Origin of the sequence: Nodosilinea sp. P-1105 (assembly GCF_012911975.1) — a bacterium.
GTDB lineage: Bacteria > Cyanobacteriota > Cyanobacteriia > Phormidesmidales > Phormidesmidaceae > Nodosilinea.
Window position 1 is genome coordinate 57672 of record NZ_SMDQ01000006.1, and the last position, 57171, is coordinate 114842.

The following is a 57171-nucleotide window of genomic DNA, read 5'->3' on the forward strand; positions in this document are numbered from 1 at the left end:
GAGTTTGGTGAAATTGGCATCGATAACGATCTGCTGATTGCCGCCGAAAACAGTGACGATACGATGGTGGAACTCAGCAATGGCTGTATTTGCTGCACCATCAACAACGACCTGATGGAGGCGGTATACAAGGTGCTAGAGCGCCAGGACAAGATCGACTATTTAGTGGTGGAAACCACCGGTCTTGCGGATCCATTGCCCATTGCCCTCACCTTTTTGGGCACCGAACTGCGGGATATGACTCGGCTTGATTCCATTGTTACGGTGGTTGATGCCGAAAATTACAGTCTGGATTTGTTTAATAGCCAGGCGGCTTACAACCAGATTGCCTATGGCGACGTGATTTTGCTGAACAAAGCTGACCTGGTGGACGACGCTGACTTGGATCTGCTGGAAGTCAAAATTCGCGATGTCAAAGCAGGGGCCAGAATTTTGCGCACCACCAACTCCCAGGTACCCTTACCACTGATTTTAAGCGTAGGCCTGTTTGAGTCGGACAAATACTTTGGCGATGATCACGCCCACGATCAAGATAGCCATGGCCATGATCACCATGACCATAGCGATTGCGACCATGATCACGGTCACTGTGAGCATGATCATGACCACGGGCATCACCACGACCATGATCACGCCCATGACCATGGGCATCATGATCACGGCTCCTACCATTCCGATCATCTGGCCATTGATGGGTTTACCTCATTGTCGTTTGCCAGCGATCGCCCCTTTGCCATTCGCAAGTTCCAGCACTTTTTAGATAACCAACTGCCTGAGGCTGTGTTTCGGGCCAAAGGCATTCTCTGGTTTGACGAAAGCCCCAAGCGTCATATCTTCCACCTCAGCGGCAAGCGGTTTTCCCTAGACGATGACCAGTGGAAGGGGGAACCCAAGAACCAGATGGTGCTAATTGGCCAAAACCTGGACCATGACATCCTGCGATCGCAGCTCAATACCTGCCTTTGTGAACCCTCGGAAAACCCTGGTCCAAGGTTTGGGGAGTAAGACAGAAAGGCAGAAGGCAGAAGGCAGACATTCCCCCACCCTTTCTCTATGACCGATCCCAGCCATATTCCAGGCTTTCACCCCGATTGCTTGGCCTGCCAAATCTTAGCGGGCATTACCCAGGTACCCGGCGGCATCATCGCTGAAAATCCCTGGTGGGTGGCTGATCATTGTCTGGGGCCCTATGGTTTAGGCTCGGTGGTGATCAAAACCCGAGCCCACCGCGAGAACCTGTGGGATCTGACCTCGGCAGAAGCGGCGGCCATGGGACCGTTTATGCAACAAATGTCAGAGTCCATCACCCAAGCCCTGGGAGCCGAGCGGGTCTATGCCAGTCTCTGGGTGGATCAACCCCCCTACCATGTGCACTTTGTGCTTCAACCCCGCTACCCAGACCACCATACCCCTCAGGAGCTGGGCCTGAAAGGGCTTGAGCTACAGGTCTTTCGCACCTTGAGCAAGGCCCCGGCTGATGCCGACATTGCCGCCGCTGCCACCCGGATTCGGGCGGTGTGGCAAGCTAAGTTCGCCCCCAAGGCGCAAGCCTAATGCGAGTTGTGGTGCAGCGGGTTACGGCCTCCAGGGTTGTGGTGGCGGGGCAGGTGGTTGGTTCCATTGGCCGGGGCCTGAATCTGTTGGTGGGTATTGCCCCCACCGATACCACCGCTGAGTTAGCCTGGATGGCTCGCAAATGTTTAGACCTGCGGTTGTTTCCGTCGTCAAGCCGCGATCGCCCTGCCGGACAGGGTGCTGGTCAACGCTGGGATCAGTCTGTACGGGATATTCAGGGGGAGATTTTAGTGATCAGCCAGTTTACCCTCTATGGCGACTGCCGCAAGGGCCGCCGTCCCTCCTTTGACCGGGCCGCCGCTCCAGCCCAGGCGGAAGCACGGTTTAACCAATTTGTGGATCTTTTGAGGCCCAGTGGACTGCGGATCGAAACCGGACAGTTTGGGGCGATGATGCAGGTCAGCATTGAAAACGATGGCCCGGTCACCCTCTGGCTAGAGCGCGAAGCCGTCCTGTAGACAGGGATCAAATTAAAGGTGTCAGGCTAAAAGGGTTCACGGTCTACGGTTCACGGTCTACGGCTGGCCTTAAACCGCGTACCATGAACCGTGAACCCTAAGGCATAGTGATTTTCACGGTGGGGGATTTTCGCGGTGGTCATTTCCAACGGGGATTGCTAAAGTGGATAAGCTTTGCGTTTTGTTAAGAGATCTTTACAACATTATCTGGTTTTTGTTGACCGCGACTTATCGCTTTCCCGGGACGGGAGTCTTTAGCTTATGTCTCAAGCCACCATTTTCTGCGATTTCGACGGTCCGATCGTAGATGTCTCTGAGCGGTACTATGCCACCTATCGGCAAGGGCTCGATCAGGTTGGCGCGATCGCCCAAGCCCAGGGCAAGCCCATGACGATTCGCTATCTGTCGAAGGCTCAGTTTTGGACCTTTAAGCAAAATCGTGTGCCCGATCGGCAAATTGCCCATTGGTCAGGGTTAAACGGCCCTCAAATTGATGACTTCTTGGCCCAGGTGAGCCGCATCGTCAACCACGCTAGCCTCCTAGACCACGATCGAATTCAGCCTAGAGCCCGCGAGGGCTTAGACATCCTGCGTCAATGCGGCATTCGGGTGGTGCTCGTCACCCTGCGTCCCCCTGACCAGGTGATGGCGTTTTTAGATCAGCATGATCTGGCCTGGGCGATCAGCGACCTGTATGGTATGCCCCAGGCGGATGCCGCTTACACTAACCAAGCGAACCACAAGGTCGAACGGTTACAAATGGCTGTGGCCACCCAGCAGCGCCATGGCTATGATCTGCGTCATCCCTGGATGATTGGCGATACTGAAGCCGACATCATGGCTGGCCAAGCCCTGGGGCTAGAGACAGTGGCCGTCACTTGCGGCATTCGTAGCAGCAACTATCTGCAGGGGTTTCGTCCTACCTATCTGTGGCCTGACCTGTGGACTGCTTGTCAACGGTTACAACAACAGGTGACATTGCGACAGCGTTAGGTGGCTTCTGGAAAACGTTCTCCCTAGCGGTGGGCAATGCCCGCCTGCGGTAGCTATGATAGCTGGCTGAAAGCGAGGATGTTCTTGCCTGGATATCTCCTTAGCCCTCTGTGGAGTAGCGATCCCACCAGCGGTTCAGGGGATAATACAAAGCTGGTGCCCAGAGGCTACTGAGGATGGCAGAGCTGAGGGCAACCTGCTGGTGGTAAAGCCAAATTTTAGTCAGGGGTGGATACAGGGATTCAGCCGCTAACAGTTGATCAAGGCTAATTTGCAAGGCCAACACGGTTTCGGCCACCACTGCCATGGCAAAGACAATCAGAGCGACTGAGACGATATCTTCTTGCAGGTAGCGCTGTTTTTGTAGACGGGCCGTGAGCACCCCGACCACAATTAAGCTCAGGGTATGGGTGGGATGGGGGGAGGTCATGGCATCTTGGAGTAGCCCCAGGACCAGGCCTGCGATCGCGGCCTGCCATTGGCTACGCTTCACGCTCCAAGCGACCACCCAGATCAACAGCCAGTGGGGCGACACCCCCAGTAGTTCCATGCCGGGTAGGCGAGTTGGCAACAACAGCAGGCAAAAGAGCACCGAGGCTACAGTGACCACGCTGTTAATCACCCAGGGGCGCTTAAACAGCGGCAGACGAGAGGTGGTTCTCACAACCGGGGTCATGGCCGAGCCTCACTGGGGGCAACTTGGTCTTCGGAGGTGGGCAAAGTGGGAATATCGACCGACTCTAACGGCTCAAAGGGATGAATAATCACCCATTCCAAAATCGGTAAAGGGGATGATAACTGAATCGTGGCTTCCGGGGCCGGGCTTTTGGTCAAGTCCAGAGACTCAATTCGCCCAATCGGCACATCCCGGGGATACAAGCGACTGTAGGAAGAGGTTACCACCACGTCTCCGGCTTTGGCATCAGGTAGTTTTTCAAAAAACTCCATCACCACCCGGTTGTTGGATTGCCCCCGCACCACCCCCATCACCCGACTGCGACTCACCTTAGCACCGACCCGACTGGTGGGATCGCTCACCAACAAGGCCCGAGACGTGTTGGCAGAAACTGCCACCACTCGACCCACCACCCCCCCTGGGGCGGTAACCACATGCCCTGGGGCAACCCCCTGGCGGCTACCGCGATTCAGCACAATATGCTGCCACCAGTGATCAGCCCCACGGCCAATCACAGCAGCTCGTACCCCGTCTCCAGGTAGCGTATTTTCGTAAGCCGATAGGTCTTGTAGTGCCTGATTTTGGTTTTCTAGCTCTACAATCCGCTGCTGCAGTTCCAAAATGTAGCTGTTTTCAAACTGTTGCTCTCGACTCATCCCTGGCTGTAAAGGGCGGGTCACCCAGTGGTAGGCTTCGTACAGCAGGGCGCCATCATTGGCCCGCAATACCCAAGCGGACGAAACGGCCAAAGCGACCATTCCGGTTGTTAAGGCGTGTCGAGTCCACCAGCGACGTAGCGCAAACATACAGTAAAAGGATACCTAAATTACGGCTGGCCCAGGTTATAGGCTTGACCGACCGCTGAACACTCGGCCCATTTGACTAAAGTTCTCTAGCACTCGCCCTGTCCCCAGCACGACACAGCTGAGCGGGTCAGCCGCCACATGGACCAGAATGCCAGTTTCGTGGCTAATTAGGGTATCTAGGCCCTTAAGCAGAGCCCCGCCGCCAGCCAGCATAATGCCACGATCAATAATGTCAGCGGCCAGTTCTGGGGGAGTACGCTCTAGGGTTCGCTTCACCGCTTCCACAATGACTGAAAGGGGCTCGGCCATGCTTTCACGAATTTCAGCACTCTTGACAGTCACGGTGCGGGGTAGACCTGACAACAGGTGCAGGCCACGCACATCCATGGCAATTTCGCCGTCGTCGGGGCTAGGGTAAGCAGAGCCAATGGTAATTTTAATTTCCTCAGCAGTGCGTTCCCCCACCACCAGGTTGTGCACCTTTTTCATGTAGCTGGAGATGGCTTCACTCAGTTCGTCCCCCGCAACCCGCACAGACTCGCTGAGTACAGTGCCCTGTAAGCTCAGAACAGCTACTTCAGTGGTACCCCCACCAATATCCACAATCATGTTGCCGGTGGGTTCAGCGACGGGCAACCCTGCCCCGATCGCAGCGGCGACCGGTTCATCGATTAAAAATACCGTCCGGGCCCCGGCTTGTTGGGCGGCATCCATCACGGCTCGCCGCTCAACCCCAGTTACCCCGCTGGGAATCCCAATCACAATCCGGGGAGACACCAGGGTGCGCCCCTCATGCACTTGACGAATGAAGTGCTTGAGCATGAGTTCAGCGGTATCGAAATCGGCAATGACCCCATCACGCAGGGGCCGCAGAGCCATAACATTACCTGGGGTGCGCCCCAGCATGCGCTTAGCTTCTTCACCCACGGCCAGGGGTTTTTTTTCGGTTTGGTCAATAGCAACAACCGAGGGCTCTTGTAGTACCACCCCTTTGCCAGAAACATAAACCAGAGTATTGGCTGTGCCCAGGTCAATACCCATATCGCGGGAAAATCTGTCGAAGAGAGCCACAGGCAAAAACGCCCCCAAACTAGTAAAAACAGTGCACTGACAGAGATGTCGAGATGGATTCTATTACGTTTCGTATCAATCCGTCCAGTAAGCAAATATATATCGATTAAAGAATTTGAGGTTTAGGACATTGAGGCCTAGGCTCAGCCGCCAGTTCAGCCAATCCAGGGGATTGCTCCTTTAATCTGCTCTACTTTTGATTCGATCTACATTAACAGGGCAGCATAGGCACCGCCCACCATAGCAGATAATCTACCCCAGCCACGCTCTAATGATAATGATAAGGAACAGACCGCAGGAGATAGGCCAGATAGAAGACGGACGACTGGACCCAAGGTTCCTGACGGGGGGTTCCAGTTTCCCCTACAATGCGATGACAAGATACTGTTGGAAATTTCTAAATGACCATTAATGTCGTAACGCTGGTGGGTCGGGCTGGCACTGACCCAGACGTAAAGTACTTTGAGTCCGGTAGCGTGGTTTGCAACCTAACGCTGGCGGTGCGCCGTCGGTCTAGTCGAGACGATAAGCCCGATTGGTTCAATTTAGAACTGTGGGGCAAGACTGCTGAAATCGCGGCCAACTATGTGCGCAAGGGTAGTCTGATTGGGGTGAGTGGTGCCCTAAAGCTGGACCACTGGCAAGACCGCTCGACTGGGGCGGCCCGTTCAAAGCCAGTGGTCCGGGTGGATAATCTAGAGCTATTGGGGTCTCGACGGGACAATGAGTCGTCTATGAATTACGCTAACGACGAGTTTTAGATATCTCGCTAACTGGGCACAGGGCCGACATCTTCTAACCAATCAAAAATTTGGCTGAGTTGCTCAGTGGTCACTAGCCCGTACTGCCAAAGCACCATGGGCAGTAGGTTGGTGGTATGTTCTGCCCGTCGCAGTCCCAGGGCGATCGCCTCTGACGGCACGGCCAATTCAGTCTGTAAAAAGGCAATTAGTTTCCGTTGTCGTTGAGAAACCATAGGTGAGTCAGTTGTGTGTGTACTGGAGCGATAGGTTAGGCCTTAATATAGCGATCTGGCCCAAACCTAAACTCTGTCGATGGACAGACAAATACTCTGGCACAACCACTGGGGCACAACCACTGGGGCACAACCACTGGCGCTACGATGGCTTACTGTCCGCGGCTCTCGAGGTAGTTTGTGAGGCGGGTCAGGGTATCGTTGAGTTTTTCTTCGATGCTGGGTTCGGCGACAGCTGCGGCTACTTCTTCTTTGCGCTTTAGCCGTTCAAAGGTTCTAATCACAAAAAAGAGCACAAGGGCAATAATCACAAAGTCAACAATAGTGCCCATAAAGCTGCCAAGGCGAATGCCTGGACCAATCACCGCTTCCCGCCAGTCAGTCCCGGCTTCGGCCAGCAGTGGGTTAACGATGGCTGGCATGATGATGTCTTCTACCAAAGAGCTGATCACCGCCCCAAAGGCACCGCCAATGATCACCGCGATCGCTAAATCAATCACATTGCCTTTCAAGGCAAATGCTTTGAAATCTTGCCAAAAGCTTGTTGTCCGGGCTCTGATCCGCCGTCCACTGCCATTAGCCATGGGTATGTCTCCTCACAGGGTTGAATACTGACATACAGTAGTACAGCTATCTAAAAGAATCTACCGGGGGAGCTTAAAGTGTTGTTAACCAACTCCAGCCGGTAGCGCTATAGAATTGCTGCGACTTCTGCTTAAAAAAATTAGGGATTTTGAATCATGCTAGAACCGGCTCGGGTAGTAGAACTGTTTGCCACGGCGCCAGATGTGCAAACCTTCAAGGCAGGAGAGGTGATTTTTGAAGTAGGCACCTCGGGGGAGGTGATGTACGGGGTGATTGAAGGGGACGTGGAGTTAGTGGTGGATGGCCAGGTGGTCGAAACCATTGAGGCGGGAGATGTGTTTGGGGAAGGGGCACTGGTTCAGATTCCGCCGTTGCGGGCCTCAACGGCGGTGGCTAAGACAGACTGTAAGCTCGCCCAAGTGGACCAGACTCACTTTAAATTTCTGGTTCAAGAAACGCCGCTGTTTGCCTTAGAAGTAATTCGCAGTCTATCGACCCGTCTACGGGCACTAAAGGGGGCAAAATAAACCATGTCGGGACAACCTTATGCTTTTTGGGGTGATCCTCGGCAGCACTTCAGTACACTAATAATGACTTTATTTAAACCTGAGGAGTGACAGGATGACCCCAACGGCTCTGTGGCAGCGTTATAAAGACTGGCTTTACTACCACGAAGGGTTGGGCTTTTATCTGGATATTAGCCGCATGGGGTTTGATGATGCCTTCGTGGCTCAGATGTTGCCCAAGTTTGACAAGGCGTTTCGGGATATGGCGGCTTTAGAAGGGGGCGCGATCGCCAACCCTGATGAAAACCGCATGGTTGGCCATTACTGGTTGCGAGACCCAGACCTAGCCCCTACCCCCGAGTTGAAGCAGGACATTCTGGATACGCTGGTCAGCATCGAGCAGTTTGCCAGTCAGGTGCGTACGGGTGGTATTTACCCCCCTGGCCAAGAGCACTTCACGGACATCCTATCCATCGGCATTGGCGGGTCGGCCCTTGGGCCACAATTTGTGGCCCAAGCCCTGGGGCCAGATTTCCCCCCCCTAGATATTCACTTCATCGACAATACGGACCCTGAAGGGATCGATCGCATCTTGGCCCGCCTGGAGGATCGACTACCCACCACCCTGGTAATTGTCACCTCTAAGTCGGGGGGGACCGCTGAAACCCGCAACGGCATGGTGGAAGTGCGCACCCGCTTTGAGCAACGGGGGTTGAATTTCCCCAAGCAGACGGTTGCCGTAACCGGCCGGGGCAGTAAACTGGAAAAGCAAGCCATCAGTGAAGGTTGGCTGGCCATTTTCCCGATGCGCGACTGGGTGGGGGGACGCACGTCTGAATTATCGGCCGTGGGGCTGCTGCCCGCCGCGCTGCAAAACCTCAGCATTCGCTCTATTCTGGGCGGGGCTAAAGAGATGGACGCCGCCACTCGCGTGCCTGACCTGCGCCGCAACCCCGCAGCCCTGATTGCCTTAGCTTGGTACTATGCGGGTAATGGTAAAGGGGAAAAAGACATGGTGGTCTTACCCTATAAGGACAGCCTGCTGCTCTTTAGCCGCTATCTGCAGCAGTTGGTGATGGAATCGCTGGGTAAAGAAAAAGACCTGGATGGCAACGTGGTCTACCAGGGCATTGCTGTATACGGTAACAAGGGGTCCACTGACCAACACGCCTATGTGCAACAGCTTAGGGAAGGTATCCCCAGCTTCTTTGTCACCTTTATTGAGGTCCTGAAAGACCGACAGGGCGACTCGGTGGAAATAGAACCCAGAACCACCAGTGGCGACTATCTGTTTGGGTTTTTGCAGGGCACTCGCAAGGCGCTCTACGAAAAACAGCGGGGATCCATAACCCTGACACTGCCAGAGGTCAATGCTCACACCGTAGGCGCTCTGATCGCCCTGTATGAACGGGCGGTGGGCTTCTATGCCTCGTTGGTAAACATCAATGCTTACCACCAACCCGGGGTAGAAGCGGGAAAAAAAGCAGCTACCGGGGTCTTAGATTTGCAGCAGGCGGTTGTGCAAGCCCTTTATGGCAGTACCCAGCCCCTGACCCTAGCGGAACTGGCCCAGCGGGCTGGGGCTGCAGAAGAGATTGAGACTGTCTATGCGATCGTGCGACATCTGCATGCTAATCAGCGCAGTTTAGCCATTCAGAGCAACCCTGGCCACCCCGACGCCATTAGGATTGTGGCTTTGCGAGAGTAAAGACCATGTGCTTAAGGGGCCTTCTACTTACACCGTTTGTGCCAAGTTGAGCTTTGCCACTAGGGCCGAGGGCATATTCTTCGGGCGATAGGTGGTCAGGGCTTGCCAGCGTTCAAACACACTTTGGTGAAGCTCGTCATCGTCTTCAATGGTTCTGGGTTTTAATCCCGTTAGGCGAAACACCCAGGGTACAGGCTGCTCCGGCACCTTAGCCCTAGGGTCAGGGCGAATCTCAAAGTGCTGGCTGGGGTTAGGGTCGTCGGGGTCAAATTCTATAAGATTGGGGTCAAACTCTAGTCCCAGTTGGAAGGTATGGCGAATCATATCGATCGCCCACAGCAGAGCGCCATCAGACAGGGGTTGTAAGGCTTGGACACCACCCCCCACAGCGCCGTGGTTGCCGGGGAACCAAACCTGATGCAGCACCTGACCGGCATCAATATTGGCTTGACTCTGTTCCATGGGAGTAATGTCAAAGGCGTGGCGGGGCTCATCAATGGCAACGGCGTGTAAAGCCCGTTGAATGATGTTGCTGAGTTGGCAGTCGTGAAATTTGTATTTTTGGTTAATTTTCTGACTAATGAACGGCACCGTGTTAGGGATACCTAGGGAACCTACGGTATCCCAACAGCAGAGAACGGTAATGGTGGCCGACTGAATCGTTGCCCCGAGGGTCTGAACGGCGGCCTCCTTGCGGGCCAGTTCTCGACGATTCAGGTCATCTTCGGAGATTTGGTTGGCATCACTATAGTCACCTTCGCTGCGGTAAATGTCGTATAGGGCCGGGATTTTATCGGCATCCTGTTTCGCCATCACGCCGCCAGCGATGCGCATCAACCCTCCTAAACTGCGGACTGTGTAAGCCCCACGGCTGTAGCCAAACAGGTAAATTTCGTCCCCTGGGGCATAGTTATGACAGAGAAACTGATAAGCTTCCTGGATATTGTCGTCAATCCCCCAGCCAAAGGCACCTCCCATCAACCGATTCCAGACATTACCGCCTGAACCAATCCCCTGGCGATAGTAGAGATGCTGTGGTTGAGCCGTTTCTGTGGTTTTAATCGCTTGGAAAATTCTTTTGACATTGGTTGGATAGGGCTGGTTCGCTTCTTGCCAGGTGCCGTCGCAGCACACCACCAGTCGTTTCATGGTCGGATGTCCTATTAGGGTGGCTATGGGGTTAGCGCCTAAGGCGTCACCCCTGGGGATTCACCCAAAATAGGGCAAGTCTCGGCCGTTGCCACGAAATAGCTACGAAAATTCAAGCTAGCCCTTAATTGCCAAACCCGGCGTACCAGTAATAGGTGGCCATGGGAATGACGGTCGCCAGCACCAATAGCACCACGACAATTACGATGGTGTTGCCTCGGTTTTCTTCGGTTTCGGCGGCGGTGGCAAAGGTACCCTCGCTTTCGCTGGTAAAGGAGTCGTCAAAGGCGGGGGGGCCAGGGTCTGCTTGGCCACTGAGCACTGCGACAAGGCGATCGCTGGCGTCCAAAAAGGCCTGATTATATTTATCCCCTTCCAGCAGCGGGTAGAGGACTGTTTCCTGGGCTACACTCTCGGCAATATCAGTCGGCAATAACTCGGCGGCCCCCTCCCCGACCCGAATACCGACGGTTTTGGTGACTTCGTCGAGCACCAGCAGAGTTTGATTAGCCTGGTCTTCGGCGGTGGGGTACCAGCGGTCGAACAGCTTTTCGGTAAAGGTTTGGACAGTTTCGCCGTAGTCGAAGTGGCGAATGGTGACCAAGCGCACTTCGTTACCGGTCGAGGCGGCTAACTCGCCCAGGCGGCTAGAAATTTTGCCCTCGTTGATTCGGCTAATGATATTGGCATCGTCTACGATCCAAGTGGTTTCACCAGCGGATACGGTGGGTAGCTGGTAAACTGCGATCGCCTGGGCTGGGGTAACGGCCACCCCCACTACCAACAGCAGGGCTATGATCCAGCCCAACAAACGTCGTCCCAGGGCACGAGGCGTGATGGTGCCAGTCCGCTCTGAAGGATGATTTGCCATAGCCCAGACCTTTATAACTGCTTATTGACTTACCTTATAAATATAAAGGTCAGCGAGATCTTAGGGAACTAGCAGCCAATTGCCCTGGCCGCCCGGCTCGAGAACCCGCTGATGGGCGGCAGCGGCGGCCTGCAGGGATAGGGTTTGATATACCACCGGAGATAGGGTGTGCTGGCGCAGCCCGGCGTAGAGGGCTCGCTGAATCCGGTGTAGGGTGGCCGCCGGGGTATTAAATAGGTTCACGGCAGTAACCATACTGTCTTTGGCCATGATGTCGCGCGGGTTAATGGTCACAGGGCCTCGACTACCGACAATGGCCAGTCGCCCCCCTGGGGCTAGCAGGGGCAAATCGTTCCCCAAATTTACATTGGCGAGCATTTCCACAATCACATCAACCCCTTGGCCGTCTGTGGCGTCTTGGATGGCGGCCTGATAGTCGTCGCTATGGTGATCTAGCACCAAATCGGCCCCCTGGGCTGTGACTAATTGTTGCCCAGGGGCACTACCGCCAGTGGCAATTACTCGCATGCCCCTAGCCACGGCCAACTGTACCGCCGCCAGGCCGACTGCCCCCGTGGCCCCATGCACTAACACCGTATCTCCCGGTTGAGCCTGGGCTTTGTGAAATAGGGCTCGGTAGGCTGTGGAGTAGGGGACAAAGATACAGGCCCCCTGCTCGAAGGATAGATGCGCTGGTAGAGGATAGACCCAGGCCTGGTCGTAGAGGGCCACTTGGGCATAGGTACCGCTGATCGGCCAGCCGCCGTAGACGCGATCGCCCACCTCAATGCCAGTAACCCCAGCCCCCACTTCAGTGACCACCCCGGCCCCATCAATGCCGGGGGTATAGGGCAGATCAGGCAGTCGTCCATAGGTGCCAGCTCGGATGTAGGTATCCACAGGGTTAACCCCAGCGGCTTTGATTTCCACCAGCACCTGGGTGTCACTGCTGAGGGCAGGGGGGGCAATATCGGTGCAGGTCAGAACGTGGGGATCGCCGAATTGGGTGACTTGGATGGCTTGCATGGGGAGTGGGGGAGTGAAGGAGTGGGGGAGGTGGGGGAGGTGGGGTTTCACTGGTTCAAACAATGGTCTAAAACCCCGAGGGCCTCAGGGGCAAATTCCCCGAGCCAATCGGCCCAGACTTCCTCTCCGGTTTGGTCGGCGAGGAAGCGGTTGACGGTGGCGACCCAGGCGGGGTCATCGTTGGGTAGGGCTAGACCATAGTACTCACAGGATAGGGGCAGCTCTGGGGTGAGGGTGAGTGCTTCTATGGATTGCTCGGTGCGCTGTACCTCGGCTAGGGTTAGCAGGTCGTCCCCAAGGAAGGCATCTACGGTACCTGTGGTGACGGCGGCGATCGCATCGGTGCGTCCGGTAGGTCCTTGGAAGCGGATGGCCTGGGCCTGGGGATAGCGGTCCTGTAACAACTGTTCATTGGTGGAATTGGCCAGGACGCCGATACGCAGCCCGGCCAGGGACAGGGCTGGATTCACCCGCTCGGTGTTGGTGGGGGTAGTCAAAAACCGAGCCCCTGAGGCAAAGATCAAGCTCGAAAACTGAATCCCTGGGGCCGTCTGACCGACGCTGTTGGGACCACATTCCAGATGCACCTGGCCATTGCGGACCAGATCAAAGCGATCCTCTAGGGTGGAGGGGAGAGCCACCAGGCGGATATCGACGGGGCTCTCTAGGGTGTTGTCCAGGTAGTCTGCCAGGGCGGTGACTAGGGCAGGGCAATAGCCGGTCCACCCCTGATCATCGACGTAACCAAAGGGCGGGGCGTCCCGACGCATGGCCACCCGCAGTTCCCCGGTTTGCTGCAGGGTGGTGAGGATGGGTTCCTGGCGCGGTGGGACGGGGGCTACGGGGGACGGGGCCAGGGTGAGGGGGGGACGCCCTGGGAAGGCCGCTTCCACTTGGGCTTGGGGTAGATCGCTGATGGTATCGACCACCAGGGGATTGTCTTGGCTGAGGGCTCGGGCATAGGTGGCACTCAGGTAGGGTAAATAGTCTGGTTGGTCCCGCAGGTGAGCCCCTAAAAAGGCGGTCGCCAGAGTTTTGTAATAGGCAGCACCGATGTCCCGATAGGCTCCCGTCAAAATTTCAGGAACATCCCCGGCCCCTTCTCCGGGTGGTTTAGAGGAAAAGTGGGTGCCCACGTGCAGCAGGGACAGGTAACGGGGCTGCTGCTGCATCGCCCTAAAGGGCAGAATTTGTTCTACCACCACGGGCGCAACGATGTCAGCACTGCCAGAGACCATCAGCAGGGGAATGCTAATCTCGGCCAGGCTTTCTGGGTTGTAGAGAGCTGCTCCCAGGTTGTGGGCGGCGATCGCGGCCTTAACCCGATCGTCTGTCAAATCAAAGGTGGTGGGCGGCAAAAACCGGGCACTACATTGAATGTAAAGCGAAAAATTCAGGATCAGTTGATCTTGGTCACACTGGTCGGCAATGCGAGGCTGGCTTAATTCGGCACCGGCTAGGGCCATGACCGTTGAACTGCCCAAGGAATCGCCAATCACAGCAATCCGGTCTAGATCGACCTGGCTAGCCCAGGTGGGGGAATCGGCCACTAACCGTTCCAGCTGATCAATCAAAAATGAAATTTCCCGGGGCCGGTTCACAAATTCAATCGGGCTGAGTAACGTATTGAGCCGCCCCCCTAGAAACGCTTGGCGAAACTGTAGATCGCTGCCCACATGATCCGGAGCCATCACCGCATAGCCATGGGAGGCCAGGTGTTGGTTCAGAAAAATAAAGTCTTCTTTGACCGCCCCAAACCCATGGGAAACTACCACCACTGGGGCAGGGGTGGTCAGCCCCTCTGGCCAGTAGACATCGACATCGAAGTCATAGTTGACGCTTAGGCCCCGAGTGGTTTGCCTGAGGGCGGGGTTGGTGACGGTGATGGTTTGGCGAGAAACAGCGTAGGGGCCGGGTTGAGATAGATCGGGCAACTGACTTAGATCCAGGTCTGACTGACCAGCGATTTCCGCCTCGGCTTGGGCCTGGATTGCCTTGACGAAGGCCCGATTATCACTCAAATAAACCGACAGTTCTCGCCGCAGCGCCAGCAGCCCCCTGAGGCTGATGTCAATCGATTCCGTGGGAAAGGCCCGCATCACATCAATCAGGGTCCAACCCTCGGGGCCAGCCTGGGCCGCCGCATTAATTACCGCCGCCCGCAGACCGACTAAGCCATTTTCCCCCGGCAAATACTGAATCACTTTACCCAGGTTAGTGAGCACGTCCCGGCCCAGGGGGGAATAGCTGAGGTGGCTGGTGGTGGTGACATCGAGGGGAAAAGGTACATTCAGCAGTTGCCGCAGATCCGCCAGGGCTTCATCCCCCAACACCCGAGCATAGGGACGGAACTCCCGGGTGATTTCCCCTGTTTCGGCAAAGGTGGCTAAGGACTCTACGGATAGGGTCAGAATCAGCGGGCCAGTCACGCGGATCTCGATTCTTTCGGCACTGTGGGCCATGGGCGGATGGATCAGGGGATAACCTACCCCCGCCACCCCTGCTGTAGCTGCCACCAGGGTTGATAACAACCGGCTGTGCCGCAGCCTAAATCGACGTTGTTCCCTCGGGGTGTTGGTCATCATCATGGTTAACAGAGATTAATCCAGAATAGTTTGAATTTTAGGCCCCCATGGCCAAAAAAATGGCCAAAAATTAATGAACTTGCCCTTTTTTAGCTTCTTTGGGAAAAGGCTAAATGGTCTACAGGATTACAGAAAAAGGAGACTAACCTGCTTACCCTTGCCATGAAGAGCTAGGTCCTGGTTGGCGATAGTTTTCCACAGATAAAGAAAACTTCACGTTCCCTTAAGATTTCCTGGGAAGCTTGTAGAGCAACTGTTCTAGGCATTTTGAGTCTAGAATGTCAAGATTTGCAACTCACTTATCCACAGGGATGGTTAAACCTGTGGATAAGTTCAAGGTGTGGCGGAAAGTTCTGTATGGTGGTTGAGACGATCGCCTAAAGAGTAGCTAGCTTGTCGATAAAGGGTTTGGCCAAAAAGAAGCTGGCGATGGACTTGGCATCGACGGCCTCCCCAGCCAAAATTGCTTTCTCTAGCTCCAAGGGGGTCAGCAAAACCACCTCTAGATCTTCATCGTCGTCTGTGGCGGGGGGAGAGGCGATCGCCGATAGATCGGTAGCCAAAAAAGCGTAAATAAGTTCGTCAGAATAACCAGGGGCCAGGGCAAAGTTACCAATGGGTAGCCAGGTGGCGGCGCTATAGCCGGTTTCTTCTTCAATTTCCCGCCGGATGGTATCGGCAGGGGTTTCATTCTCTTCCACGGTGCCCGCCGGAAACTCTAACAAACGCCCCATAACCGCAAACCGGTACTGCCGCACCAACACCAGCTTGCCGTCGTCGGTGACGGGGACGGCCAGAGCCCCGCCGGGGTGGCGCACACATTCCCAGTCCCCTTCGGTTTTGTTCGGTAGCCGCAGCCGGTTGACTTCAAAGTCAAATTTGCGGCCTTCGTAAAACAGGCGACGCTTCAACAGTTGTGGCGGTTCTTGGCCCAGGGGCATAGGGATGACTCTGAAAAAAGAATTATAGACAGACAATGGGTCAACTTATTGTACTGCCTTTAGGGCGGGGCAATATCCAGGCGTCTGACGCCGGTCTGATCGATAGCCTGGCTGAGGGTTTGCACTGTACGACCCGTGATTGGATCCACCCAGTCAGGGGCAATTTCGGCCAGCGGCACCAACACAAAGGCGCGATCGCGCAGACGCGGATGGGGGACTTGCAAGCTGGGGGTGTCGATCACCTGCTGACCGTAGAACAGCAGGTCCAGGTCCAGGCTGCGGGGCCCCCAGCGTTCCCGGCGGACTCGGCCAAACTGTTGCTCTATGTGCAGTAGGGTTTTGAGCAGGGCTGGGGGGGGCAGGGTGGTTTCCACCAGGGCGCAGGCGTTGATGTAGTCGGGTTGGGGAGGGCCGACGGGGGCGGTTTGGTACAGAGGAGACCGGGCCACCAGGCGTAAGTTGGGTGGGCGGTGCAGGGCTTGAAAAGCCGCCTCCAGGGTGCGCTGGGGGTTATTCAAGTTACTGCCTAGGGCGATCGCGCAAGCTACCATGACTAACGTTCCATCTAGCATCAGCCCCCTTTAGCCCAACTGCTGCCGTAGTCGACCCACCAACTGTTCCGCGGCCAGTACTCCTTCGATCCGGTCGACCGGCTGCCCTGCCTTGAACAGCACCAGGGTAGGCAGGGCTTCAATCCGATGCTGAGATGCGATTTGAGGATATTTATCGGTGTCGATTTTGACGATTTTTAGCTGCCCTTTGAGCTGACTATTTACCTGGGCTAAAATGCCAGTCATCATCTGACAGGGGCCGCACCAGGTGGCATAAAAATCTACCAAAACCGGCAAAGCGGAGCTGGTCAGCATCTCGTCAAAGCTATGAAACTGTTGTTTAGTTGCCATCAGGGAGACTCTCCTAAATCGTTGACTTAAATTGGGGATGCTTTACCTTGGCAACGTCCCAATCCCAGAAAACAATGACACTCGTAACCGTCTCATCCAGAGCTTGCCGTTACTATGACCATAACTTAACCTGTCGTTATCAGGATCATGGTACCGATGAACGTTGAATATCCCGACGATCGCCCCCTGACCCCAGAGGAAGCAGCTCACCTGGAGCATCTGAAAAAAACAGTGCAGGACGCCCTAGCAGACGGTAAATTATCCCAGGCTGAGCGGCAGACCATTGATAACCTAATCTATGCTGACCGCAAAGTCACTGTGGCTGAGCTACAGACAGTACGGCAAGCCATCCGAGAAAGCTTGGGCGATGCCGCCCTGGAGTACGACTGGCAGCCTTAGGCGGCTTCTGGACAACTTACTCCCTAATGGTGGGCAGTGCCCACCCTACGGTGGTTGCAGTCGCCGGATAGAGCAGGGAGGGGATTTCGGACACTTCCCTAGGGCTAGCTAGACCGCCACCTGGCGTAGGAACTTATCCAGGGCTGCCGCCACCTTCTCGGCCCAGTCTTCCTGGGCATAGTGCCCTACCTGGTCGAGGGTTTGCAGTTCCCCATTGGGCAGAGTATTCACATAGTCCTCCACCAGGCTGACGGGCAGCCAGGGGTCGCTGGTGCCCCAGAGCAGCAGGGTGGGATGATCCCACTGCCTTAGGCCAGCTTCCAGGGCTGCACTAACCTTGGGCAGGTCTAGACGCCGCACTGTTGTCATTAGCGCCCGACCCACATCAGAACTTTGCAGGAATGGACGCCGGTACACATCCAGATCGGCATCATCCACCTGGTAAGGACCGGCCCCCTCTAGGGTGCGATCCACCAGGAGCGGATCCTGGGTGATCATGTCTCCGGCTAGGGGTAACCCCATCTGACGAATTTTCCAGGGTAGCTTAGCGGTGGCCCAGATGGGGCTGTTGATGATGGCCAGACGATCGACCCGGTCAGGGTTGGCTAAGGCATATTGAATACCGACTGAGCCTAAAAACCCCTGGGCCACCAGGTGAACGGTGGGTAGCTCTAGGGCATCCATGAACCCCGCCAGGGCGTCCATCAAGGCCGCTGGGGTGTACGCAAAGTCGCGCTTGTCGGGTTTCTCGGAAAAGCCGTGTCCCAACCAGTCGGGGGCAATGGTGGGAAACCCCTGTTGAGCTAAGGTCGGCATTACTTGCCGCCAGCTATAGCTTTGGGAAACTAGACCATGCAGCAGCAGGACCGGCAACCGCTGACGATCCCCCGGGGGGGACAGTTCGCGATAAAACCAAGTAAACCCGTTAACCAAGACAGTTTTTTCGGCGATCGCATCGGTGGCAGCCATACCCTTACCCTCAACCCAGCGCATTGAGCTTACAGCCCTGGCTGATCCTAAGGCAAGGTTAAGGCAGCTCAGCCAGTCGCAAGCTGGACAGGGTAGTGCCCTGATAGTAGTGGGACAGAATCTGTGAATAGGCGTAGCCCTGCATGGCTAAATTTCGGGCACCCCACTGGCTCATGCCAATGCCGTGGCCATAGCCACGACCATCCACCCGAATCGTATCCCCCTGTACAGAAATGGAAAACAAGGTGCTGCGTAACCCCAGGGCCTGGCGCAGTTCCACCCCAGTCAATACCCGACTGCCATTTGTGCCCTGCAGCCGCATGGACACCACCCGCCCTCGGGGAGTAGTCCGCTCGGTGACCACCGATTGTAGCCGACCAATGCCGGTCACCCGCTGGCTAAACTGCTGAGCCGAAAAGGTCTCTGACCACTGAAACACGGGCGCATCCTGGTCAAAATCCACCACGCTACGGAGGTAGGGCCGGGGACTTTGCCAAACATCTTCCACGTTTTCGGTGTACCCCCCAGAAGAGGAGTGAAACGCCGCTTCAATAATTTGATTGCCGTAGGTGAGCACCTGTCCCCGGGTTGCATCTACAGCGGCTATGGTGGATGCCGCTTCCGAGGCCAACCCCTTATACACCTGGTGGGCCGTGGTACCCCCCAGGTCATAGGGGGCATTTTGGGTGCGCTGACGGCGATTCAGGGCGTAGGAGCGAGCAGCGACCGCCTGGGCCTTGAGCGCCTCTTGGGGCCAGCTGGCGGGCATTTCAGCCCCCAATACGCTGTACAGGTAAGCTTCTAGGTCAACCCAGTTTATCGCAGTCACTTTGCCGCCGGTGGGCACCACCAGTACCCGACCCCGATACCAGGCATCGTTAATAAAGACATAGCCCCCATTGGCGGGTTCTACCCAAAAAGACTGACCTTGCCAGTCGGCCAGTCGCAGCCCCCCAGGGGCAGGGGTGACGGTAATGGCTCTGCCCTGGGGAATTTGCCCCACCCCCTGGCCCGCCCCATTGCGCACGGTGGCCGGAGTGGAGCTACCGACTGTGACTTGACTGCGGCGATCACTGATGGCTACCCGCATTTCCACCGCAGCCTGTACCGGCAGGGCCACCAGCCACCACATCACAGACAGACTGACGCTGCACTTGAGCAACAACAGTGAGCGACCAAACAAAAGCCCTGACAGGCGCTGCTTAAGGGATTGAGCCATGGGTTTTACGGTAAGTACTGGAGCAGAAACGAAACAACGAGACAATTACTCAGCCACCAAATAGCGTCTCCAACCTTAGCATCGATAGTCAAATCTGGCGCTAGGGGTGACACTAAACCTCTAGAGACGGTGGAAGGCTACCAATAGTTGCTGAGGGTAGACGATCTCCCGATTGACCCGTCACAATTTCCCTAGAACGCTGGTCAAGATCTCGGGGCAGCCCCCTGGGATGCCTGGAGAATCACAGTCAATGACGCTAAAAGCCCTGGGATGCCTGATGGACTGAACCAAGGTTCTGGGGATCAACTGCCGAATACCCGAAGGAGACGATCACCATGAAGTGGCTCAAGTATGTGGCCATTGGCCTGCTCATTCCTCTGATGGTGATAGGTTTGAGCCCCAGAGGGGTAAGCCAGGACACCCCCGTCCCCGCCGCTGATTCCCCCTGGGATGGGGAAACCGCCCCGCCCTTAATTGAGCGAGAGCTGTTTTTCAGTGATCCCCAAATTGCCAATTCCCAGCTCTCTCCGGAAGGGGATTGGCTAGCCTTTCAGCGCCCGCTAGATGGGGTGATGAATGTGTGGGTGAAGGGGTTAGACGACGACTTTGACGCAGCCCAACCGATTACCGCCGATACCCAGAGCCCGATTTTGGACTATGCCTGGAGCCGGGACGGCCAGTCGATGCTCTACATTCAGGACCGAGATGGAGATGAAAATTTCCGTATCTATGCCGTGGACCCGGCCGCGGCTTTGGCTGAGGCCGGGCTGGAGGCGGCTACCCTGGATCTGACCCCGTTTGATGGGGTACAGGCCCGAATTTATGCTCGCCCCAAACAGACCCCCAACCAGATTATTGTCGGTCTGAATGACCGCGATCCGGCCCTCCACGATGTCTACCGCCTGGATATCACCACCGGAGAGCGGCAGTTGCTTAAGCAAAACGACCAGAATGTGGCGGGCTGGGTCACTGACCTGGAGGGCAACCTGCGTCTGGCGGTGCGAGAAACAGGGGATGGCAGCACTGAAATCCTGACCATCCAGGGGGACAACCTGGAGCCGGTCTACACCTGTACCTTTGAGGAAACCTGCTACCCCCTGCGTTTTCAGCCTGAGGGCGATCGCGTTTACCTGGTCAGTAACCGGGGTGACGATGTTGATCTCAGCCAGTTACTGGTGCTGGATCTAACCACCGGGGAGACCACCCTGGTGGATCAAGACCCTGAGCAGGCCGTGGACTTTGGCTCTGCCATTTTCTCTGAGACCACGGACGAACTGTTAGCCACGGTCTATACCGGCGATCGCCAGCGCATCTATCCCCAAACCGATGCCTTTGCCCAAGAACTGGAAACCTTGCAGGCGGCCCTGCCAGAGGGCAATCTCAGCTTGCGGCCGGAAACCGACGATGGTCGGCTGCGGTTAGTAGTCAACCAGCGGGATGTTGACCCGGGTACCGTCTACCTGTTCCACCGGGACACGGGTGAGTTAGCTAAGCTCTATGACAGCCGCCCAGACCTGCCCACTGAACATCTGGCGCCCATGGAGCCGATCCGCTATACCGCCCGAGATGGGGTAGAGATTCCTGGCTACATCACCGTTCCGCTCGGGATTGACAGCCCCCGCAATCTGCCCACGGTGGTGCTGCCCCACGGCGGCCCCTGGGTGCGGGATACCTGGGGCTATCGGGGCCAGGTGCAGTTTCTGGCCAACCGAGGCTACGTGGTGTTTCAGCCTAACTTTCGGGGCTCTAGCGGCTTTGGCAAGGCTTTTCTGAATGCCGGTAACCGCCAGTGGGGCACTGGGGTGATGCAGCATGACATTACCGATGGGGTGCAGTTTTTGATTGATCAAGGGATTGCCGACCCCGATCGGATTGGCATCTATGGCGCTTCCTATGGCGGCTATGCCACCCTGGCCGGCCTGGCCTTTACCCCCGATCTCTATGCCGCTGGGGTGTCGATGGTGGGGCCATCGAACCTGCTGACCTTTATTAACTCGGTGCCTCCCTACTGGGGGCCGGTGCGGCAAATTTTGCTGCAGCGGGTGGGGGATCCTAATGATCCGGCTGACCGCGATCGCCTCAAGGCCCAATCCCCCCTGTTTTCTGCGGACCAGATCCGGGCACCCCTGCTGGTGATTCAGGGGGCAAACGACCCGCGGGTGGTGCAGGCCGAGTCGGACCAGATTGTTGCCAAGCTGCGGGATCTGGGTCGGCAGATTGAGTATCTGGTGGCCCCGGACGAAGGCCATGGCCTGGTGCAGGAAACCAATCGTCTAGCCGCGATCGTGGCCCTAGAGCAGTTTCTGGGGCAGCACTTGAATGGGCGAGTGCAGGATTCGATCAGCCCCGAGGTGGCGGCTCGTCTGGAAATGCTGACGGTAGATGTCGACAGTGTTACGGTCCCAGAGGCGTAGGGGGGAAAGGCAGAAGGCGGAAGACGGAAGACGGAAGACGGAAGACGGAAGAGACGGAAGGCGGAAGGCGGAAGGCGGAAGACGGAAGACGGAAGACGGAAGAGACGGAAGACGGAAGACGGAAGACGGAAGACGGAAGACGGAAGACGGAAGACGGAAGACGGAAGACGGAAGACGGAAGAGACGGAAGACGAAAGGCGGTAGAGCTTTGCTCGTGCGTAGCAGGCGGAAGAGGATGGGAACGGAGGGGTGCCCGCTCGCGAAGCGTTCCGCAGGCAAGGGCACCCCTCCGAGGAGGGGATGTTGAGACTTCCTGCCTAAGACTTTCCTGATCCCGAACTGGACTTGGATCTGGTTTATAACAAACCGGCTGATTCGTAGAGGCGGCGCATAAAGGCCAGAATCTTGCTGCCGTATTCCATGTCGTTGCTCCAGCGACCGCTGAGTTGTTGTACCAGGGGGGCAATGCCCCGGCGCACAAACTGAAACCGGGGGTCAACCTGACGTTGCACCAGGGGCTCCAGGCCGCCATAGGCCTTGAGATGCTGAATTTGGGCCCGTACCCCCACCCGAGCACTGGGGAATGAGGCTCCTTCCATGCCGCCGGTGGGGGAACCAACGCCGCCAAAGTTATTTTGAGACGGTTTGAGACTACCGCCGAAGCTGAGGGCGTTGGTTTCTACCAGCATTTGACAAAAAGCGACATCGTGATTGACCCCTTCGATCGCGGCTTCTTCCCGATAGAGTTTGGGCAAATCTCGGTACTGATTAACCGCAGACTCGTTGACACTTTTGAGGAACATCAGCAACTGCACCTCTGAGGTGGCACCGTTGGCAATGAGGCGATCTAAGGTGCCGGGGCACACCTGACCCCCTAGACGCGATCGCAGCAGAACCGTGCGGGTACTGGCGTCCCAGCCCACGGAAATGCCGTAGTTACGCAGGTCGATGGCTTTGATGTAAACCACGTTGGCGTAGCGAATGCGGGTAACATTGGCCGTCTCCAGGCTGACCCCTAAGACATCGGCCAGATCAATGGGGACATAGGAGTTGCTATTCACTAAGATGCCGGTTTCCTGGTAAGCGGCCCCATTCACCTTGATACCGATTTCCGGATAGGTACCAGGCGGGAGTTCAGGTGCCTGGGAGGAGTTGACAGCCCGGCTCCAGGAGGCGAGCCCATCGGCCAACCCCAAGGCCAGGTCACGGCGCCGGTTTTGAATCAGATTTAAATCTTGAGGATTGGTCAGGTACCCCAATTCCATTAATAGAGAGGGGCAGGTGACATTGCGCAAAAAAGCCATGCTGCCAGTGGGCGAGTCGGTGTCGGGTTTGACCCCCCGACTGCGCAACTCTGGCACCCGCCGCAGCAGGGCCAGCAACACCAGTTCAGCGTGGGTGCGGCGAGTGTCATTTCTGGCGATATAAAACGCCGTGGTACCCCGTACTGAGGTATCACTGTGAGCCCCGGCATGGATCTCCAGGGCAACGTCCTGGGGACGGCAGCGGGCATTGATCCAGGCTATGGTTTGGGCGGCACTGAGATCATCGGGCACCGATAGGACTGACAACCCCCGCGATCGCAGTTCCGCCACCACCAAATCCCGCACTTGAATCATCTCTGCGGCTTCGGTGGTTTCGGGCAATACGGCCCCCGGATCGAGGACGCCATCTTCATAGCCGCCGTGGCCAGCCGAAATAAAAATCTGTGGCATGCTGAGCAGAATGGTGAGACTACCTGGCCAGAATCATACCTGTGAAACGCTTCGCTGGTTAGGGTTAACCTAAATTAACGCCGATTTTGGCTCAAGTCGACCACATCAGGGCAGCGCCTTAAAGTTGATATCCAGCGGTAGCCTAAAACTGCTCGAAGGATTGTAAGGCCTGCCCCGTAACCCGGCAAATTTGCCATTCTGGCTTGAGATCAGCCCCCATGCGACGATAAAACTCGATAGCGGGCTGGTTCCAGTCCAGCACACTCCACTCAAACCGGCCACAGCCCCGCGCCAAGGCTAATTTGCCCACATGCACCAGCAACGCCCGGCCAATCCCCTGGCGGCGATACTCAGGCAGAACAAACAAGTCTTCTAGGTATAGCCCAGGTTTCATTAAAAACGTGGAAAAGTTATGGAAAAACAGGGCCATCCCCACCGGTTGCCCGTTTACCCTGGCGATCACCGCCTCGGCATAGGCCCGTTCCCCAAATAAAAATCGAGCCAGGTCGTCGGCATCGCCCGTGACTTCATGGGTAAGATTTTCGTAGTCAGCCAATGCTGCAATCAGTGCCACCAGAGTCGGCACATCTGCTGGGGTGGCGGGGGAAATATCGGCCACAGTCGCCCTTTGGCTCAATGTCATGGGGAAAGTCTGAAGCAATACAGGCGCTTCATTGTATGACAAGTCTGAATATCAGTACAACCGATTCCCTACTTCCTCGATTCGCGATTTATCTCTCAGGAGGGAACCCAACGACAAGAAAATGCTTCAACCTTAATTAGAGCACTTCGGTTAGCTGCTAATCCAGACTGGGAGACGGGCCTAAACCCATGACATAAGCCCCTGATCAATCCGCTGAGACGATCCTGATGCCCTCAGAAAAAATCGAGCATTATAAAAATTTCATGAACTTAAATTTGCTGTGTTTGGGCCCTTGAGTGACGTGGTAGCCTTTATTTATCTTTACAAGATAGATCAAGGAACACTCCTTAAAACCCATGGCCGCTGGTTTTCGCGATCGCAGTTCGGCCCCAGAACTAACAAAGAACTAACGTCAGCTCATTGCCTCTACCGAGTGTCTGATTCATGAATTCCTCAAACAGCTACTCTAGTGTTCCCGACTCTAGCAAGTCTTGTTTGGCTCAGTTAAGTGTTGATTCTTTTGCTCAGGCAGATGATTGTCCTCATCAAACTCAGCCTCCCCAAGCTGTAATTGATTTTATCAAGAATCTAACGGAGCCAGTTTTGGCGATTGTTGATTTCGACGAAACCCTTTTCCTGCGCAACTCCACGGAAGAATATCTGAGTACAGCCAGGCCCCGGTTCCTCTGTGCGGTTTTCCTGATTTTTCTTGACAAGCTGAAACCCTGGAATGTCTTACCCCAGCCTTTTAGAGGGGCTGAATCGCGAGATTGGCTGCGGGTCGTGTTGGTAACCCTCCTATTTCCCTGGACCTGGCTGTTGTGGCGACGCCGGGCCAAGGCTCTGATGACAACCCACGAAAATCATCTGCTTTCTCAGGCGTTAGCCCATAGCCAACAGGCTACCCCTGTGATTGCATCCAGGGGGTTTGAATTTATTATTCAGCCACTGGCTCGCTATTTGTCGATCCAACCTCAGCAGGTGATTGGTTGCCGGTTTTGGGCTGGTGGTCGCGATCGCCATAAAGGCAAAGAGGAATTAATAGCGGATAGAATTGATGATGATGCTGTTCAAAATGGGATACTGGTGACCGACTCTACCGATGACGCTTCTCTGCTAGAGGTTGTAAAATATCCATTTTTAGTTCAATGGCCAGGGGCCAGATATGTGCCAGCCTTTTCCAATATTTACCTCCCGTTTTTCTATTTAGAGCGGGTCAAAAGACCTGATTCAAACTTCACGTACCAGGTCGTTATTAAAAATCATCTTTTGTCACTGGTCTTAGCCATTAGCTGGCTTAGTTCTTTGCCGTTGCTCCACGTGGTAGGTACATCCTTTCTAGTATTCTCATTCTGGTGTATTTACGAGATTGGCTACTTTGAGAACGATCAGGTGGCCGAGAAGTATGAGAAAAAACCGGTGCTTTCAAAGACGTATCACCAATATAAGTCCAGGATGGATGTGCACCAACCCTGGATTTTTGCCTCCATCGCTGGTCTGATTGGTGTTGCACTTACTTATCTCAGTAACCATGCCCAGGGATATAGCTGGGCATCGCTTCAGAGCACATTGTCGCAACCAGACCAGTGGGGTATAGCACTGGACTTCACCTTTTGGATGGGTATTTTGCTCTCTATCCGAGGTCTTTACCTGGGCTATAACTACCTGGACGAAAAGACCAGAGTTTGGGTTTATCCCTTTCTGCAGATATCCAAGTACTTAAGTTTTTTAGCCTTTACCCATGCCAGTAAAGTTGGTCTGGCGCTGTTGATTGCCAATATTTTCGTCGATTGGGTTCCCTACATTATTTATCGCTGTGGTGGCCAAAGGGACGAGTTTGAGGAGCAAATCATGCGGTTGTTTATTTTTCTGCTCATTTGTGTAGGGTCAGCGTTCTTTCTACACGAGGTCGAGTTCCTGAAGAATTGGCAGTTTGCGGTTATTTTGCTTTGGCTGAGCATCCGTATTCGCCCACAGCTCAGAAAGCTAATCAGCAACGCCCACTTTGTTTGGCACTAGTACCGCTACGCGGAATTCAAAATGCAAAGTTCAAGGTGAAAAATTGTTGCTGCGCAAGGATTTTAAGCGTCCTGAACAGTAGGTTGACTTCTGCCTTGGTGTACTAGTACTGCCTGGCAGAAATATAACCACCGTTGCTGAGGGTTTTAGGTATCGGCATCCCCTCCTGGGAGGGGTAGGGGTGGGTTACACAGGTGTCAGGAACGGTGGGCCGACTTATGCCTCAGAGTACTAGTGCAGCGTCAGCCAGGGTTAAGAGAGGTTTGAAATCACGTTCATCGCATCGCTTCCTTGCCACACTAGATATATGAGAGACGTTCGATCACCCAAGCTGGTACTGACTGGCAGACATGCAACCACCTTGATTTAGGGGGCTAGGTGCCAGGTGTCAGGGAGGGTTAGCCGATGGTCTGCCGCTCTGTACGAGTTCCCAGTAAAGGACAGCAACTATGTTTAACCGGATTCTTGTGGCCATTGACAGTGAACCCACCATGGCTAATCAGGTTATGGCCGAAGCCTCCGCCATTGCTAAAGCAGGAGACGCCACCTTAAACATCATGCAAGTGCTGTATCCCCTCAAAAGTGGCTACCCCGACCCAATGTACATGACCCTGGACGGGGCATTTAGCACTGTGAGTTCTGAGGCAATCGGGGCCTATGTGGCCCAGTGGCAAGAGCTCGAAACACAAAACAAGGCTAGCCTGCAAGAGCGGGTAGATGCCGTCCAGGCCAAAGGCATCACGGCTGAGTTCACCCATGTGGTTGGCGAACCAGGGCCAGAGATTTGCACTGCGGCCAATCGTTGGAATGCCGACTTGATTGTGCTGGGACGACGCGGTATCAGCGGGTTAGGAGAGCTCTTGCTAGGCAGCGTTAGCAACTATGTGATGCATCGTGCCCCCTGTGCCGTGTTGGTTGTTCAGGGGGTAACCTTGGGGCAAGAGGCGACGGAAATTTCTGGATAACACGGTCAACATTATCCTTCGTAGACGCTGTTGAGGGGGGCAGCATCCCCTCCTGGGAGGCCTGTGCTGAGTCTGTCGAAGTAGGCAGGGGTGGGTTACACAGGTGCCAGGTATCAGGAGTGGTTGGCCGCGTTATCCTGCAACATATACTGTAAGCCTGTATACCCAATGCAATGACTTGGTGGCACCGATGACGGCCCAGACACCCATTGTCCAGTTTTATGAAGGGATTCCCGAAACGATCAGCAACGTTAGCCTGCGACACAATCCCAGGACTGGCGATCGCCAGGTGGTGTTGACCTTTGAACACATGGAAGCGATCGAGCAGTTTAAAAGTTTTCGCAACCAGTTTTCTAAAGCCCTGAAACTCATCGACGAAGAAGGCACCATCACCATTGAGCCTGAAGGGATTCGATTTATTTTCGGTGGGCCTGAGGGGGATGAGTTGGTGCGGGTGGACTGCACCCTGGTGATCGATCGCGACGATCACTGGCAGCGGTTTATGGGCTTTATGCATCGCTATGCCGAGGCCAATGGTCTGGCTTATGGGGAAACCCCCCAGTCCTGACCCCGGAATCGTTTATTCTATTTACTTTAGATGTAGCCCTTAATCAACCCAGCCCAGTAGACCCGCAGATTTAACGAGTTAGGTACCCATGAAAATTGCAATCACCGGAGCAACCGGGTTTGTTGGCAGCCGCCTGGTAGAACGCCTACAAGCCGAAGGTCATAGCGTTGTGGTACTAACCCGGAGTGCCGATCATGGCCGCAAGGTGTTTCCCGATATTGCCTTCCCCCAGGTGGAGATTGTGGACTATACCCCCCAATCCTCGGGACCCTGGCAGGGGGTGCTGTCTGGTTGTGATGGGGTGGTTAACCTGGCAGGCGCTCCCATTTCCGAGCGCTGGACCGACGAGCACAAGCAAGCCATGATCGAGAGCCGCAAAATTGGCACCGAAAAGCTAGTGGAAGCCCTGGCCCAAGCCGATCCGCGTCCCACTGTTTGGGTTAACGCCTCCGCCATTGGCTACTACGGCACCAGTGAAACCGCCACCTTTGATGAGACCAGCCCACCGATCGAAGACGACTTTCTCTCTCAGGTGTGCCAGGCCTGGGAAGGGGCCGCCCAGGGGGCTAAGGATTACGGTGCTCGGCTGGTGATTTTACGCTTTGGCATTGTCCTGGGTATGGGCGGTGCTGTGGCCAAAATGCTGACCCCCTTCCGCATGTTTGCCGGGGGACCGATTGGTAGTGGCCGCCAGTGGTTTTCCTGGATTCATCGTGACGATGTGGTGAGTTTGATTATCCGCGCCCTGACTGACCCCTCCCTGGAAGGGGTGTATAACGCTACCTCTCCCAATCCGGTGCGCATGGGGGAATTTTGCAAGATTCTCGGCAAGGTGTTGAATCGCCCCTCCTGGTTGCCCGTGCCCGATTTTGTGCTAGAAGCGATTTTGGGGGATGGGGCGCAGGTGGTTTTAGAAGGGCAACAGGTGCTGCCCAAACGCACTGAGTCCATTGGGTTTGAGTATCAGTACGTCCAGGTCAAAGATGCCCTGGTAGAGATTATCAATGCCTGATCGCGCCTTTGACGACATCGCTGCCCTGCGCCGGGAATATACCCAGCAGGGGCTGACCCTGGATGACCTGAAGCCTGACCCGATTGACCAATTTGCCCTCTGGTTTCAGCAGGCGCAGGCGGCAGATTTGCTTGAGCCCAATGCCCTGGTGCTGGCTACGGTTTCCCCAGAGGGTACGCCCTACCAACGGACGGTGTTACTGAAGTACTTCGATCGCGAAGGGCTGGTGTTCTTTACGAACTATGGCAGTCGCAAAGCCCAGCACATTGCCGCTAACCCCCAGGTATCGCTGCTGTTTCCCTGGTATTCCTTGGAACGGCAGGTGGCGGTGGTGGGTACCGCCACTAAAATTTCTGCGGCCGAGTCGTTCAAGTACTTTTCCAGTCGTCCCCGGGGCAGCCAGATTGGCGCTTGGGTATCGCAGCAAAGTAGCGTGATTTCGTCTCGACAACTGCTGGAAATGCAGTTTGAAAAAATGCGACACAAGTTCCTCAACCATGAGGTACCCCTGCCCGACTTTTGGGGGGGCTACCGGGTCAAGCCCCTGAGTTTTGAGTTCTGGCAGGGGCGACCCAACCGACTGCATGATCGCTTTTTGTACTCCTTAGACGATAACCAGTGGGCGATCGCCCGGCTATCCCCTTAGGCCAGGCCTCAATTCAGCCAGTCAAACTCCACCCGGTCGTAGATATCCATCATCGGCAGGCGGGCATTGGTGATGGCCAGTTCCACCACCGTGTCTAGACCGGTTTGCCGGGTCATGCCCCAGAGATGTTCCTCGGCCCGGTAAAACTGTTCTACCCTGACCTCGCTGGCATAGACAAACACATAGGCCTGCAGGTAAGGAATCCCCTGGCAACGGCTGAACAAGCTGGGTTGGTCTGAGCAGGGAGTAGCGCGATCGCCAGAGGAGGGTGCCCCGACAATTTCAAACAACAGACAAGGATTCAACAGTCGATTCCCTTGCCCCTGGTGCAGTAGGGGTTCCCCAGCCACCACTATCAAGTCAGGGAAAACCCCCTGCCCTGGCTCCGGCAACCACACCTTCACCCCCCGGGGAAACAGCTCGTACAAACTGTGGCCGCAGGTGACCTCCAAAAGGCGCATCAGGTTGCGCAGAATTCGCCCCTGGTTAATCGACAGCTCAGTCATAGCCCGCTTCGGCCTCACCCCCCACAATCACATTGCGAATCCGTAGGCTGGGGCCGCCGCACCCCACCGGCAGACCATTTTGCCCCCCCTTACCACAGCCCCCCGACTCATCCCAGTAAAAGTCGTCGCCAATCGCCACAATGTCCGCCAGGGTGCGAAACACATTGCCTGACAGGGTGACATCCCGCACCGGCTCCGCCAGTTTGCCGTGGCGGATCATCCAGGCTTCTCCGGCAGTGAAGGTAAACATTTCGCCGTTGGTCATGCCTTCTAACCAGTTGCGGGCATAGACCCCTTCTTTAATGTCAGCGAACAGATCCTGCACGGGGGTATTCCCACGACCAATCCAGGTGTTGGTCATGCGCACCAGGGGAGAATAGTGGTAGTTCAAACAGCGGGCATTGCCGGTGGGTTGCTCCCCCAGCTTGCCAGCGGTTTCCCGCGAATGCAGCCGCCCCACTAACACCCCGTCCTGAATCAGCTGGGTGGTGGTGGCTGGGGTGCCCTCATCGTCATAGAGATAGCTACCGCGATGCCCCTGGGGGGCAGCCCCATCAAAAATATCTAGACCAGCGGGACCAAAACGGCGACCCAGGCTCATGGCTTCCAGCAGGTCAGGGTTCTCATAGGCCATGTCCGCCTCGGACAGGTGACCAAAGGCTTCATGCACGAACAGCCCAGTTAAAATCGGGTCGATCACCACGTCGTAGGCCGCCCCCCGCACCGACGGCAAATCCAGAGCCGCCACGGCCCGCTGGGCCGCATTCACCACCTGGGCATCCAGGTCTTCTAAATCTTCGTATCCCTGGCGTGAACCCGTGGTCTCCCGCCCCGTTTGCACCGTGTCGCCATCCCGGGCTGTGGCCGCAAACCGCATTTCCATGTCTGACCAGGACTGGTCAATCAGGGTACCCTCGCTGGTGGCCAGTAGCACCCGCTGGGTGATGTCGCTGTACCGCACCGAGGTGGTGGCCACCCGTGGATCACCCCCCTGCAATAGGTCCGCATAGTGGCGGCAAAGCTCTTTTTTGCGGCCCAGGGGGACTTGGCGGGGGTCAGTGCCGGTCATCGGTAAGACTTGGGTCACCTGCACTGGGGGGATGGGGGCCAGCCGGGTCTGGTCATCCCCCACCAGGCGGGCCGCACCTACGGCTGCTTCAATTCTGGCTGGCAAGTTCTCCAGACTGTTAAAGCTGGCAAAGCCCCAACCGCCCCGGTGACAAACCCGCACGTGCCCCCCCACCGCCAGGCCTTCGCTCAGGGTTTCTACGTTGCTCCCCCGCAAAAAAATCTCTGTGCCTTCGGACTGCTCTAGGCGAATGGCCAGATAGTCGACCTGCTGGCCCCAGCGATCGCAGAGGTCTTGTAATTGCCCGTTCAGTTGTTCAATGGTCATCACCTTCTATCTCCTGAGGAAAACCAGCGGTCTACGGTCAGCTTTAGTGGTCTGTCAAGCTAGACGTGACGGGTCAACAGGGTCTCCGGTTCACGGCCTACGGTTCACGGTACACGGCTCGCCTTAAACCGCTTACCGTGAACCCTAAGTCACATCTCCCGCCATTATTTTTTTGGCTGAACACTTGTCCCATGAACACCTGTATAGATAGCGTACGCGCTGGCCTGGATTCAGTCTAAAATCACAAGTATGACTCGTGAACTTGACTACACCTTACCCCCGGCGGTGCGACGCATTGCCAGTAATTTTCGCATGACGGGCTGGATTAGCTTCTGGACCCAGGCGGTCCTGGCGGTGATTTCTAGCCTGATCTTGCTGTTTGCCCTGGTCAATGTCACGGCCCGGGGAGGGGCTGCGGGTAATCCCGGTACGGGAGTAGGGTTATTTTTGGCCGCAGCGGGGTTGGTGGCGGTCTATCTCAGTGCTTTTTGGGCCTTTCGCTACACCCGCCTGGCCCGGCGACTGCGCAGCCGCGACAGCAGTAAACGCCCCAGTCCTAAAGATGCCCTACAGGCCCTGCGGGTCGGCATTATGATTAGCATGGCGGGGATGCTGATTACCCTGTTTGGGGGGCAGGCGCTAATCGGTTCTCTGCTGGCCAAGGCGCTGGCCCAACCCCAGGCCGGTGCTGTGTTTGTGCCAGGCAATATTAACCAATACGTAGAAGCCTTTGATATTTTTATTGTGCAGGCCAACACCAACACCCTGCTGGCCCACTTTGTCTCCCTGGCTGCTACCCTCTGGCTGCTGCGCACCGTGAATCGGGCCTAGATAAATCTCTACCTAATAACCCAAATAACCGAAAGGCCGTCACGGAAGCGACGGCCTTTCGGTTTGAATCTGTTAACGAGCACGGAGGGATTCGAACCCCCGACACCTAGAACCGGAATCTAGTGCTCTATCCAACTGAGCTACGTGCCCTTAAGCTGCACCATCATAACACCTGTGGAAATGATTTAGCACAAATCTGACCTGGCTATCTATACTAAACCAGATCCAAGTCCAGACCTGGACTTGGACTTGGTATAAGGCTGCCTACAGGGGCCGAACTTTTTGTACTGCTCACCGTCAGTACCCACCATTGTCTCTAGTGTTTTGAGTCTAGTGTTTTGAGTCTGTAGTGTTTTGACGTTAGGGGACTTGATATGGTACGTCGTTTCAGGCGATGGCAAACTGGTCGCAGGTTAGGGGGGGTAGGGGCCGCGATCGCGATCGCCAGTATCCCCTACACCGCTCAAGCGCAAACCCTGCCCCTCGATCGCCCCGAGATTGTCCCCTCCGGCTCAGAGGTTAGGGCCGCCGCCCCCTTCCCGGAATCCTATGTATTGGGACCGGGCGATCGCATTCGGGTGGATATTTTTAACGTTCCAGAGTTCAGCGGTGCCGACAACGGCACCCACGAAGTTCTGCTGGATGGCACCCTGGCCCTACCCCTGGTGGGCTTGGTGGATGTGCAGGGATTGACCCTGGCCCAAACCCAGGAGGTACTAACCACCCACTACGCCACGTTGATGACCCGTCCCCCCCGGCTGACGGTGACCCTGCTGTCGGCCCGCCCGGTGCGGGTGGTGGTGGCTGGCGAGGTCAACCGACCGGGCACTTACACCATCAACCTGGACACCGAAACCGCTGGGGGGACGGGCAGTACCAGCCGTCAGTGGCCCACCCTGACCCAGTTAATTCAAGAGGCTGGGGGCATTACTCAGCGAGCCGACGTGCGCCAGGTGCAAATTCGTCGCCCCCAGCGCCAGGGGGGGGAGGCCACCATCACCGCTAACCTGTGGGATTTGATTCGCACGGGCGACATTGGTCAAGATCTGCGTCTGCGGGATGGGGACACGGTGGTTCTACCCACCGCCACGGCCCCCTCGGCCGAAGAGTCGGTGAGCCTATCGACCGCCAACTTTTCCCCCAGTGAAATACCGATTCAGGTGGTGGGGGAGGTGGCCCGCCCAGGCACGGTTGAACTGCCCGCCAATGCCACCCTCAACCAGGCCATTCTGTCGGCGGGGGGGTTTAGTAACAGTCGGGCCCGCACCTCGGTGGTTACCCTGGTGCGGCTCAACCCTGATGGCACCGTGGAACAACGCGAGATCAATGTCGATCTAGCCAATGCCGCCGACAACGACAGCAATCCAGTGTTGCGGCCCAATGATGTGGTGATGGTCGATCGCAATACCCTGGCCACCACGGGCGACACCCTGGGGGTAATCCTCAGTCCGCTGACGGCCTTGACAGCAATTCTGCGGCTGTTTGGGTTTTAGGTCAATGCTCTGTCAAGCTAGACGTGACGGGTCAGCATGGCCTGCGGTGCACGGTCTACGGCTCGCCTGAAACCACGTACCGTGAACCGTGAACCCTAAGTCACATTTCCCGTCATTATTTTTTGACTCAACCCTAGGATTGGCTGTGCGTCTAATCAACCCCACGAGAGGTGTTAAGTGCCAGGTTCTAGGTGTTAGGTGACTTCTAGGAAACTTTCTACCGAGTGGTGGGCAATGCCCACCCTACGAAAGCCACGATCGCTGACAACAAGCGGGATTGTCTTTCTCAGAAATCTCCTTAGGTATCAGATGTATGGTAATCGCTTGATTCAAGCTGGATGAGTTCACTGTTGACGCCCAATGGGGCTTGGCCCGCCTGATTGCCCGCCCAAGGTTCTATCAACCCAGGCCTAGACATGGTACGTAGCGTCTTACTGATCAATCCGTTCGGGAAATTAGCGTTGATTTTAGAATTCTGCGCTATAAGTTGTAGGTCATTTGCCATTGACTTGATGGATATTCCCTGCAGCCACCCAGTCCTCATCCCTAGAATGTCTGAAGCCCCAGGTATGCCCATCCCTTGAGTTCTATCTCAGCATTATGGCCTTTCCCAAGACATCTTCCCCCAGCCCCTTACAGCCCAGTGCTAATGGCAATGGCCATCATCACAATGGCTATTTGCCTGTCCCCGCCTCGCCAGTTGTAGTAGAAGCTGATGATGATTTTGACCTGGGCTACCTGGCCGGGGTACTTAAGCGCCGGGCCGTTACCTTTGTGGGGGTCACCCTACTGTCGTTGGGGGGGCTCACCCTGTGGCACCTGACCCGTCCCTCGGTTTACAGCGGTGGTTTTGATCTGCTGGTTGAACCGGTGACTGCCGCCAACGCCCTAGAGGGCGACCTGCTTAACCTATCATCCCAAGGGACGCGATCGGGGCTAGACTACACCAGTCAAATTCGGGTGCTGCGTAGCCCCGGCGTGCTCAACCCCATTCTTGAGGCGATTCAGCAACGTTACCCCGACATCACCTACAACACGCTGCTGAATAACCTGACCATCAACCGGGATGGGGAATCTAAAGTACTGCGGGTTAACTATCGGGAACAAGATCCAGAGGTGGCGGCCTTTGTGCTCAGCCAACTGGCCGAGGGATTTATTGACTACAGCGTGCAGGACCGCCAGGCGGAACTGCGGCGGGGATTGATCTTCCTGGATGAGCAACTGGACGAAAAGTGGCAAGAGGTGGCGACAATTGAAGACGACCTGAGTGACTTTCAAAAACAGTACGACTTAGTTGACGTCAACGCCGCCAGTGAAAGTGTGACCCAGCGCCTGAACCAAATGCAAGCCAACCAGGAAGGATTGCGGGTGGAGCTAGCCTCCCAAATTTCCCTCTACAACGCCCTGCAAGACCAGGTGGGATTTCAGCCCAGTACGGCGGTTCGGGTGGCAAACCTGAGCGAGTCGCCCACCTACCAGCGGCTGCTGAGCGACCTGCGGGAGGTGGAGCAATCCATTGCCAGTGAGTTAGCCCGATTCCAGGCGGATACGCCGATGGTGGAAGCCCTGGACGATCAACGACAGCAGTTGTTGCCCCTGCTGGAGGCAGAAGCCAACCGGGTGCTAGCCGCCAACACCGAGGTGGATCACGACAGCCTGGGCCACCAGGGGTCAGTCAGCCGGGAGCTGATGCAGCAATTGGTGGATGCGGCTAACCAGGTGGAGGTCTTGCGCACCCAAGACCAGGCCATTTCCCAGGTCACCCAACAATTGCAAGGGGAAATTCAGCGGCTGGCAGATTTATCTCGCTCTTATCAGCAGATTGCCCGGGAGCTGGCTGTCACCGAAGACAGCCTCAACCAGTTGCTGACTAGCCGTCAAGATTTACGGTTTAAGATGGCCCAGCAAACCTCCCCCTGGCAATTGGTGTCGCCTCTAAACCAGGCCAGTGTGGTGCCGGTCACCAACCTGCCCCGCAACCTGCTGTTGAGTACTGTCATTAGCCTACTGTTGGGGGGGGCCGCTGCCCTGCTGCGGGACAAGTTTGACCAGGTGTTCCATGACGCTGAAGAGCTGAGCAAGGTGACCCGGCTGCCCAACCTGGCCCTGGTGCCCGAATCCCCTGGACTAGAGCAGCGATCGCTATTAATGAACCCGCGCCTGGTCTCCACCATGGAAGAGGTGCTGGTGCAACACCAGGGGGACAGCAGTCCCTACACTTCCTTTAGTTTTACCGAGGCGTTTTACTCCCTCGATGCCAACCTGCGCTTGCTGAGTTCGGATGCGCCGATTCAGCTGGTGGTGTTTACCTCATCGGTGCCGGGGGAGGGTAAGTCGACCATTTGTGCCCACCTGGCGATCGCCTCTGCCAACATGGGACGCCGGGTGTTGCTGATCGATGGGGACATGCGTAAGCCCTCCCAACACCTGATGTTCGAGGTGCCGAATCACCTGGGCCTGAGCGACCTGATTACCCAGCCCCAAGAGCCCCTGCCGGATTTTGTCAAACCGATTACCGGTAACCCCAACCTGCATTTGCTCACCGCCGGGACCCAGCCCCCGGCCCCTGGGCGGCTGCTATCGTCCCGCAAGATGCAGCACATCACTGAGCAATATCGCCGCCACTACGATCTGATTATTTTTGACACCCCCCCGTTGGCCGGCATGATTGATGCCAAGTTGATTGCCGCCCAGGCCGATGGGTTGCTGCTGGTCAGTCGTCTGCACAAAACCGCTCGCCAGGATGTGCAACGGGTGATGACAGACCTGGGCAATACGGTCCAGGCCCCCCTGCTGGGGGTGGTGGTGAATGGGGTGGTGAAGCGCCGCCAGCGGGATGACTATGCCGACTATTACGGCTACTACGGTAGGGCCAGAGGGCCACTGGCGGTGAGTGGTCGTCGGTAAGGGGCTGTACTTTACGGCGCGTCGTTGAGGCGCGGCATTGAGGAGCATCGAGGATTCAGGCATGAGGAGTGAACGATTATGACCCGCAATTCAAAAACCTTAGTGACCGGTGGGCTATTGGGCCTGGCGGGGTTAGGGCTGTTGCCCAAAGCCGCCGAGGCCCAAACCCCGGACACCCCCCTAGAGGTGGACCCGGCCGCAGGGGCGGCAGTAGCCGAGAACCCCCACCCGGTGGCGGTGCCCGAACCAGCGGCCCAAACCAGTGCCCCCCAGGTTGACCCCGACGATGCCCCCCAGCCCGCCTGGTCCCCAGCCCTTGATCAAACGGCACCGCCACCGGAGCCTGTGGCCCTGGCCCCGAAGCCAGACCCTGGGGCGAAGGCGAAGGTCCCTCCCCTGGCTGCCTCCTTGAGTCTGGCTGCAACCGTTGAGGAGAGCCCTGAGGCCGCTCCCCAGGCCACTACGCCGACGACGGTGACGGCATCGATGACAGATAGGCCCGACAGTTCCTCTATCCCTGAGGTAGCCTCCAAATTGGCTCCCGAGTCGGCCTCTGAGGCAGCGCCAGCGCCCGGGGCCAAGGCTCCGTCCGATCAACTGGCACCGTCAGAGACCGCGGCCAACCCGACGGTTGATCCCGCTGCCCCGGCGATCGCGCGGCTGACCCACCCCGAACCCCCGATCCCCTCAGTGGCCGTGCCCATGCCCGCTGCGCCGACGGCGGCGGATGCCATGCCCCAGGTACGGATCTCAACCCCGGCCCGGTCCCAGCCCGCCAGTTCCCCGGACGCCACCCCAGCGATCGCCGATCGCCCGATCGCTGCGGCTGACCCCAGCCCCACCGCAGAGCAGCCCCAGGAGGTCTCGGTTGAGGCGATCGCGGCCCGAATTCAACGCTCCCAGGCCATTGCCCGCGCCCCCATCCCCCAGGTACCGACCCGCCGGGTGAGCCGCCAGGAACCCCAACTGCCGGTGTTGCCCATCGCTGGGACGCCCCCAACCTCGACGACCCCAGCTCAGGCCACCGAGCCGCCATTGTCCCCTCGGGTTACCGCCGTGGCCCCCGTGGCCCCTAACCCCAAGCCAGCCCTGTCTCCCCGCCGGGTGGAGCTACCTGCCTTTGTCACCCATACCAGCCAGCCCCAGGCCGATCGGGCTACCCCTGGGGGGCCTCGGGGGCCGCGATCGCAGCCTTCTACCGCAGCCGCTGACTTAATCGCCCAGGCCCCCACGGACCTCGCCCAGGCCCCTGAAGACGAGGCAACAGCCGAGCAAATTCGCCAGGACCTGCGGGTCGACCCCCTCACCGTACCGGGCACCCCCCCCCGCACCTATCCCCCCTCCCCCAATGCCGGTATTCCCTCTGCCTTTGGGGCCGAGTGGGGCGACGTTTTTGCCAGTGCCACCCTGGCTGGGGCAGACCGGGTGCGCACCGAAGCGGATGGCAGTTTGTCCGTGGGGCTGGGGCTAGGGGATGCCCGATCGTTAGTGGGGGTAGAACTGGCCTATAACATCCTCAGCATCAGACGGTTTGCAGAAAACGGCAACTTTGATGTGAAAGTGCACCGTCAACTCTACCGGGATGACCAAACCCAGGTGGCGGCGGCCCTGGGCTGGAATAACTTCGCCCGCTATGGGTCCAATGCGGTCAATACCGAATCCAGCCCCTATGGCATGGTCAGTGCTGCCCACTTACTCCAGCCTGAGCACCCCACCAACCGCTTACCGATTACCGGCACCCTGGGGGTAGGGGGCGGTGACTTTAGTACTGATAACAGCGATGTGGGGGTGATTGCCGGGGTCGGACTACAGGTCCATCCCCAAATGTCGGTGAATGCTGCCTGGAGTGGGGTGGGGCTGAATGTGGGCACCTCCCTGGTGATATCCCCCACCGTGCCCCTGACCCTGACCATGACCTACGGAGATATCACCAACAACACGGCGGCAGGCTCGGTCGCGGTTGTTACTCTGGGCTATGGATTTCGGGCTAGTCCCCGATTTTAGCCCGAGTTAACCTTCCAGGCCTCAGTCCACCTGATAGTGACGATACCTGCGGCTGACGATACCTGGGACTTAGGGCTAACGGGCTACGGCCTGCGGTTCAAAGCCAGCCCTAAACCGTAAACCCTAAACCCTAAACCGTAAACCCTAAACCGTGAACCGTAAACCCTAAACCGTGAACCGTAAACCCTAAACCGTGAACCGTAAACCCTAAACCGTGAACCGTAAACCGTAAACCCTAAACCGTGAACCGTAAACCCTAAACCGTGAACCGTAAACCCTTGTCTTGTCTACCGTTAAACCTCTGTTAAGCCACCATTCTTTAACCTATCGCCATGAAACCATCTGTGAGTATCACCCTTAGGTCTATTGGTCTGATGAGTGCGATCGCTGGGCTCTGGTTGGGGGCTATGGCTCCCAGCTGGGCCGGCAAAGGGGCCGCTGGAATCGGCAGTGGGGTCACCACTGGCGGGTCGGGGCCTCTGACCATCGGGGCCTCTGACCTGGGCGGATTAGATTGGCTAGTATCTGCTTCCCCCAATGCCAGCTTTGACCCCCTGACCAGCACCCTACGGCTTACCGCCGCCGCCCAGGACTCATTAAACCAAACTGGAATCGGGCTCTTGCCAGGGCTACAGACCGACCGGCCAACCCTGTCCCTGGTGCTGACCAACCCGCTCACCATCGACCTGGATAGCGCCACCCCATTCACCCAGGGCATCTCCGGTGCGCCCACCACCCCACGGCAGGCGGCAGAGGGGGCCGCTACGGCGATCGCGGCAGGCAATAACACCACCCTGACCACCACCGAGGGTAGCCTGACCATTCCGGCGGTCAGCCCCAGCCCGGTCAACCCAGACCAGGTCAGCACCACCGTCACCTACACCCCCGAGGTCGGCGATCCAACCACCGTCACCCTCACCGGTACGGTAGAACAAGTGGCCAATGCCGCCGCCTTGTTAGCCGCTGCCGCCGCCGCTGGGATTGCCCCTGACCAGGTATCGGCCCTGGTGGGCATAGCCCTTGCCGGGGTGGACTATGCCCTGGTGGTTACCCTGCTCAACCAGGTAGCCGGTTTACTAGAGGAGGACGAGATCCTGGCCGACATTGACGCCAGCCAACTGGAGGCGGCCATTCGCGCCTATAACCAAATTTTAGAAACCAGTGACTTAGACACCCTGCAACAGTTGAGTAACGACCCAGATTTTGTCGCCCTGGGACAGATGTTAAGTAATTTGCGGGCGGCCATAGACGCCCCGACTAGCTAGTAGTTTGTCAAGATCCCAGGGTGCTTGGCTGATTGACCATAAGCTTGGGGATACTGAGGGTAGAAACCTGGGATCTGTACGGGTACTTTAGGTGACAGTGGTAGTTGCCAACAGAGATCAGAAACGCTTAAAAAAAATCTAAAAACTTACTGTATTTCTTTGGCAGAATAAGCTATCCTTCTGGAGACTTTATCGCCCTGGTCAGGGTGTAGCGTTTGTGATCTGGCAACTAAACCCCTACCCTTTACGTCTGTGGGTAGATAACGTCGTTCTGCTTAGCTGATACGCTATGCCTCACCTCTTCCAGCGAAGCTTAGTTTCATTGGTCGTGCCTGGTTCAAGCTGAATTTGAGGGTTTAAGTGTTGTCTCTAGCATAAACAATGGGCAATAGAAACTAAGGTGCCTGAGCACTAAATCAAATCTAAACCAGATCCAAGTCCTAACCTGGCGTTCTGCCTTTAGGAAAACTCCAGTTCTCGAGCTGAGTTTGGGATGTGTTAGCTTCACTTTTCCAAAAACTTGCTTTGCCAGCAGATTGATGTCTATGCCCTAGCCTGCTGCCCAATACCTAGCATTGAAGCAAAAATTTGTTGCCCTCTTTCCAGGAAAATAACTTTTTCATCGCTATTTCACATTTGATTATGGCTACCTTATCAACCCTTGACAAGTTTCCATGGAGCACTAATTCTTACCAAGTAAAAATAAACCAGATCCAAATCCAGACCTGGATGTCTGCCTGTGGGAAAACTCCAGATCCCGGGCTGGAATTGGTATAACACGCTTATTGACTTAAGTAACGTTCGTTAAACCCATCCTAGTTTCTGGATAGACCTGTGACTCAACGACGACAGCGTAACCGCAAGCGATCGCAGCGACGGGCTATCTACTGCCCCGTCCACGGCACCTGCCTGACCAGCGTCAGCCAAAAGCACCCCCTCTATGCCAGCAAAGCGGAACAGTTGCAGCAGCGGGGCTATAACCGCAAGCGCGCCCTGACCGTCATCGCCGGTTACGGCACCATTCCCTTAGTCGGGGAATGGCTGGAGGCCTTTTGGTGTGAAGACTGTCAAGAAAGTCGGTGGTACCATGTGCGCAAATCTGAGGGCAACGTTTACCAGGTAACCCTAGCCCCCGAGCACCTGTGGCTGCACGCCAGCGGGGTGATCTTGCCGACAGGTAACCCGTCTGCCGGAGAATTCACCCGCCGCCAGGCCCGGCAAACCCAATTCAATGGCATCAAAGATTTTCGTCGCATTGGCTAAACCTGATATACCATAAGGCGCAACTGCTCAAACGAACTTTACACAACTCGACGGTTCTTCAAAGACCCTTTATCCTAAATACTTGACTTTTGCGAAGCGGGCTTCGATGGTCGTTACGATCTCAGTCTCTTCCCCGTAGCCCCACCCAGGGGCCGTATGACAGAAGGAGTGTGCTTAATCGGTTTAGCGGTGGCGGATGTTAACGTATCCCTATCACGTATCCCTATGGTGAGCCTATGGTCAGCCTGCCCCTGGATATTGCCCTGCCCCCCACCCAGGATGACTTGCCCTGTGATGATGGGGTGCCCATGGAAACCCAGCGCCACAAGCTGCAGATGGACCTGCTGATTGAAACCCTGCAACCCTGGTTGGCAGGTCGCCCTGACGGCTATGTCGGTGGCAATATGTTCTTGTACTACAGCCTGGCCCAGGTGCGAAATCAGGACTTTATGGGACCCGATATGTTTGCGGTGGTGGATGTGGCCAAAGGGGAACGCAAAAGTTGGGTCGTCTGGGAAGAGGGCAAAGGGCCAGATGTGGTAGTCGAGCTGTTGTCGAGTAGCACGGCCCAGGCCGACAAAACCAGCAAAAAGCGACTCTATGAACAGCAGGTGCGGGTGCCCGAGTACGTTTGGTTTGACCCGTTTAACCCGGATGATTGGGCTGGGTTTCGGTTGGTTGGCGGTCGTTACGAACCGCTGGAGCTCAACGAAACTGGGCTGCTACCCAGTCAGCAACTGGGACTAGGACTAGGTCAGTGGTCAGGTCGGTATCAAGGGGTTGAGGCAGTCTGGTTGCGGTGGGCTACGGCATCGGGACAGTGGTTGCCGACCCAGCAAGACTTATTGGATCAAGAGCGTCAGCGAGCCGACCAGGAGCGTCAGCGAGCCGACCAAGAGCGTCAGCGAGCTGACCAATTGGCGGCCCGGTTAAGCGCTATGGGCATTGATCCCAATGAAGCCCAATGAAAAAAAACATAAGCTTAAAAATACCTAAGATAGAGCTATCGGATTCTGAAGCTGCGCGCTGGCCCAACCATGTACCAATCCTCCCCGCCATTGCCACCCAGGCAGGTGCTGCCGACGATGTACGATCTGCCCAGCGAAGTACCAGGGGAGCCAGGATTGCCTGATGAATTTCATCTGTTGCAGCCAGAGCTACTGCGGCTGACCTTTCGCCCCCCCGCCTATGTTACCGACGAGGTGTTTACCGCCAGTGACCTGAACCTCTACTACGATCCCCGGCATCCCCAGTGGTATAAGCGCCCGGATTGGTTTGGGGTGTTGGGGGTACCCCGGCTCTATGAGGGGCAAGATCTACGCCTAAGCTATGTCACCTGGCAGGAGGGGACGCCCCCCTTTGTGGTGGTGGAGCTGCTGTCCCCAGGGACGGAAAAGGAAGATTTGGGTCGCAGCTTACGGGAGGCCAGTCAGCCCCCTAACAAGTGGACGGTGTATGAGCAGGTGTTGCGGGTGCCCTATTATTTTGTGTTTAACCGCTATACCAATCAGTTTCAGGCCTTTGGTTTGATGATCACCGAATATCAGCCCCTGGAGCCCGATCAGCGGGGGGTGTGGCTAAAGGAGGCTGAGCTGGGCCTGGGTCTGTGGCAGGGGCGCTATCAGGGGGTGGAGAGACAGTGGCTGCGATGGTATGACGAGGGGGGCAACTGGCTGTTGACCCCCACAGAGCAAGAGCAACAGCGGGCCGAGCAAGAAAGGCAACGGGCCGAGCAAGAAAGGCAACGGGCCGAGCAAGAAAGGCAGCGGGCTGAGGCCGCAGAGCAGGAAAATGTGCGGCTGAGGGAACGGCTACGGCAAGCCGGTCTTGATTAGATGGCCCGTAAGTTTGACCCCGATTTGGCCGCCCTGTTTGTCCAGAACTATGGGGAAGTTCAACCCTATGGGATTGAACGGGTGGGGCTGGCCCCCGAGTGGCTCTTGGAGGTGCCCCCGTGCGGTTAGAGGCCGATCTGGTGCCTCGCCTGGTGGCGGAACTGCGGCAGGTGTATGGGGCCGATGCAGAGGTGTGGTTGTTTGGCTCGCGGGTGGATGATCAGGCCCGGGGCGGGGACATCGATTTGTATGTGGAAACGGCGGATGATAGCCATTGCCTCGATCGCTACTTGGAGTCTCGCCAGCGATTGTTTCGGTTGTTTGGCGATCGCAAGGTTGATCTAATTGTGCGATCGCGCCAACGTCCGCCCTCCCCGATCGAGCGCATTGCCCGCAAGACTGGCCTAAAGCTGAGCTAAATCTGGCCGCTAAACTTGGTCAGACGCTGCCGATAGCCGTGATTTAGAATGGAGTTGTTTCATCGAGTCGTGATTGGCACGCATTACTGTTTTTGGTCATGATCCTATGGAAGCTAAACGACTGATTTTAGAAACTGATGGGGCTGGTAACCTGAAGCAGTTGCCTAAGCTGCCGCCTAACCAGCGGATTGAAGCTATCTTTTTGCTGTTGCCAACTCAAGAGAAGACGCAAAATTCCTATGAGGTCAATCACTTAGCAAAACCTACTGTCGAGGAAATCATGGCTCTGGCTCGGCAATTTGCTGAGTTACCAGAATTAGATAGCCGCAGTACTGATGAAATTCTGGGCTATGACGAATACGGATTACCTCAGTAATGGTTCAAGTGGTTGTGGTAGATACCTCGGCTTTGATAGCGCTTCTACTTCAAGAATCTGAAGCTGAGCAAATTGCAGGGATCTTGTCTATGGCTAGGACGATACGCATCACTGCTCCTAATTTACTGGAGACTGCAATTGTGGCAATAACCAGACGGGGAGAGAAAGGCTATGACCAGTTGCAGGCAATGCTCAAGCGTTTAGAGGTTGAAGTTGTTGCTTGTGATGGCGCTCTTGTAGAAATAGCGATTCAAGCCTGGCAGCAGTACGGAAAAGGCCGCCATCCTGCCGGATTAAATTTTGGTGATTGCTTTTCCTATGCCCTCGCTAAGCAGCAGTCTACCCCTTTACTATTCAAGGGTGAAGATTTTTCGCAGACTGACCTCTTGTCAGCTTTAGATTTACCTATGCCTGGAAGCTAGATCAGCCAGTGCGATCGCGCCAGCGACCCCCCTCCCCGATCGAGCGCATTGCCCGCAAGACTGGCCTAAAGCTGAGCTAAATCTGACCGCTAAACTTGGTCAGACGCTGCCGATAGCCGTGATTTAGAATGGAGTTGTTTCGTCGACAGACCTGGATCAACTTTCTATCGCTGCTACCAGCGACTAGCTTTAGCCTGTTAGTGGTGTCCATTGCTTTTCTGAGGTTCTATGATGCAGCCGACTTCACCCTCCTCGGATACGTCACCCATCCCAGACAATGGAGTAACCGACTTACAGTGGCCGCCCTCGTGGTGGCGCTGGTTAATTTTTGCGTTGAGTGGGACCGTCGAAATCGAGAAACAAGCCGCCTTGCAAGCGCAGAGGCACAGGCAGCAGCTGATCGAGCAGCAGCAGTACAACGAAGAGCTGAGGAGGAGCAACGAAGAGCTGAGGAGGAGCAACGAAGAGCTGAGGAAAGCTCACGAGCTGCGGATGAGCGAGCTGAGGAAAGAGAACGAGCGGCTCGCCGAGCTAGAGTCGAAGTTGAACGAGATCTGGCATTCCTGAGCTTTTTGGCAGACCCCTCGGATGAGAACCGTCGAAAGTTAACCCAAACAATTGCTGTATTGGATCAATACCGTGACAGCCTTTGAAGGAGGACTTATCCCTGTAGATTAGGTAGAACGCAGCGGAACCCAACAGGCCAGGTGCTGGTATGACGGAAATTTTGCCCCATGAGGAGTGTTGGGCGTTGAAGGATGTGTCTTTTGAGGTGAAGCGGGGAGACCGGATTGGCATTTGCGCCAGCGACCCCCCTCCCCGATCGAGCGCATTGCCCGCAAGACTGGCCTAAAGCTGAGCTAAATCTGACCATGGTCTATAAATTAAGATATTTTTAGCCCTTATAGGCTGGCGAGTTTTATTATGTCTTCAGAGTCTTCTTTACAGGGGGTGGCCATGTCACCAGTGATTGAATCTATTGTACAAACCTTGCGGGCACTCTCTCCTGAGTGTCAGCAAGAGGTGTTAGACTTTGCAGATTTTTTGGCACAGAAGAGTGGCAAGGTAGTGATTCGTGATGTCCCTAAACAACGGACTTTAGGTTTACACGAGGGAAAAGGGTGGCTAAGCGACGACTTCAATGATCCGTTGCCAGATGATTTTTGGCTAGGTAATCATGAATCTGTTGCTTGACACCCATGTTGCAATTTGGCAGACCATTAGCCCACAAAAATTATCTGAACAAGTAAGAGAGCTTTTATTAGATGAATCAAATATCTGGCATCTAAGCCTAGCAAGCATCTGGGAAATGCAAATAAAATTACAGCTTGGAAAGTTACGACTAGATATGCCTCTTCCGGAAATGCTCAGAGATTTGCAAGTCAAGAATGATTTACGATTCTTGTTTATTTCTCTAGAGCATATCTATGCTTTAGAAAATTTACCTCATATTCATCGGGATCCTTTTGATCGAATGCTAATTGCCCAAGCAGCAGCTGAGAAGATGCCCATCATCAGCATTGATTCTGCTTTTAATGGATATGATGTTCAACGTTTGTGGTAATTCCCCGAAATACAGTCCTTATCTTTCGTTGTTACCTGGGCGGGTGCTGAATGGAAGTAGCCGCAATGATATGACCGCGATCGCGCCAGCAGCCCCAATACAGCAGGCTTTCCCTCCCCTCCCACGGAGGGGTGCCCGGAGGGCGGGGTGGGTTCTTCGGGCTTGCTTGACCCACCCCTACCTACTTCGACAAGCTCAGCACAGGCCTCCCAGGAGGGGATGCCGATACCTGACACCCTCAGCAACGGTGGTTATATTTCTGCCAGGCAGTACTAGCCTTCACTCTACCCACCCACTCACCTTCATACTCAAACTGCCTAAAAGACGCCCTTCTCAAGAGCCCTCGTCAAGCATCTTTTCGGTGCTGCAGCGCCAACGCCCGCCATCCCCGATCGAGCGCATTGCCCGCAAGACTGGCCTAAAGCTGAGTTAATGGGTAATAGGCCCAGCGATTCACGGCGATATTATCAATTGCAATATAATTTAGGGTAAGAGAAGAGTCACAAGTGCCGACGCTGTTAAATCAAGATGGGTTTAAGTTTTTCTTTTACGCAAACGAGCATGGGTGCATCCCACTTTTGCAAGTTGGCCCTCATCCCCCAGCCCCTTCTCCCAAAATGGGAGAAGGGGGGCCGGATTCAAAGTCCCTCTCCCGCTCTGGGAGAGGGATTTAGGGTGAGGGCTGCAAAACTGGGATGCACTCAACGAGCATGAGCCAAAACATATCCATGTTACGAAGGGCGAAGACTACGCCAAGATAGAACTAGGAACACTGAAAGTTACAGCTAACTTCATGAAACCGAAGTAGCTTAAGAAAGCTCTTCAAATTGTTCAACAAAACCAAGGCATGTTTGAGGACAAGTGGGATGAATGGTTCAGTCAGAGGTAAATCGGTTCATTTCGATGATTGCCATCTTCATGTCGAGTTGCAAGATGGACGAATTATTTCTACCCCGATGTCCTGGTATCCTGAGCTGCAGAGGTCAACGCTGAGTCAGCTTAAAAACTCTATATTTATTTGCCGTGGAACTGGTATTGAGTGGCCAGAGATTGATTACCATCTAAGTATTGAAAGTATGTTGGTGATAGACGTAGAAAAATCGGTAGCCTGATAAAAATCAGCGTTTACTCCATAACCTGGGCAAACGCTACATCATTGGTCACCAGCAGTAAAAGGAGCGCTATACGGCACTGTGGGATGTGATTGCTCACAATGCCCGGTCATCCCTTTCTAAGACTTGCCGCTGCACTAGCTTTCACTATGATTGAATCGATTCTTGTCACCGGGGCAGCGGGCTTTATTGGCTTTCATGTCTGTCAAAAGCTGCTGCATCTGGGCTACCCAGTCGTGGGCGTTGACAATCTCAACCCCTACTATGACCCCAGCCTAAAGCAGGCCCGGTTAGACCAATTATTGCCCCAGCCCAACTTCAGCTTTCAAAAGCTGGATATAGCCGACCGGGACGCCATGGCAGCTCTGATCGCCCAGACCCAGCCGCAGGTGGTGATCCACCTGGCGGCCCAGGCGGGGGTGCGCTATTCCCTGGAAAATCCCCATGTCTATGGCGAGAGCAACGTCATGGGTTTTCTAAACCTGTTAGAAGGCTGCCGCCATTACCCGGTGCGGCATCTGGTTTATGCGTCGTCGAGTTCGGTGTATGGCGCCAATACCAAGGTGCCCTTTGCGGTGGACGATCCGGTGGAGCAGCCGATCAGCCTGTATGCGGCCACCAAGCGGGCCAATGAGCTAATGGCTTACACCTACAGCCATTTGTACAGTATCCCAACCACGGGGCTGCGATTTTTTACGGTCTATGGGCCGTGGGGTCGGCCGGATATGGCCTATTTTTCGTTTACTCGGGCGATTTTGGCAGGGCAGCCGATTAAGGTGTTTAACCATGGCCAGATGCGCCGAGACTTTACTTACATTGACGATATTGTGGCGGGGGTGTTGGGGGTAATGGACCGTCCCCCCACTGGAGACGTGCCCCCCCACCGGCTGTACAACATTGGCAATAATCAACCGGTCAGCCTAATGGACTTTATTTCTACCCTAGAGACTTGCCTGGGGACAACGGCGAAAAAAGAGTTTTTGCCGATGCAGCCGGGGGATTTGCCAGAAACCTTTGCCGATATTGACGACCTGGTCCGAGACACGGGGTTTAAGCCCAACACGCCACTGGCCACTGGCTTAGCCGCATTTGTGGACTGGTACTGCAACTACGTTTGATGGAACCTATGGGTGCTCTTCGTAAAATTGCTCAGCTGCCCCGCTGGGCAAAGCGATGCATTGTTAAGCTGGCCGATGGGGTGGTAATCACCATTGCCCTGTTTGTGGCCCTCAGTCTGGCTGCCGCTACGGTGCTATCACCGGCTCAGTTTTTTGCCCTGTGGCCTTTAATTGTGGCCAGCCTGTTGATTAAAACCCTGGTGTTTCATCTGATGGGGCTGCATCGGCGGGTATTGCGATACATCAGCCCAGCCTTTCTGCTCACTACTCTAACAGCCGTGCTGGCCAGCACCCTGGCCCTAGGTTGCTTATCACTGGTGGTGCCGTTTCAGGGCTTTTCGTTTCAGGCCTGGATGAATGACGCGGTCTGGACTTTTGCGCTAATTGTTGGCGTGCGGTTTTTGGCCCACCAACTGGTGTACGCCCTGCCCCAGCAACGGCAGGCCAAGCCGCTGATCATCTATGGGGCTGGGGCCGCTGGGTTTCAGTTGGCCCAGGCCCTGTATCGCGGCAGGGAATTTCGGGTGGTGGCTTTTGTGGATGATAACCCCCAATTGCAGGCCAACTTAGTCTATGGGGTGATGGTGTATAGCCCGGCCCTGTTACCCCGGTTGGTCAGCACCTACCAGGTGGACACCTTACTGCTGGCGATGCCATCGGTGTCGCGCCAGAAGCAGGCGGCGATTGTGCAATCCCTGGCCCTGTTGCCGGTATCGGTGCAAACGGTGCCCAGCTTGGAAGAAATTGTCTCTGGCCGCCGCCAGATCAGTCAGTTATGTCCTGTCAACCCTGAGGAGTTGCTGCGCCGGGCTGAAGTGCTGCCCGATCAGGCGCTGCTCGATCGCGATATTAACCACAAGGTGGTGCTGGTGACCGGGGCAGGGGGCTCCATTGGGTCTGAGCTGTGCCGTCAAATTGCCGCCCAGGGGCCTGCGTGCCTGGTGCTCTATGAGCTGAATGAGTTTGCCCTCTACAAAATCGATCTGGAGCTGCGGGAAACGTTTCCTGACCTGGTTTGTGTCGCTTGTTTGGGCTCGGTGACCGATCCAGCTTACCTGGCCTGGGTGCTGGATCAGCATGGGGTGCAGACAATTTACCATGCGGCGGCCTATAAGCATGTGCCGCTGGTGGAGCACAATGTGGCCCCGGCGATTCTGAATAATATTTACGGTACCCAGGTGGTGGTGCAGGCGGCGCAACAGGCGAAGGTCGGGACCTTTGTGCTGATTTCCACAGACAAGGCGGTGCGCCCTACCAATGTGATGGGGGCGTCTAAGCGGGTGGCGGAATTGGTGGTGCAGGCGGCGGCGTCAGGGTCCCATACCCGGTTTAGTATTGTCCGGTTTGGCAATGTGTTGGGCAGTACGGGGTCGGTGATTCCCCGCTTTCGGGAGCAGATTGAGGCTGGGAAGGCGCTAACGGTTACCCATCGGGAGATCACCCGCTATTTTATGTCGATTCCTGAGGCGGCTCGGTTGGTGATTCAGGCGGGTAGCCTGGGCCAGGGGGGAGAGGTGTTTTTGCTGGATATGGGGGAGCCGGTGCGGATTTATGACCTGGCCCGGCAGATGATTCAGCTGAGTGGGTTAAGGCCGGATGTGGATATTCCGATTGAAATTACCGGGTTGCGTCCGGGGGAAAAGCTGTATGAGGAGCTGTTGATCGATCGCAGTCAGGCCAAGCCGACCCAACATCCAAAAATTTTCATGGGGCAGGAGCGGGGGACCACAGCGAGTTTTCTGGGGTTGCATTTAGATGGCTTGTTGCGGGCGGCCCGACAGCAGGATGAGGCCAAGGTGAAGCATCACCTGCGGGCGTTGGTGCCTGAATATCAGCCGAAACCAGCGGTGACGCCGTTGCCCCTGGGGGGGCCGATGTTGTTGCCGGCATCGTCGTCCTGAATCATCAAAATTATGACAAAAAAGCAAACACCCAGCTCCAAGGCCGCTAATGCTCTGATCGCAGATCTCGTCCGGCTCTACCACCATCTGCCTCGCCGTCGCCGGGTTCAACTGCTGGCCCTTTTGGCGTTGCTGGTGGTGAGTTCTGTAAGCGAGATGGTGACGGTGGGGGCGATCTTTCCGTTTTTGTCGGCGTTGGGCAATGCCCAGGGGTTGTTGGCAGCGCCCCGGTGGCAGCCGTTGTGGGGCTTGTTGCAGGTTGATACTCCCCAGCGGTTGGTGTTGGTGCTGGCGTTGGGGTTTATTGTGGCGCTGGGGGTGGCGAATGGGTTGCGGTTATTGGCGCTGCAGATGCGCTATCGGCTGGCGGCGGCTATCGCCGCTGATGTCAGCAGTCGGGTGTATTACACGACCCTGTATCAGCCCTATAACTTCCATGTGCGGCAAAACAGCAGCGATCTGATTCAGACGGTTACGCTGGATACTGATCGGCTCACAACTAATATTTTGCTGCCGGTTCTAGAATTTCTGGCAAACGCCCTCTTGGCACCAGCGTTAATCGTTACTTTGATGCTGATTGATTGGCAAGTGGCGATCGGGGCAGCGTTGATTTTGGGCACAGCCTACACCGTTATTTTTCGGATGCGGCAGCGGTTGTTAAAGCGCAACAGCGCTCGTTTTTCCCAGGCGGGGCAGCACAAGGTGAAGGTGGTGCAGGAGGGGATCGGCGGTATTCGGGAGGTGTTGCTGGATCACGCTCAGCCCTTTTTCTATGAGGCTTATCAGCGGGATGAGCAGCGGCTGCGGCGGGCACAAGTCACCAACAAGATTATTGCCCAGTCTCCGATCTATGTGATTGAGTTTATTGCCCTGGGCTCCATAGCCCTACTAGCCTTGAGTTTGGGGCAGGGGGATGACTTTAGCCAGGCGGTGCCGGTGCTGGGTAGTTTGGCCCTGGGGGCGAAGCGGTTAGTACCGGCTTTGCAGAAATTGTTTGCCAGTTTAGCGACAATTCAGGGGGCACGGGCTTCGTTAACCCGGGTATTGGTAGCGCTGGATCGTTCGATTGATCCGTTGTTGCTGGTGCCGACGCCCACCCCGCTGGGCTTGGAGCAAGAACTGCGGTTGGATGGGGTGTGGTTTCGCTATGGCGAGGAAAGTGACTGGGTGCTGCGGGGGCTGGAGTTAACCCTGGCGGCGAAGACGACCGTGGCCTTTGTGGGCAGTACGGGCAGTGGCAAGAGTACGACGGCGGATTTGATTTTGGGCCTGTTGCAACCCCAGCAGGGGCAGATTTGGGTGGATGGGATGCCCCTGGCCGGGGAGCGGTTGCGGCAATGGCAGGGGGCGGTGGCCCATGTGCCCCAGCACATTTACCTGAGCGATAGCACCCTGGCAGAGAATATTGCCTTTGGCCTTCCAGAAAAAGAGATTGATTTTAACCAGGTGCGGCGGGCGGCGAAGCTGGCACAGATTGACGGGTTTATTGAGGGGTTGCCAGCGGGGTATGAGACCTATGTGGGGGAGCGGGGAATTCGGCTGAGTGGGGGACAGCGGCAGCGGATTGGCATTGCCCGGGCGCTATATAAGCAAGGGGTGTCGGTGATTGTGTTTGATGAGGCCACCAGTGCGCTGGATAATGCCACGGAGCGGGAGGTGATGGCGGCGATTGAGGGGTTGAGTGGGGAGTTTACGATTATTTTGATTGCCCATCGGTTGAGTACGGTGGAGCGGTGTGATTTGGTGGTGGAGTTGAGGGAGGGACAGGTGGTGGCTCAGGGGAGTTACGGGGAGTTGATGGCGCGATCGGTGAGTTTTCAGCAGATGTCAGGGGTTGGCTAAAGGTAAGCAGGATCGCTACTTCAAAAGGTCGTTTTTCATATGATGAATATTCACAAATGACGCAATCTTTATCGATTAAAGAATGGCCTCCTCTGTCAATCACTCAGAGACAAGATGACTTACTCTTAAGTCCTTGCTCATATAAAGATGCGAAATATATATCTTTTAAGGATATCGATAATAAACATGAGGGAGCACTGGTAGAAGTTGTTCATATTGGACACTTTACTTTGGATGAAAAACCCTTTCTACAAACAATCAAAAGTGATAAATATAAAGACTTCTGGCTTTCTGAGCAGGCTCTTACCCGACTAGCTCTTTCCCTTTCGGGATGGGGTTGCTTGATAGTCATAAATCAACAGCAGAGCAAGATATACGTTCTAACTGATAAGATGGGGAGCTTACCAGTTTTTTATACTAAAACTGTTAAGGGTGTTTTTATTGATTGGGATCAAGACTACTTGGCCTTAAAATTGAACATCTCAGAATTTGACTATATATCTCTATCTGAAGTGTTGCTGCGAGGCTCAGTTACTCCTCCATATACTCTCTACAAAGACATTCAAGTCTTAAGACCAGCAACAATTTTAACCATAGATGGTAGAACTCATCAAATGAGCTTCCAGGAATACTGGAAGCCAGCATTTAAATCTGGTAGTTTCAAAAGTCTTGACGCAGCAGCAACGGTGGTAGCGGAGGCAATTCAAACTTCTGTCAATAAATTTTCAAGTTCTGGTATTCGAATAGATTGTTTACTTAGTGGTGGTCTCGATTCAAGAGTTTTGCTGCCACTTATCTCACAAAATGCTCTCACCCAACCTAGTGCTTATACCGTTTTCTCAGAAAGTAATCTTTGGAGTCAAAGAGAGTTGAAAGTTGCAAAACAGCTAGCAAAGCATTTTGGGATAGAGCACTATACATTAAAGCGAACCGTAGAAAGTCTTAGGAAAAGTTTTTATCACGGAGCACTAACTTGTGGAGGCAGTCACAACCTGCGACATTGTTACCTGGGAGGATTTGACGATTTCTCAAGATATAATTTTGAAGATCAATCTTTTTTGATGACTGCATGTTATGCAGATCTCTTGTTTAAGATGCAAAATCCAAAAGCAAAAGAGATCAAATCTTCGAATATAAATCTGAACTGGTTTTCTCATCGATATAACTCTGGGAATAAATATATCAATTTTTTGATTGATGAGCGTCTTCTAAAATTCGCTACCGAAAGAGAATTGGATGAGTCCTTATTGAAAACAGAAGAGGGGAGAGCGCATATAGCTATGCAACGCTGTCGCCCTATTTATGGACTCAGAACTTTTGCATTTAGAAGGCATCTGATGTCAACTCGAAAACTGGTACTTCCTTTGCTAGAAAATGAGGTCCTTGATGTTTGGCAAATGATTGGAGATAAACGAGGGAAAAATCTATGGGTAGAGATTATTAAGAAAATAGATACGAGTCTTCTAAGTTTTCCAGATTCAAATACAGGACTCTATCCCGATGTTTATCATCCTTTAGGCTTTCGAGATAAAATTAAATCAAAGGGTTCTAAAATAGTAAAGAAAATAAATTCCATATATTTCAATAAAATAAGTGATCGAAAAAAACCAATAAGCAGTTGGGATGATTCCGAGACTCTTTTGAATTTCAAAGAAGAAATTCGAGAAAACTCATTTTCAAAAGAGTTAGCAAAAGAGCTAGATATCAAAGGTGTTGTGGATTTTCGTTTCTGGACTAGGTTGATGTCTATTCAAGAATGGATAGATGAGAGGCCAGAAAAAACTAGGGACGTCAAGCCTTTTTGACGAATTTTATAGATGTCCACTATAGACATCTATATAGTCATCTGCTTTTCTTCAAATCTATTTTTCACTATGTTAAGAAATGCTTGAAGGTTTAAAAACTCAAATCCATCTATCTACCTTTACAACTTGGAAAATAGGTGGGTTCGCCCAATATCTAGTTGAACCCAATTTATATGAGTCGATAGAAGCTGTCAGGTGGGCTGATAATAATAAACTAAGTGTTTACTTTCTGGGTAACGGCTCTAACATATTGATCGATGATACTGGATTACCTGGCTTAGTCATCGTTACCCGAAATTCCTTAATGGGCTTACGCCGAGAAGCAGATTATATCATTGCCGAAAGTGGAGTATTTTTACCGCACCTATCAAAGTTTGCAGCCCGAGAAGGGTTTTCAGGCTTTGAGTTTTTGATCGGCATTCCTGGTACTGTTGGTGGGGCAATAGCCATGAATGCTGGCCTAACCGTATTTCGTCCCCGTGAAATGACAGCTATTGTCCAGGATTTTGACGTGCTTAACTTGGATGGCAGCATTGAAACGCTGACGATGGACGATGTTAATGCCGAGTATCGCCACACTGATTTATTAGATGGCAAGCGGCTAATTTTGCAAGCCCGTTTTCGTTTAGACGAAGCAGGCGATCCCACTGAAATTAAGCGCAATACCTTTGAGCATCTGGCTGAGCGTAAGCGTAAGCAACCCCTCGACAAACCGACCGCAGGCAGTACATTTAAGTCACCACCGGGCAGTAAGGGGGCCGGATGGTATATTGAGCAGTCGGGACTAAAGGGTTTTCAGGTAGGTGGTGCCAGAGTGAGTCCAGTTCATGCCAACTGGATTGAAAATTTAGGTAGTGCCACAGCGGCAGATGTTCGTAATTTGATAGATCATATTCAAGCCACAGTAGATAAGCGAATGAGTATTAGCCTAGAGCCTGAAGTTATTTTCCTAAGCTGACTTGATTAATGTCTAATTCACAGATTGATCTGATTCATCAAGGCAACCTGTCTATGCAGGTGTGTGGCCCTCAGGTGCCATCAGGCAAAGTCCGGGTCAGTGGTGCGAAGAATGCAGCAACCCGAATGATGGCAGCAGCCATGCTAACAGATGAACCTGTTTATCTTCTCAACTTTCCCACTGCATTGGTTGATGTCTATCAAAAAGCTCGCTTTATTAAGGCCCTATCTGGCAAAGTGAAGCTTGATAAGACAGCTTCGTCAGCTCGCTTTGATTGTTCTCAGTTAACGCCAAGGATTTTAGATAAGTATGACTTTCCTATTCGTACAACCTATTTATTAGCTGCTGGTCAATTATTGCGTCAGGGAAAGGCATTTATTCCTTATCCTGGTGGTTGCAATTTAGGAGTTCGCAAATATGATCTACATCTCATGGTTTGGCTGACCCTGGGATGTCATGTAGAAGAAAAGCCATACTATATTGAAATTACAGGTCAACTAAGAGGAGCAGATATCCACTTCCCGATTTCTACAGTTGGAGGTACTGAAAATGCTCTTTTGTGTGGTGCGATCGCCTACGGTAAAACGAGAATTTATAATGCCTATGTTACGCCGGAGATAGAAAACCTGATTGATCTTTTAACCTTGATGGGAGCAAAAATTACAGTTATTGGAACCAGTTTGATAGAGATTGAGGGAGTCAACTATCTTAGAGGTGCAACTATTCCGGTCATATCCGATCGAATTGAGGCATTAACATGGATAATTTTTTCTGCTATTTCCGAAGGAAATATTCTGGTTGAAAATGTTCCATTCAAATTGATGGAAATACCATTACTCCACCTTAAAAAAGCTGGGCTAGACTTTTTTGCTAGCTCTAACTCTGTTTGGGTTTCCCCTGAGTCAATCCCTGAATATGGCCTACAGCCCTTTGAAATGGCCTGCGGCACGCATCCGGGAATAATTTCAGATATGCAGCCTTTTTATGCTCTTCTTGCATTACATTCAGCAGGGCGAAGTCTTGTAGTAGACTATCGCTATCCTGAACGCACTACATATTTAGAACAGCTATCTCAATTTTACCCTGGCGCTATTGAATGGAAGCCTGGGAAAATTACTATTAACGGCAAAAAACAGCCTACTGGGGCATCTGTAGTGTCAACGGATTTAAGAGGAAGTATGGCTCTTGTTTTAGCTGGCATTATGGCCATAGGAAAAAGTCAAATAGGTAAAGTCCACATGGCTTTGCGAGGATATGATCGCATGAAAGAAAAACTAGTCAAACTGGGAATTCAATTTGACATTCATCCTCAGTGAAAATTCCTATATATCAATTGTGTTGCATAAGCAAAATTTAGACGATGACCTTTCGCTTTCAGGTACTATAAGGCTAGTAATTGAATTATCTGTGGATGGTTGAAGGAGAAAATCACTAAGCAGTACTGAAATACCTGGCTTTAGCTTAGCAGTGATTTGTTGCGAATCATTAAAATACATCGCAAGAAGATATAAATATAAAAAATTAGTTTTAGTTATTAAATCAGAATAATTTGGTTTTTATAATACAGATTCGCAAGTTTAAAGATAAATATGGGTTGTCAAATGAAAGATTCTCTAGTAAGTGTCATCTCATGTTTTTATAATAGATCAGAATATGTTTGCAGGTCAGTTGAAAGTCTTTTAAGACAAACATACAAAAACATAGAAATTCTATTAGTAGACGATGGATCTACTGATGATACTCTTGATCAACTATCTTCCTATAAAGATTCACGAATCAAATTAATTTCGCATCGAAATAAGGGATTTGTTCGTGCACTTAAAGATGCAATTTCTATTTCCCACGGTAATTTTATCGCCATCCATGGCTCTGGGGATATTTCTTTACCTCAGCGAATAGAGAAACAGGTCTATATGTTAATGGATAATCCCAATATTGGTGTTGTAGGATGCTACCGTCAGGACTTTAGTATTGCAAGAAATTTATGGGACATACAAAAGCCAAGTGTGGCTGAGGATCAATTATCTCAGTTACTTTTGCATAATCCCTTCAGTCATGGAGAAGTGATGTTTCGACGGAGCTGCTATGAACAGGTCGGTGGTTATCGTGAATTCTTTGAGTTTGCTCAAGATCGAGACCTTTGGCTAAGGTTAGCTCCAATTACTCGTTTTGCAGTTGTTCCAGAAATTTTATATCGGAGAGAGCCTATCGAAGGCTCTGTGACTAAGACTCCATGTAAAGCAAGAAAGCAGACTTATTTATCAGAGTTTTCAATTTTTTGTGCACTAACAAGGAAACTTAAAAGTATTGATCCTCTAGATCAATACGGCTCTAAAGCTTTCATTGATTTCCAAAACTCTATTTCTGCTAAACACAAAATTTCTACTCGTCTAAGAGGTCTAGCATATCGCTATGCAGCAGATGGACAGTTTTTTGCAGCTAAAGAATTCATGAAAGAAGTGACTGATCTGAAACCCTCTTTTTTTAATGTAGTGGTTTCCAGAATTATAACCTCTTCTGAAAAGAATTTAACTTTAAGAAAGCTTATTAAAATATTACTGAGACTCAGATTTATATTTAAGGCAAGAGTAGAAAAAAATATAAAAAATGCCTTTAAAAAGGGCTGATTCGATTTAAATTCAGAAAATTATGCCGATTTATAAAATATAGCATTATTGCTTGCCTATTTTGTCGCTCCTCGTTACAACTAGAGAATAGCCCATAGCGTTTAATTTGCTAAACTCTTGGTCCCCATGG

Annotated in this window: 55 protein-coding genes, 1 tRNA gene and 1 pseudogene (1 of these 57 cut by a window edge); 37 read left to right on the forward strand and 20 right to left on the reverse strand. The window is 54.3% G+C overall.

Annotated elements, in window-relative coordinates; genetic code table 11:
• The 4 genes from E1H13_RS04320 to E1H13_RS04335 form a co-directional block, all read left to right on the forward strand.
• On the forward strand, positions 1–1005 hold the 3' portion of the coding sequence (locus tag E1H13_RS04320) for a GTP-binding protein (RefSeq protein WP_169612176.1). The gene continues 162 nt to the left of window position 1, outside the view; the window shows 1005 of its 1167 coding nt (coding positions 163–1167); its start codon lies off the left edge, out of view; it ends in the stop codon at positions 1003–1005.
• Between the two features lie 48 nt (positions 1006–1053).
• On the forward strand, positions 1054–1554 hold the full coding sequence (locus tag E1H13_RS04325) for a diadenosine tetraphosphate hydrolase (protein ID WP_169612177.1): 501 nt from the start codon (positions 1054–1056) through the stop codon (positions 1552–1554).
• Entirely contained in the window at positions 1554–2033 is a 480-nt protein-coding gene (gene dtd, locus E1H13_RS04330) for a D-aminoacyl-tRNA deacylase (RefSeq protein WP_169612178.1), read from the forward strand. Before E1H13_RS04325 ends, dtd begins: the two co-directional genes overlap by 1 nt.
• A gap of 261 nt (positions 2034–2294) precedes the next feature.
• Positions 2295–3026, forward strand: coding sequence for an HAD hydrolase-like protein (locus tag E1H13_RS04335; RefSeq protein ID WP_169612179.1), 732 nt, complete (start codon positions 2295–2297; stop codon positions 3024–3026).
• 100 nt (positions 3027–3126) lie between these two features.
• On the opposite strand, the gene mreD is transcribed toward E1H13_RS04335, so the two are convergent.
• Genes mreD through E1H13_RS04350 form a run of 3 tightly spaced genes read right to left on the reverse strand, consistent with a single transcriptional unit; the run spans position 3127 to position 5579 of the window.
• A complete protein-coding gene (mreD, locus tag E1H13_RS04340) occupies positions 3127–3702 on the reverse strand; it encodes a rod shape-determining protein MreD (protein ID WP_169612180.1) in 576 nt (191 codons plus the stop codon).
• Positions 3699–4508 (reverse strand): rod shape-determining protein MreC, encoded by an 810-nt coding sequence (mreC, locus tag E1H13_RS04345; RefSeq protein ID WP_169612181.1) that lies wholly within the window; start codon positions 4506–4508, stop codon positions 3699–3701. The genes mreD and mreC overlap by 4 nt, the downstream gene beginning before the upstream one ends.
• Positions 4509–4544: 36 nt before the next feature.
• Positions 4545–5579 carry a rod shape-determining protein gene (locus tag E1H13_RS04350; protein ID WP_169612182.1) on the reverse strand — a complete coding sequence of 345 codons (1035 nt, stop codon included), beginning with the start codon at positions 5577–5579 and terminating at the stop codon, positions 4545–4547.
• Between the two features lie 401 nt (positions 5580–5980).
• Between E1H13_RS04350 and E1H13_RS04355 the strand changes: the two genes are divergently transcribed.
• A complete protein-coding gene (locus tag E1H13_RS04355; RefSeq protein ID WP_169612183.1) occupies positions 5981–6340 on the forward strand; it encodes a single-stranded DNA-binding protein in 360 nt (119 codons plus the stop codon).
• Positions 6341–6348: 8 nt separating this feature from the next.
• Here E1H13_RS04355 and E1H13_RS04360 read toward each other — a convergent pair whose 3' ends face one another.
• Together E1H13_RS04360 and mscL are read right to left on the reverse strand one after the other, a co-directional pair.
• Positions 6349–6555, reverse strand: coding sequence for a DUF2949 domain-containing protein (locus tag E1H13_RS04360; protein WP_169612184.1), 207 nt, complete (start codon positions 6553–6555; stop codon positions 6349–6351).
• Positions 6556–6707: 152 nt separating this feature from the next.
• Positions 6708–7139, reverse strand: a complete 432-nt coding sequence (gene mscL / locus E1H13_RS04365; RefSeq protein ID WP_169612185.1) for a large conductance mechanosensitive channel protein MscL — start codon at positions 7137–7139, stop codon at positions 6708–6710.
• Positions 7140–7295: 156 nt separating this feature from the next.
• On the opposite strand from mscL, the gene E1H13_RS04370 reads away from it, so the two are divergent.
• Together E1H13_RS04370 and E1H13_RS04375 are read left to right on the forward strand one after the other, a co-directional pair.
• A complete protein-coding gene (locus E1H13_RS04370; protein WP_169612186.1) occupies positions 7296–7667 on the forward strand; it encodes a Crp/Fnr family transcriptional regulator in 372 nt (123 codons plus the stop codon).
• Between the two features lie 94 nt (positions 7668–7761).
• A complete protein-coding gene (locus E1H13_RS04375) occupies positions 7762–9354 on the forward strand; it encodes a glucose-6-phosphate isomerase (protein ID WP_169612187.1) in 1593 nt (530 codons plus the stop codon).
• A 27-nt stretch (positions 9355–9381) separates the two neighbouring features.
• On the opposite strand, the gene E1H13_RS04380 is transcribed toward E1H13_RS04375, so the two are convergent.
• The 7 genes from E1H13_RS04380 to trxA form a co-directional block, all read right to left on the reverse strand.
• Entirely contained in the window at positions 9382–10503 is a 1122-nt protein-coding gene (locus E1H13_RS04380) for a DUF2235 domain-containing protein (RefSeq protein ID WP_169612188.1), read from the reverse strand.
• A gap of 124 nt (positions 10504–10627) precedes the next feature.
• A complete protein-coding gene (locus tag E1H13_RS04385; RefSeq protein WP_169612189.1) occupies positions 10628–11374 on the reverse strand; it encodes a TPM domain-containing protein in 747 nt (248 codons plus the stop codon).
• A 60-nt stretch (positions 11375–11434) separates the two neighbouring features.
• Complete coding sequence (locus E1H13_RS04390; RefSeq protein ID WP_169612190.1) at positions 11435–12400, reverse strand: NADPH:quinone reductase; 966 nt, start codon at positions 12398–12400, stop codon at positions 11435–11437.
• Between the two features lie 47 nt (positions 12401–12447).
• Positions 12448–14988: an alpha/beta hydrolase gene (locus E1H13_RS04395; protein ID WP_169612191.1), complete on the reverse strand. Its 2541-nt coding sequence runs from the start codon at positions 14986–14988 to the stop codon at positions 12448–12450.
• A gap of 374 nt (positions 14989–15362) precedes the next feature.
• The gene (locus tag E1H13_RS04400; RefSeq protein ID WP_169612192.1) at positions 15363–15926 is read right to left on the reverse strand and encodes an NUDIX hydrolase; all 564 of its coding nucleotides are present in this window, start codon (positions 15924–15926) and stop codon (positions 15363–15365) included.
• A 59-nt stretch (positions 15927–15985) separates the two neighbouring features.
• Positions 15986–16498, reverse strand: coding sequence for a 2-amino-4-hydroxy-6-hydroxymethyldihydropteridine diphosphokinase (folK, locus tag E1H13_RS04405; RefSeq protein WP_206070024.1), 513 nt, complete (start codon positions 16496–16498; stop codon positions 15986–15988).
• A 9-nt stretch (positions 16499–16507) separates the two neighbouring features.
• Positions 16508–16828 (reverse strand): thioredoxin, encoded by a 321-nt coding sequence (gene trxA, locus E1H13_RS04410; RefSeq protein ID WP_169612193.1) that lies wholly within the window; start codon positions 16826–16828, stop codon positions 16508–16510.
• Positions 16829–16984: 156 nt separating this feature from the next.
• On the opposite strand from trxA, the gene E1H13_RS04415 reads away from it, so the two are divergent.
• On the forward strand, positions 16985–17227 hold the full coding sequence (locus E1H13_RS04415; protein ID WP_169612194.1) for a hypothetical protein: 243 nt from the start codon (positions 16985–16987) through the stop codon (positions 17225–17227).
• Positions 17228–17335: 108 nt separating this feature from the next.
• Here E1H13_RS04415 and E1H13_RS04420 read toward each other — a convergent pair whose 3' ends face one another.
• A complete protein-coding gene (locus E1H13_RS04420) occupies positions 17336–18196 on the reverse strand; it encodes an alpha/beta fold hydrolase (RefSeq protein ID WP_169612195.1) in 861 nt (286 codons plus the stop codon).
• 58 nt (positions 18197–18254) lie between these two features.
• Positions 18255–19415 carry a SpoIID/LytB domain-containing protein gene (locus E1H13_RS04425; RefSeq protein WP_169612196.1) on the reverse strand — a complete coding sequence of 387 codons (1161 nt, stop codon included), beginning with the start codon at positions 19413–19415 and terminating at the stop codon, positions 18255–18257.
• 335 nt (positions 19416–19750) lie between these two features.
• Here E1H13_RS04425 and E1H13_RS04430 point away from each other — a divergent pair, with 335 nt between their 5' ends.
• A complete protein-coding gene (locus E1H13_RS04430) occupies positions 19751–21829 on the forward strand; it encodes a S9 family peptidase (RefSeq protein WP_169612197.1) in 2079 nt (692 codons plus the stop codon).
• Between the two features lie 20 nt (positions 21830–21849).
• Here E1H13_RS04430 and E1H13_RS27875 read toward each other — a convergent pair.
• The 3 genes and pseudogenes from E1H13_RS27875 to E1H13_RS04440 form a co-directional block, all read right to left on the reverse strand.
• Positions 21850–22020, reverse strand: a pseudogene (locus tag E1H13_RS27875) (hypothetical protein); the annotation flags it as partial.
• Between the two features lie 165 nt (positions 22021–22185).
• Positions 22186–23544 carry an N-acetylmuramoyl-L-alanine amidase gene (locus E1H13_RS04435; protein WP_169612198.1) on the reverse strand — a complete coding sequence of 453 codons (1359 nt, stop codon included), beginning with the start codon at positions 23542–23544 and terminating at the stop codon, positions 22186–22188.
• A 142-nt stretch (positions 23545–23686) separates the two neighbouring features.
• The gene (locus E1H13_RS04440) at positions 23687–24187 is read right to left on the reverse strand and encodes a GNAT family N-acetyltransferase (protein ID WP_169612199.1); all 501 of its coding nucleotides are present in this window, start codon (positions 24185–24187) and stop codon (positions 23687–23689) included.
• Between the two features lie 495 nt (positions 24188–24682).
• Between E1H13_RS04440 and E1H13_RS04445 the strand changes: the two genes are divergently transcribed.
• From E1H13_RS04445 to pdxH, 5 genes are all read left to right on the forward strand, one after another.
• Positions 24683–26206, forward strand: a complete 1524-nt coding sequence (locus E1H13_RS04445) for a haloacid dehalogenase-like hydrolase (RefSeq protein WP_169612200.1) — start codon at positions 24683–24685, stop codon at positions 26204–26206.
• Between the two features lie 449 nt (positions 26207–26655).
• Positions 26656–27171 (forward strand): universal stress protein, encoded by a 516-nt coding sequence (locus tag E1H13_RS04450; protein WP_169612201.1) that lies wholly within the window; start codon positions 26656–26658, stop codon positions 27169–27171.
• 190 nt (positions 27172–27361) lie between these two features.
• Positions 27362–27739, forward strand: a complete 378-nt coding sequence (gene psb28 / locus E1H13_RS04455; RefSeq protein WP_169612202.1) for a photosystem II reaction center protein Psb28 — start codon at positions 27362–27364, stop codon at positions 27737–27739.
• Positions 27740–27827: 88 nt separating this feature from the next.
• Complete coding sequence (locus E1H13_RS04460) at positions 27828–28751, forward strand: TIGR01777 family oxidoreductase (RefSeq protein WP_169612203.1); 924 nt, start codon at positions 27828–27830, stop codon at positions 28749–28751.
• Entirely contained in the window at positions 28744–29397 is a 654-nt protein-coding gene (pdxH, locus tag E1H13_RS04465) for a pyridoxamine 5'-phosphate oxidase (protein WP_169612204.1), read from the forward strand. The genes E1H13_RS04460 and pdxH overlap by 8 nt, the downstream gene beginning before the upstream one ends.
• Positions 29398–29405: 8 nt before the next feature.
• On the opposite strand, the gene E1H13_RS04470 is transcribed toward pdxH, so the two are convergent.
• Positions 29406–29903, reverse strand: coding sequence for a Uma2 family endonuclease (locus tag E1H13_RS04470; RefSeq protein ID WP_169612205.1), 498 nt, complete (start codon positions 29901–29903; stop codon positions 29406–29408).
• Positions 29896–31299, reverse strand: a complete 1404-nt coding sequence (locus E1H13_RS04475) for a TldD/PmbA family protein (RefSeq protein WP_169612206.1) — start codon at positions 31297–31299, stop codon at positions 29896–29898. The genes E1H13_RS04470 and E1H13_RS04475 overlap by 8 nt, the downstream gene beginning before the upstream one ends.
• 249 nt (positions 31300–31548) lie before the next feature.
• Between E1H13_RS04475 and E1H13_RS04480 the strand changes: the two genes are divergently transcribed.
• Positions 31549–32130: a DUF3611 family protein gene (locus E1H13_RS04480; protein ID WP_169612207.1), complete on the forward strand. Its 582-nt coding sequence runs from the start codon at positions 31549–31551 to the stop codon at positions 32128–32130.
• Between the two features lie 76 nt (positions 32131–32206).
• Here the strand turns inward: E1H13_RS04480 and E1H13_RS04485 are convergent.
• Positions 32207–32280 (reverse strand) — tRNA-Arg (locus E1H13_RS04485).
• A 224-nt stretch (positions 32281–32504) separates the two neighbouring features.
• Here E1H13_RS04485 and E1H13_RS04490 point away from each other — a divergent pair.
• The 22 genes from E1H13_RS04490 to E1H13_RS04595 all read left to right on the forward strand — a co-directional run bounded on the left by E1H13_RS04490 (position 32505) and on the right by E1H13_RS04595 (position 57041).
• Complete coding sequence (locus E1H13_RS04490) at positions 32505–33623, forward strand: polysaccharide biosynthesis/export family protein (RefSeq protein WP_169612208.1); 1119 nt, start codon at positions 32505–32507, stop codon at positions 33621–33623.
• Between the two features lie 600 nt (positions 33624–34223).
• The gene (locus E1H13_RS04495; RefSeq protein ID WP_169612209.1) at positions 34224–36530 is read left to right on the forward strand and encodes a tyrosine-protein kinase domain-containing protein; all 2307 of its coding nucleotides are present in this window, start codon (positions 34224–34226) and stop codon (positions 36528–36530) included.
• Between the two features lie 78 nt (positions 36531–36608).
• Positions 36609–38534, forward strand: coding sequence for a hypothetical protein (locus E1H13_RS04500; protein WP_169612210.1), 1926 nt, complete (start codon positions 36609–36611; stop codon positions 38532–38534).
• Positions 38535–38866: 332 nt separating this feature from the next.
• Positions 38867–39799: a hypothetical protein gene (locus tag E1H13_RS04505; protein WP_169612211.1), complete on the forward strand. Its 933-nt coding sequence runs from the start codon at positions 38867–38869 to the stop codon at positions 39797–39799.
• Positions 39800–40633: 834 nt separating this feature from the next.
• Entirely contained in the window at positions 40634–41062 is a 429-nt protein-coding gene (locus tag E1H13_RS04510) for a hypothetical protein (protein WP_169612212.1), read from the forward strand.
• 236 nt (positions 41063–41298) lie between these two features.
• Positions 41299–42030, forward strand: a complete 732-nt coding sequence (locus E1H13_RS04515) for a Uma2 family endonuclease (protein ID WP_169612213.1) — start codon at positions 41299–41301, stop codon at positions 42028–42030.
• A gap of 69 nt (positions 42031–42099) precedes the next feature.
• Positions 42100–42897 carry a Uma2 family endonuclease gene (locus E1H13_RS04520; protein ID WP_169612214.1) on the forward strand — a complete coding sequence of 266 codons (798 nt, stop codon included), beginning with the start codon at positions 42100–42102 and terminating at the stop codon, positions 42895–42897.
• A complete protein-coding gene (locus tag E1H13_RS27640) occupies positions 42898–43026 on the forward strand; it encodes a hypothetical protein (RefSeq protein ID WP_256378488.1) in 129 nt (42 codons plus the stop codon). It begins immediately after the preceding gene.
• Positions 43017–43316, forward strand: a complete 300-nt coding sequence (locus E1H13_RS27175) for a nucleotidyltransferase domain-containing protein (protein WP_169612215.1) — start codon at positions 43017–43019, stop codon at positions 43314–43316. The genes E1H13_RS27640 and E1H13_RS27175 overlap by 10 nt, the downstream gene beginning before the upstream one ends.
• 106 nt (positions 43317–43422) lie before the next feature.
• On the forward strand, positions 43423–43692 hold the full coding sequence (locus E1H13_RS04530) for a type II toxin-antitoxin system VapB family antitoxin (RefSeq protein ID WP_169612216.1): 270 nt from the start codon (positions 43423–43425) through the stop codon (positions 43690–43692).
• Positions 43692–44114: a type II toxin-antitoxin system VapC family toxin gene (locus tag E1H13_RS04535; RefSeq protein ID WP_169612217.1), complete on the forward strand. Its 423-nt coding sequence runs from the start codon at positions 43692–43694 to the stop codon at positions 44112–44114. Before E1H13_RS04530 ends, E1H13_RS04535 begins: the two co-directional genes overlap by 1 nt.
• Positions 44115–44342: 228 nt before the next feature.
• The gene (locus E1H13_RS28265) at positions 44343–44681 is read left to right on the forward strand and encodes a hypothetical protein (RefSeq protein WP_206070026.1); all 339 of its coding nucleotides are present in this window, start codon (positions 44343–44345) and stop codon (positions 44679–44681) included.
• Positions 44682–45038: 357 nt separating this feature from the next.
• Positions 45039–45308 (forward strand): DUF2281 domain-containing protein, encoded by a 270-nt coding sequence (locus E1H13_RS04545; protein WP_206070028.1) that lies wholly within the window; start codon positions 45039–45041, stop codon positions 45306–45308.
• Complete coding sequence (locus tag E1H13_RS04550) at positions 45292–45678, forward strand: type II toxin-antitoxin system VapC family toxin (RefSeq protein WP_169612219.1); 387 nt, start codon at positions 45292–45294, stop codon at positions 45676–45678. The genes E1H13_RS04545 and E1H13_RS04550 overlap by 17 nt, the downstream gene beginning before the upstream one ends.
• 866 nt (positions 45679–46544) lie before the next feature.
• Complete coding sequence (locus tag E1H13_RS27885; RefSeq protein ID WP_169612220.1) at positions 46545–46790, forward strand: DUF2442 domain-containing protein; 246 nt, start codon at positions 46545–46547, stop codon at positions 46788–46790.
• A 152-nt stretch (positions 46791–46942) separates the two neighbouring features.
• Positions 46943–47908: an NAD-dependent epimerase gene (locus tag E1H13_RS04565; protein WP_169612249.1), complete on the forward strand. Its 966-nt coding sequence runs from the start codon at positions 46943–46945 to the stop codon at positions 47906–47908.
• A gap of 8 nt (positions 47909–47916) precedes the next feature.
• Positions 47917–49809, forward strand: a complete 1893-nt coding sequence (locus E1H13_RS04570) for a nucleoside-diphosphate sugar epimerase/dehydratase (RefSeq protein ID WP_169612221.1) — start codon at positions 47917–47919, stop codon at positions 49807–49809.
• Positions 49810–49821: 12 nt separating this feature from the next.
• Positions 49822–51651, forward strand: coding sequence for an ABC transporter ATP-binding protein (locus E1H13_RS04575; RefSeq protein WP_206070032.1), 1830 nt, complete (start codon positions 49822–49824; stop codon positions 51649–51651).
• 56 nt (positions 51652–51707) lie between these two features.
• The gene (locus E1H13_RS04580) at positions 51708–53456 is read left to right on the forward strand and encodes an asparagine synthase-related protein (protein WP_169612222.1); all 1749 of its coding nucleotides are present in this window, start codon (positions 51708–51710) and stop codon (positions 53454–53456) included.
• Between the two features lie 79 nt (positions 53457–53535).
• Positions 53536–54414 (forward strand): UDP-N-acetylmuramate dehydrogenase, encoded by an 879-nt coding sequence (gene murB / locus E1H13_RS04585; protein ID WP_169612223.1) that lies wholly within the window; start codon positions 53536–53538, stop codon positions 54412–54414.
• Positions 54415–54422: 8 nt separating this feature from the next.
• A complete protein-coding gene (locus E1H13_RS04590) occupies positions 54423–55730 on the forward strand; it encodes a UDP-N-acetylglucosamine 1-carboxyvinyltransferase (protein ID WP_206070034.1) in 1308 nt (435 codons plus the stop codon).
• A gap of 285 nt (positions 55731–56015) precedes the next feature.
• The gene (locus tag E1H13_RS04595; protein ID WP_169612224.1) at positions 56016–57041 is read left to right on the forward strand and encodes a glycosyltransferase; all 1026 of its coding nucleotides are present in this window, start codon (positions 56016–56018) and stop codon (positions 57039–57041) included.
• The last annotated feature ends 130 nt before the right edge of the window (positions 57042–57171 follow it).

What these genes read in the sequence shown, in the direction of transcription:
- E1H13_RS04325 (WP_169612177.1), top strand. Translation starts at nt 1,054, where the DNA reads ATGACCGATCCCAGCCATATTCCAGGCTTTCACCCCGATTGCTTGGCC.
- dtd (WP_169612178.1), top strand. Translation starts at nt 1,554, where the DNA reads ATGCGAGTTGTGGTGCAGCGGGTTACGGCCTCCAGGGTTGTGGTGGCG.
- E1H13_RS04335 (WP_169612179.1), top strand. Translation starts at nt 2,295, where the DNA reads ATGTCTCAAGCCACCATTTTCTGCGATTTCGACGGTCCGATCGTAGAT.
- mreD (WP_169612180.1), bottom strand. Translation starts at nt 3,702, where the DNA reads ATGACCCCGGTTGTGAGAACCACCTCTCGTCTGCCGCTGTTTAAGCGC.
- mreC (WP_169612181.1), bottom strand. Translation starts at nt 4,508, where the DNA reads ATGTTTGCGCTACGTCGCTGGTGGACTCGACACGCCTTAACAACCGGA.
- E1H13_RS04355 (WP_169612183.1), top strand. Translation starts at nt 5,981, where the DNA reads ATGACCATTAATGTCGTAACGCTGGTGGGTCGGGCTGGCACTGACCCA.
- E1H13_RS04360 (WP_169612184.1), bottom strand. Translation starts at nt 6,555, where the DNA reads ATGGTTTCTCAACGACAACGGAAACTAATTGCCTTTTTACAGACTGAA.
- mscL (WP_169612185.1), bottom strand. Translation starts at nt 7,139, where the DNA reads ATGGCTAATGGCAGTGGACGGCGGATCAGAGCCCGGACAACAAGCTTT.
- E1H13_RS04370 (WP_169612186.1), top strand. Translation starts at nt 7,296, where the DNA reads ATGCTAGAACCGGCTCGGGTAGTAGAACTGTTTGCCACGGCGCCAGAT.
- E1H13_RS04375 (WP_169612187.1), top strand. Translation starts at nt 7,762, where the DNA reads ATGACCCCAACGGCTCTGTGGCAGCGTTATAAAGACTGGCTTTACTAC.
- E1H13_RS04380 (WP_169612188.1), bottom strand. Translation starts at nt 10,503, where the DNA reads ATGAAACGACTGGTGGTGTGCTGCGACGGCACCTGGCAAGAAGCGAAC.
- E1H13_RS04385 (WP_169612189.1), bottom strand. Translation starts at nt 11,374, where the DNA reads ATGGCAAATCATCCTTCAGAGCGGACTGGCACCATCACGCCTCGTGCC.
- E1H13_RS04390 (WP_169612190.1), bottom strand. Translation starts at nt 12,400, where the DNA reads ATGCAAGCCATCCAAGTCACCCAATTCGGCGATCCCCACGTTCTGACC.
- E1H13_RS04395 (WP_169612191.1), bottom strand. Translation starts at nt 14,988, where the DNA reads ATGATGATGACCAACACCCCGAGGGAACAACGTCGATTTAGGCTGCGG.
- E1H13_RS04400 (WP_169612192.1), bottom strand. Translation starts at nt 15,926, where the DNA reads ATGCCCCTGGGCCAAGAACCGCCACAACTGTTGAAGCGTCGCCTGTTT.
- folK (WP_206070024.1), bottom strand. Translation starts at nt 16,498, where the DNA reads ATGCTAGATGGAACGTTAGTCATGGTAGCTTGCGCGATCGCCCTAGGC.
- trxA (WP_169612193.1), bottom strand. Translation starts at nt 16,828, where the DNA reads ATGGCAACTAAACAACAGTTTCATAGCTTTGACGAGATGCTGACCAGC.
- E1H13_RS04415 (WP_169612194.1), top strand. Translation starts at nt 16,985, where the DNA reads ATGAACGTTGAATATCCCGACGATCGCCCCCTGACCCCAGAGGAAGCA.
- E1H13_RS04420 (WP_169612195.1), bottom strand. Translation starts at nt 18,196, where the DNA reads ATGGCTGCCACCGATGCGATCGCCGAAAAAACTGTCTTGGTTAACGGG.
- E1H13_RS04425 (WP_169612196.1), bottom strand. Translation starts at nt 19,415, where the DNA reads ATGGCTCAATCCCTTAAGCAGCGCCTGTCAGGGCTTTTGTTTGGTCGC.
- E1H13_RS04430 (WP_169612197.1), top strand. Translation starts at nt 19,751, where the DNA reads ATGAAGTGGCTCAAGTATGTGGCCATTGGCCTGCTCATTCCTCTGATG.
- E1H13_RS04435 (WP_169612198.1), bottom strand. Translation starts at nt 23,544, where the DNA reads ATGCCACAGATTTTTATTTCGGCTGGCCACGGCGGCTATGAAGATGGC.
- E1H13_RS04440 (WP_169612199.1), bottom strand. Translation starts at nt 24,187, where the DNA reads ATGACATTGAGCCAAAGGGCGACTGTGGCCGATATTTCCCCCGCCACC.
- E1H13_RS04450 (WP_169612201.1), top strand. Translation starts at nt 26,656, where the DNA reads ATGTTTAACCGGATTCTTGTGGCCATTGACAGTGAACCCACCATGGCT.
- psb28 (WP_169612202.1), top strand. Translation starts at nt 27,362, where the DNA reads ATGACGGCCCAGACACCCATTGTCCAGTTTTATGAAGGGATTCCCGAA.
- E1H13_RS04460 (WP_169612203.1), top strand. Translation starts at nt 27,828, where the DNA reads ATGAAAATTGCAATCACCGGAGCAACCGGGTTTGTTGGCAGCCGCCTG.
- pdxH (WP_169612204.1), top strand. Translation starts at nt 28,744, where the DNA reads ATGCCTGATCGCGCCTTTGACGACATCGCTGCCCTGCGCCGGGAATAT.
- E1H13_RS04470 (WP_169612205.1), bottom strand. Translation starts at nt 29,903, where the DNA reads ATGACTGAGCTGTCGATTAACCAGGGGCGAATTCTGCGCAACCTGATG.
- E1H13_RS04475 (WP_169612206.1), bottom strand. Translation starts at nt 31,299, where the DNA reads ATGACCATTGAACAACTGAACGGGCAATTACAAGACCTCTGCGATCGC.
- E1H13_RS04480 (WP_169612207.1), top strand. Translation starts at nt 31,549, where the DNA reads ATGACTCGTGAACTTGACTACACCTTACCCCCGGCGGTGCGACGCATT.
- E1H13_RS04490 (WP_169612208.1), top strand. Translation starts at nt 32,505, where the DNA reads ATGGTACGTCGTTTCAGGCGATGGCAAACTGGTCGCAGGTTAGGGGGG.
- E1H13_RS04495 (WP_169612209.1), top strand. Translation starts at nt 34,224, where the DNA reads ATGGCCTTTCCCAAGACATCTTCCCCCAGCCCCTTACAGCCCAGTGCT.
- E1H13_RS04500 (WP_169612210.1), top strand. Translation starts at nt 36,609, where the DNA reads ATGACCCGCAATTCAAAAACCTTAGTGACCGGTGGGCTATTGGGCCTG.
- E1H13_RS04505 (WP_169612211.1), top strand. Translation starts at nt 38,867, where the DNA reads ATGAAACCATCTGTGAGTATCACCCTTAGGTCTATTGGTCTGATGAGT.
- E1H13_RS04515 (WP_169612213.1), top strand. Translation starts at nt 41,299, where the DNA reads ATGGTCAGCCTGCCCCTGGATATTGCCCTGCCCCCCACCCAGGATGAC.
- E1H13_RS04520 (WP_169612214.1), top strand. Translation starts at nt 42,100, where the DNA reads ATGTACCAATCCTCCCCGCCATTGCCACCCAGGCAGGTGCTGCCGACG.
- E1H13_RS27640 (WP_256378488.1), top strand. Translation starts at nt 42,898, where the DNA reads ATGGCCCGTAAGTTTGACCCCGATTTGGCCGCCCTGTTTGTCCAGAAC.
- E1H13_RS04530 (WP_169612216.1), top strand. Translation starts at nt 43,423, where the DNA reads ATGGAAGCTAAACGACTGATTTTAGAAACTGATGGGGCTGGTAACCTG.
- E1H13_RS04535 (WP_169612217.1), top strand. Translation starts at nt 43,692, where the DNA reads ATGGTTCAAGTGGTTGTGGTAGATACCTCGGCTTTGATAGCGCTTCTA.
- E1H13_RS28265 (WP_206070026.1), top strand. Translation starts at nt 44,343, where the DNA reads ATGATGCAGCCGACTTCACCCTCCTCGGATACGTCACCCATCCCAGAC.
- E1H13_RS04545 (WP_206070028.1), top strand. Translation starts at nt 45,039, where the DNA reads ATGTCTTCAGAGTCTTCTTTACAGGGGGTGGCCATGTCACCAGTGATT.
- E1H13_RS04550 (WP_169612219.1), top strand. Translation starts at nt 45,292, where the DNA reads ATGAATCTGTTGCTTGACACCCATGTTGCAATTTGGCAGACCATTAGC.
- E1H13_RS27885 (WP_169612220.1), top strand. Translation starts at nt 46,545, where the DNA reads ATGAATGGTTCAGTCAGAGGTAAATCGGTTCATTTCGATGATTGCCAT.
- E1H13_RS04570 (WP_169612221.1), top strand. Translation starts at nt 47,917, where the DNA reads ATGGGTGCTCTTCGTAAAATTGCTCAGCTGCCCCGCTGGGCAAAGCGA.
- E1H13_RS04575 (WP_206070032.1), top strand. Translation starts at nt 49,822, where the DNA reads ATGACAAAAAAGCAAACACCCAGCTCCAAGGCCGCTAATGCTCTGATC.
- E1H13_RS04580 (WP_169612222.1), top strand. Translation starts at nt 51,708, where the DNA reads ATGACGCAATCTTTATCGATTAAAGAATGGCCTCCTCTGTCAATCACT.
- murB (WP_169612223.1), top strand. Translation starts at nt 53,536, where the DNA reads ATGCTTGAAGGTTTAAAAACTCAAATCCATCTATCTACCTTTACAACT.
- E1H13_RS04590 (WP_206070034.1), top strand. Translation starts at nt 54,423, where the DNA reads ATGTCTAATTCACAGATTGATCTGATTCATCAAGGCAACCTGTCTATG.
- E1H13_RS04595 (WP_169612224.1), top strand. Translation starts at nt 56,016, where the DNA reads ATGAAAGATTCTCTAGTAAGTGTCATCTCATGTTTTTATAATAGATCA.